The organism is Geomonas limicola (assembly GCF_014193675.1).
GTDB lineage: Bacteria > Desulfobacterota > Desulfuromonadia > Geobacterales > Geobacteraceae > Geomonas > Geomonas limicola.
Genome location: NZ_BLXZ01000001.1, coordinates 173,015 through 230,685 on the forward strand (window position 1 = coordinate 173,015; position 57,671 = coordinate 230,685).

Consider the following 57,671-nt stretch of genomic DNA (forward strand, 5'->3'; position numbering starts at 1 on the left):
AAACGGCAGGCCCCACCTAAGGCGGTGGTCCCCGCCGGCATGTTGCGGGTCACCACCGCGTTGGCCCCGACCACACAGTGGTCACCGATCTCTATGGGACCGATGATCTTGGCCCCCGCGCCCAAGAGGACGTGGTTTCCGACACGGGCCGCTCCCCCCTGCCCGCCCCGGTCGCCGATGGTAACACCCTGGTACAGGGTGCACCCCTCGCCAAGCTCCACGCTCGGGTGGAAGATAATTCCCCCGAAGTGGTGGATGCGCAACCCTTTGCCAATACGGCAGGCAGCCGGAATGGAGATACCGCAACAAATTTCAATCAGACGTTCACAAAAAAAGCGCAGCGGTTGTCCCGAGACGCCACGCCGGCGCAACCAGCTGAAGAAGCGGTAGACCAGGATGGCCTGAAAACCCTGGGACAGAAGTCCGGCCAGCAGGGTACGCAGCGAGGCGTTCCCGTTGGGGGCCAGCCGGTTCAGATCGCCGCGGATCAGTTCAAACATGGGAACCTCTCAGATAGTGCTGTTGCCAAAGGGAAAACATAAGGAGGCTCCAAAGCAAGGTACCGTGCTGCACACGACCCGTGAGGTGCTCCCCCCAGACCCGGCGTAAAACCGTGCCATCCAGGAACTGCCCCAGCTCGGGATCTTCAAGAAGTGCCCGGGAGGCCAAAGGGCGCAACTCGTTTCTGAACCAGTCGTCGAGCGGGACGGTAAAGCCTTGCTTGGGCCGGTTCAGTACCTCATGTGGCAACAGGCGCTGGAAGCTGTTGCGCAATACGAGTTTCTTTTCCCCCGCCGGGGAGATCTTCCAGCGCGAGGGGAGCCGGGCAGCAAACTCAACGATCCGGTAGTCCAGGAACGGGGCGCGCACTTCCAGCGAGTGGGCCATGCTCATCCGGTCGACCTTCACCAGGATGTCCCCGGGGAGGTAGCTCTTAAGGTCGGTGTAGAGCATGGCGGTCACGTGGTCCGCCCCCGCAACTTTGTTCCAGTGGCGCCGGGTGTGCTGGGCGGGATCATATCCTGCCACCTCCCGCCGCACCGGTTCAGCCAGGAGCTGGCTGAGGAGCCCGTCGTCCACAAAGGTGTTAGTGCGGTAAAAGCCCAGGGCCGGCTCAAGGAGTGCACTTTCAGTAAGGGTACGGGCCCGGCGCAGCACCCCGCTGCGCGCACCCACCACCAAGGAGTGCAACATTCCCAAAAGCGGCCGGGGTACCTTGCGGCGCACCAGGTCCTCCTTGAGCTCGAGCGCGTACTTATGGTAGCCAGCGAAATTCTCGTCCCCACCGTCGCCGGCCAGGGCCACGGTCACCGCGCGTCTTGCCAACCGGGAGACGTGGTAGGTCGGCAGCGCCGAGGAATCTGCGAAGGGCTCGTCGAAAAAGTGCGGCAGGAGTTGTGTCGTGCCAGCGATGTCCTCTTCAACCCGGTACTCGTTGTGCTGGGTTTTGAAGAGCCGGGCCACCTCGCGGGCGTAAGGGGTCTCGTCGTGGCGCCGGTCGGTAAAACCGATGCTACAGGTCTTCACCGGCTCGGCGGAAGCGCGAGCCATCAGTGCCACGACGGCCGAGGAGTCCACCCCGCCGCTGAGAAAAGCCCCCAGCGGCACGTCGGCGATCATGCGGCAGGCGGTGCAGCGTCCCAAGAGCTCAAGAAGTTCCTCCTCGGCGTCAGCAAGGGACCCCGTACCCCCGGAAAAGTCCACGTCCCAGTACTCCCGAAGCACTGGTTCCCGCCCCGGTGCCAGCAGGAGGTAGTGGGCTGGGGGGAGTTTGTGGACATTGCGATAGATGGTCTTGGGGGCCGGGATGTAGAGGTACTTCAGGTAGTCCACCAGCGCACTAGGCTCGACGCAGCGGTCGAAACCAGGCAACTCCAGAAGCGATTTAAGTTCCGAGGCAAAGGCGATGCGATCGGCGCCACCATGGTAGTAGTAGAGCGGCTTCTTGCCGATACGGTCCCGGGCCAAGAGGAGTTCCCCGCTCTGCCGGTCGTAGAGCGCGATGGCGAACATCCCGTTCAACCTGTGGAGACAGGCGACCCCGTCGCGGGCGTAGAGCGCGAGGATCACCTCGGTATCGGTGCGGCTGCGAAACTGCACCCCCTCCCCTTCCAACTCGGCGCGCAGCTCGAGAAAGTTGTAGATCTCGCCGTTGAAGATGATGACGTAACGTCCATCCAGCGAATGCATGGGCTGCACTCCCAGGGGGGAGAGGTCCAGTATGCTGAGGCGTCGGTGCGATAGCCCTACCCGATGATCCAGAAACTCCCCGCAGGCATCTGGCCCACGGTGGCGGATCGCCTCGCCCATCCGCTGCAACAGTGCCTGATCCCCCTGCGGGACGCAACTTACGGTAAATCCTGCTATGCCGCACATCTCAGGCCGCCTCCCTGCGCCAAGTCACCCGCTGGCGGCCGGTTATGCCCCGGAAACAGCCGACCAAAGATGCGGTAATCAACATGAAAAAGTAGTGGCAGAAATTGGCTGGCTTCAGTTTCTTGAGTGCCGGAAAGGCCTGGGTGCACAGCGCCAACAAAGCGGCCCCCGCAAGAAGGCCCAGGATAACCCCGAAAAATGGTGCACCACCGTTTGACACGATCACCCCAAGCACCCAGAAAAGGGCCAAAAGAACAAAACCGCTTATCCAGCGCAGCACCTTGTGCGACAGGTAGCAGAAAAGCAGCAGAGGCTGGTCTAGACGTGGCAGCGCCCTGCCATGCAGCAGACACTGGTAGCCCCCGGCGATGATGCGCACCTTGCGGCGAAATTCCCCATCTAATTCAAGGTGGTTGTCTTCAAAGCCAACCGCCTCCTTTTCGTGCACCACCAAGTAACCACGTCGAGCGATGGACATGGCAATTACCAAGTCGTCCAGGATGGTGTCCGGATTGGGGGGCTCAAAGAGGGGGCGTCGCACCGCGTACATGGCACCGTCAGCACCAATCAGGGCTCCCAGCCTGCCTTCCCGCTCCTGAATCCGATGTTCAAGGCCGTAGTAGGAGGTCTCGGCAGCACCATAACTCAATGCGCCGTTGCGCAGCACCACCTTGCCCGAAACCACCCCCACACGCGGGTCGGCAAAATTACGCACCAGTTTTCTCACGGCGTCACTGCAGTACATCACGTTGGCGTCAGAGAGCACCACAATCTCGGAGTCGATGCGTGCTATGGCATCGTTTAAAGCGGAGATCTTTCCCCGGTTCACGGGGAAGCTCAGCAGTTCAACGCCCCGAGAGGCATAGCCTGCCACGATGGCGTCGGTACCGTCTCGGGAGCCATCCGAGGCAACCACCAGGCGCAGGAGTTCCTTCGGGTAGTCAAGCTCCAGCGAGTTGAGGACCTTCTCCTCGATCACCGCGGCCTCATTGAAGGCCACCACCAAAAGGGTCACGGTGGGGAGGTAGTCCGGGTTGTGCTCGAGCGGTTTGCCCGACAGGCGTTGGGCAGGGATGAGCAGAAAGGGGTAGCCCAAAAAGGTGTGTGCAAGAAGCCCCAGGAGCACCAAGGCCAATATCGGCAACGGCAACAGCCCTTGAGCGACCCCGCTACAGGCCACCAGGCCGGCCAGCGCGGTCCCGGCAAGCACCAGACGCGGCCCGAGAACTGACGACCTGGGCTTACTGTTATCAGTCTCGCGCACGGTGGCCCAGGTAGTGATGGTCTTGCCGCGCAACCTGAGCAGTACGCCAAGCGCCGATGCAAGGTTCATCAATACGAAGTAATAGGGGAGAAACAACAACCCAGGAGCCCGAACAACTCCGCGCAAAAGCCACCCTACCAAGGCCAGTGCGCCGAGCACCAGGCAGCCTCCCAGGGAGAGCTGGTCCAGCAACTCCACCGGGGCAAAGACCCGATCGACCACCATGAGCACGAACAAGGCAAACAGCAGGTACGGTGAGAACCAGCGCAGCACCTTGTGCGAGAAAAGCTGCCAGGCAAAACGCGGGTTGCGCAGCGGGTTACCGGCCTGAGGGACGCGCAAGAACCCATTGAAGCTGCGGTTCACGATACGCACCTTGCGGGAGAACTCCTTGCCGAACTGCCCGGCAGGGCGCTCGAAGCAAAGGGCTTCAACGTCGAAGATGCCGCGCCATCCCTTGGCCACGATTTGCAAAGGGTTCACGAAGTCGTTGATGTCGGTCTCCAGCATGGGTTCGTACAGGGTGCGTCGAATGGCGTAGATGGCGCCGTCCCCACCCACCACCGAGGAGAACTGGGATTCCCACCGTTTCAGCAGGATCTCCAGGTTCCAGTAGGTCCCCTCGGTAGTTCCTGCCGCGCTGACCGCCTCTTCCTGGTAACAGGCATACCCCACCGCGTAGCCCACCTGGGGGTCTGCGAAGTGTCGTGCCAGGCGGCGTAGCGCCTGCCGTTCGTAAATCGCGTTGGCATCGGAGAAGACCACCAACTCGGTGTGGATCTCGGCCAGGGCCAGGTTTAGTGCCGCCGTCTTGCCGCGTCGTTCCGGAGAACGTACCAGACGCACTCCGCGGTCCGAGAAAGCCAGCACCTCTTCGTCGGTGCCATCGTCAGAGCAATCCGAGACCACCACGATGGAAAGCAGGTGAGCCGGATAGTCCAAGGCGAGGGAGTTTTCGAGCTTCTCCCTCATCACGGGCCGCTCGTTGTGGGCCGAGATCACCAGGGTAAGCGGGGGAAGATGCCCAGGGTCCACGCGGTGCGCACGGGGAAAAATGCTGGCCAAGAGCCCCAATAGCAGCGGATAACCGAGGTAGATGTAACCTAACAACAAAATCAGCAGCAGCATGGTGAGGTCGGTCCAGAGCATCACAGTGCCCCCTTCTCTTTTCCGAAACGGTACGTCGCCAGCTCCAGCGGTCCGAGGACGACCAGTTCCACAGCGCAGCCGAGGGTCAGGTCAGCGACGCTGCCGGCCCCGGATCCACACGCCGTTGTCTGGATAAGGCGCCCTACCCTGGTTTCTCCACCACTAACCACGCGCCACCAGTGTGGTGCCACGCGCAAAGAAATAGACGTTTAAAAGTACCCAGAGGCGGATCCCCGTCAGCCACTCCCCAGTGCCACATCTGCGCAGTGCCACTGCCCCGAGAGGGAGTTCCCAGACCAGTAACAGCGCCAGGCTCGCCCAGAGCACCCGGGTTTCCCCGCCCAGCGCATAAAGCCCCCAAAGTACGGGCAAGGCAATGCTTACCGCCAGCGCGCCCAAAGGCAACAGCAGGCTGGGTAGCTCCCTCAAGGTCACCCGACGCCGGCCCAGTTCCCGATAGTTGCTAAGTCCTCGCCAGCGTTCCTTCTTGAAGAATTCGGCGATGGTCGCCGGCTCCCTGAAGTGCAAGGCGGCGACCCGCGCATCGCAGAGCAGTTCCCCAACCTCTCTGAGCCGGGTAGTCAGGTCGTAATCCTCGCAGGTCACCAGCCGCTCGTCGAACCCCCCGACCTTTTCAAACGCGCTGCGCCGCACGAAAAGATTTGCCGATTCAAGCCACTCCACCGGGACCACCTGGTTCGGCTTGCCGCGAACCTTGAACCAGGCCGTCTGCACCCAGGTCCCCCCATCCGGGACCAGGACAGGGCTCCCGAAGGCAACGGGGCCATCGGCTGCCAGGTAGCGCGAGGCAGCCTTGAGCCAGGGTACCGTCACCGCGCAGTCCGCATCGAGAAAAGCGATCAGCTCACCGCTACCCCGGGCTGCCCCCAGATTGCGCAAGCTGGCAATGGTCGCCCCCGGGGCCTCGAGCACGATAGCGCCCATTTCCCGGGCGATGGCAACCGTAGCGTCGCAGGAGCCGTTGTCCACCACGACAATCTCGTACTGGGCCGGATCCCAGTCCAGGGCCGCAAGGGAGTCCAGGCAGCGTCCGATGTGGCGTTCTTCGTTCTTGGCGGGGATCACGACACTAAACTGCATGGAACCTCACGGGATGTTGCGCACGATGGCCGGGCCCAGGATACGGGTGATCCGGACGGGTAGCCTTTTCCATACCCGGATGGCAGCCTGATACTTGGGGCTTTTTGGCCCCAGATCGGGGAGTCGGGCATCCTTTGGCATCAAGTACTGCCAGGCCAACGGCACCGGAACGGCACCCCACTGTTTCTTGAAGTTGAAGGTTCCCTCGTCCGGGGTCGACCGCCCGAAATCGAAATAACTGCACCCCTCGCTGATAGCCCAGCTGATGGCCTCCCAGTAGAGCAGATTGTTGGCGCAAAGCGGCCGGTATTGCACCAGGGAAGAGGACCAGGGGATTTCCAGGGTATCCCGGTGGCGCGAAACCAGGCCAGCAGCGATGATCATCCCCTGGTGGCGCACGGCAAAAAGTCGTGTCGACTCCGGAAGCGTGGTCAAGACGTTGTGAAAGAAACTGCGTGCGTAGACAGGTGTACCCAGATCGCGCATGTTGTGGGCAAAGACATCATAAAAGCCATCGAGCAGTTCCACCCCTCCGAAAACGGCAGTTAGCCCGTTTTTCTGAGCCTTCCTGATATGGTTGCGCAGCTTGAAGTGAAGTGCCGCCCACTGGCTCTCGACGTCGGTTGCCAGGCGTAGCATCATGGTCACCTTGTGGCGCCGGGTAGCAAGCCCCGGAACCTCGAAGTCGAGGTGCCGCAACTCGACGTAGTCGGCACCAAGATCCCGGCGCAGCCGGTCCGCGGCCTCTAACAGCGGAACCTGGGCCTCCTGATTTGCCAGCAGCAGCCCGCCGTAGTTCATGAAGGGCATGGAGACTAGGAAGTTGCCAAAGAGCCTGCTCTTCATGTGCACCAAGGGCAGAACCCCCGCCACCTGACCAGCACCGTCCAGCGCTGCCAGATAGTGTCCGCAATGACCGAAGCTCTCCTCGATCACCCGGCGCCAGGCGCACAGGTGGTAGGAGGTAGCCTCGGGGTGGGCTTGCACGAATGCATCCCAGCTGGCCGGGTCAAGATCTTGGATCACACGAACGGTCATAGCCCCATCACCTCCGACATGGTCCCCCAGCTAAGCCCCTCCAACAGGTAGCGCAGCTTACCTTCGGTGCGCCGCAGGTTGTTGTAATGTCTGAACCTCGATTTCCAACCAGCCCTGATGCGCGGCTGATCCGGATCGATCTCCCAGGGGTGCAGGTAGAGCACCGCAGGTTTGCCCTCTAGTTGGTTGATACGCGAAAGCCCCCAGCGGACCAGCGGCGCTGGCAACAACCTGAGGTACCCTCCCCCGGCGATAGGGAGCCGGTAGTGCAAAGTTCCCAGTCCAACCGGCAAGGTGCTCAGCGGAAACTCCTCGATGCTCCCTGCCGGGCGGGTCACCGTGTGGGGGAAGCGGGGTGCGTCGGGGATACCATAGGTGTCGTGGTGGATCGGGAATACGCTCGAGTCGTAGCGAAACCCTTCCTCGATCAAGAGGTCGAAAGCCCACAGCGAGTCTGCGGTGATCGAGTAGGTCGGCGCCCGGTAGCCGCGCACCTCGACGCCAGTGATCCCCTCAAGTACTGCCTTGGCGCGCCGGATATCCTCCCGAAAGGCCGCGGGGCCAATCCGGAAGATCAGCTGGTGTCCGAATCCGTGACAGGCAATCTCGTGCCCCCGGCACTGGATATCACGCACCAATTGGGGGAGCCGCTCAGCCACCCATCCCAGCACGAAAAAGGTGGCGTGTACCTGGCGCTCGTCCAAAAGATCCAGAAGTCGCGAGACGTTCTCCGCGACCCGCAGGGGGTAACTCCCCCACTGACTCCGATCCACGTAGGGTTCGAAGGCCTGTACCTGGAAGTAGTCCTCAACGTCGATGGTAAGGGCATTAAGCATGATCAAAACACCTTGGCGACTTCCAGGAGCACCCGGTTGGTCTGTCTGAGGTCGGCGGCGCTCTCGAAGCGGCGGCGGTACTCTACGTAGCCGTAGCTCAGGTTGGCAGTTATCTCGTAGTTGAAGCGGTAAGAGAGCCCCGCATTGCCGGTCATGTGGTACGGGTAGGCTGAAGTGGCCTCACCGCGCACCCGGTCCCACCCCAGGCCGACCATGGCGCTCAGTTGGTCCGTGAGATCCCAGCGACCGCTACCGCCGAAAACCAGGCTGGTGCGGTCCGCGATACCATTGAGTGACCCCTGGTACTTGTTGTAGGAACCATTAAGAGCTAGGGTCCCGTGGGTAAAGGGCAACTCGAGACGCGCGGAGTGGCTGGTTTGGCGGGTGGAGATGGCCAGGGGGTCCTCGGCATAGATCACCTGGGATTCCACGCTGGCCGCCAGGTGCTGCCACGTCCGGCTAACCCCCACGTTCCAGAACAAGCTGCTTGTGTTTTTCAGCCCCTCAAAGGACTGCCAGCTGTTCCCCAGCGTGCCGTAGAGAAAGGAGTTGGTGGCGTATTCGTAGCGGAATCCACCCGAGGCGTCGTGCTGCTGGTAGCGGATCGCCGCGGTGTGTACCCGGGAGTAACTGTAGTTCGCATTAAGGGAGAAACGTGGTGCAAGCTCGACCAGGTAGTCCGCATACCCTTGGTGCGAACGTTTGTCGATGCCTTGCCCACCCCAGTAGCTGGTATCTGCGAAGCGGTAACCGGTTTTCAGTACCCCCTTCTCCCCCGGATGCCATACCAGGTAGGGCGAGATCGCGGCCAGGTTCTGATCAGTCTGGTTCAAAAATAGGCTTTCCTGGGTCACATTGCGGGTGACATTCAAGGAAACCCGGCTCAAGGTATCGCGTAGATCGAGAAACAACCGATTCTCGGTCAGGGCTGCGGATCCGACCAGGTTAAGGGTGTGCACCTGCTCATCGGACCTGGTCCCCTTCGCATAGGTGCGGTAGTCGAAGGTATAAGAGAGATCCCCGGTGGCTCGGGGCCCTTGGTAGCCGAGGGAAATCCCCGGCCGCACCCTGGTCACCATATCACTATGCCGGTTGCCGGCGGTTTCCAGGATGTTGTCGTTGTACTCCTCGCTCAGGGCAAGGCTCGGCGCCGTCTTGAGTTCGCCGGCACAGGCTGCCGAGCAAAAGGCAAAGATCAGGGCCCCGGTCAGGGCACCTCTTTCAAGGCTTCTGCTGCTCACCGAGTTCATTTGTCCCCCCCCGCACCGGCTCCAAAGAGACGACGCACGAACCCTGGCTCAGCAGGACGCAACTCAGTTGACTGTCGGCTCACCCGATCAAGCTTTTCCCCGAGGCCGGCCACGGTCTCCCCCAGATCGGCAATCTCTGCTTCGGTACGCGCCACGTGGGACTTGAAATCATCTCTGAGCAGTGAGAGTGTGGTGCAGACCTCGTCCAGGGTACGGGATAGCCTCCCGGAATCAGTGGCAACTTCAGAAGGAAAGGCTTCGGCCGTACCATCAACGGCTCCGGCCCGGGGAGAGCCACCCCAGAAGTGGTTGTCGAAGTCAAGGTCACCCACCACGTCGCGGGCCATCTCCAGCGACACCTCGGTGACCTCTTCGGCAAAGGCGGAGAGCATCAGGAAGTCGCAGATGATGTTGACCAGGCGCGGGATACCGCGGCTGTACTGGTAGACCAGGTCCAGGGTACCGGCGGGGAAGCGGAGCGCCTCGGGGTTGCCCGCTACGGAGAGCCGGTGCTGGATGTAATCCCCCATTTCCTGACGGGAGAGCGCCTTGAGATGGCAGTTGATGCTGATGCGCTGGCGCAACTGCATAAGCTGAGGCAGCGCAAGGGTTTCGCGCAGTTCGGGTTGCCCCACCAGAATGATCTGCAAGAGCTTCGCGTGCGAACTTTCCAGGTTGGAGAGCATGCGGATCTCCTCGAGAAGCTCGGGTGCGAGATTCTGGGCCTCGTCGATGATCAGAATCGGGTGGTTCCCCAAGGCGTGCTGCTCCAAAAGGAAGTCGTTAAGCTCGCGGATCAGGGTGATCTTGTCCTTGCCGGTGCCGTCCAGACCGAAGTCCTCGTTGATCATGGCAAGAAGCTGTTCCGAGTTCACCCGGGTGTTGAAAATCTTCGAGAGGGTGACCCGCTCGTAGCGTTTGCCGAGCAGGTTCCGGATCAGGGTGGTCTTGCCGGAGCCTATATCGCCGGTAAGCAGAATGAAACCGGCCCGTTCGCGGATGCCATAGTCGAGGTAGGTGAGCGCCTTCTTGTGGGCCCGCCCCAGATAGATAAAATCCGGATCCGGGACCAGCTCGAAGGGCTTTTTGCGCAGGTTGAAAAATGCCTCGTACATGAAAACTCCAGGTTGCCCAGCCCGAAGGAGGAAGCACTCCCCACTTTCTTCGGGATTCCGGCGGCAACTGCGGCATAAAAGGTATGCATCCGCCCACGCTTTATGCGGGTACCGATTTGTGGTGAGCGTAGTCGCGGTAGTAGGAGTAGCGGCCGTCATTATTGTCTACGGTGGCCGCGTTGTACACCATGCCGAGGATCGTGCTTCCCTTGAGGGACTCCAGGGCGTCCCGGATGTTACCCTGCGAGGCCAGCCGTTCCATTACCACGAAGAGCACTCCGTCCACGAGGTGGGCGAGCGAGCGTGACTCGGCAAAGGGGAGCACCGGCGGGGTATCGAAGATTATGTAGCGGTCCGGGTAGCGGGTCTTGAGCTCGTTGAGCACCGCCTTGGTGCGCTGGCTGGAAAAGAGTTCCGAGGGGTTGCCGACTGTGTGCCCAGCCCGGATGATTGAGAGCTTGCCGATCCCGGTTGGGATAATCGTTTCGGCCAGCCCGGCCTGGCCGGTGAGTACTTCGGAAAGGCCGACCCCCTGTTCGACGTTCAGGTAGCAGTGCACCGAGGGACGACGCAGGTCGGCGTCCACCAGAAGGACGGTGTGGTCCAACTCCTGGGCGAGGCTTAAGGCGAGGTTCACTGCGGTGAGACTTTTTCCCTCGCTGGGGAGCGAGCTGGTTACCATGAGGGTGTTGCGGAAGACCTCGCCTGAGGTCATCTTCACCAATACACTCTTAAGCTTCCGAAATTCTTCGGCGGTGGGCGAGTGCGGGTCGTACAGGTTCACCAAAAAAGGGTTGTTAGGCTCCAGCTTGCCGTACTGCGATGAAGCCGGTATCCGCTGACTGACCGGCAGCACCGGGTCCTGCGCTAGGACTCCGTGCTCGGCCCCCTGCGCCGGGGCCCCAACACCGGCGGATGCCTCCCTGAGTTGCGCAGCCTTCTCCATCGCCATCTCAATCCTGCTCATACCTATCTCCTCAATGGTGCGGCTGTCAGCGCAATAGGCCCTTAAGCCCCGTGGCCAAGTCAGGGGAGTGCATGCTGTCCAGCAGGCGGTCCATGACGCGCAGGTCAAAAATCTCCATCGCCGGGAAAACGAGCAGAAGCAGCAGGTAGCACCCTGCAGCGACGAAGATACGTAGGGAGCGCCGGCGTTGCCGGGCCAGCATCTCCTGGTCCTGAAGACGCGGAATAATGGCCAGCACCGGGTGTCCCAGCCCCTTGACAAAATCGACATCTTTGGCGGTGCTGTCCAACTGGTCCAGAAGGACCAAAAGGCCGAAGCTCCCGACCAGACCGCCTACCAACCCTATGAACATGATGCGCAGCCGGTTGGGGCTCGAGGGCTTAAGCGGCAGGACGGCGGGGTCCACCACTCGGAAAGTGGTGGACTTGTCCTGAACCTCCATCTGCTTGGAGACCTCGGACTGCCCCTGGCGGGCGAAGAGCTGATCGTAGATGTTCTTCTGGTTCTTCTTCTCCAGCTCCAGCTTGTCGAGTCCGGCCTTGGCGGTGGGAATATTCTGCAAGAGCGTCTTGTTGGTATTGATGTAGCGTTTAAGTCCCGCCTCGGTCACCTTGATGGCGCCTATCTCGGCCTCGATCCTGGCGAGTTCCTGGGGCTCCAAAGGCTGGCTCTGGCCCCCTTTGCGATCGGCGAGTTGCTGCTTCACGGTTTCGATGTCGCTATTGACCTTAATCACGTCCGGATAGCTCTCGTTGTACTGCATGAGAAGTTCGTCGCGACGTTTTTCCAGGGTGGTGAGGCGAGCCAGGAGCGGGTCGTTGGTCTTCTGGGTCACCTGGCGCATCCCCTCGAGCTGACGGCGCCTGAGCTCCAGGTCGTAGAGTTTCTGCTGCGCAATATTGATTTCCTCGAAGAGCTTCCCTTCGTCGATGGCGATAATGCCGCCTTTGTCGCGCTTGTAGGTGTTAACCTCGTCCTCGGCCTTCTTGAGCTTCTGGTTGAAGGTGTCGATCTGCTCGGTGAGAAACTTCGTGGCATCGTAGGATTCGCCACGCTTGGAGGAGATGCTCTGCTCGATATAGACGCGCACCAGGGTATTGACGAAGTCGCGGGCAACCCTCGGATTTTTGTGGGTGAAGGAGATGGTGAAGAGGTTTTTGTCCTTAACCTTCACCTTGGTGTTCTTCTGCAACTCCTTTATGAGGGTTTCCTGGTCCAGGTCGCTTTTACCGGAGATGTTCATGTCCAGGCTGTCCACTACCTTGGTAAGCAGGGTGCGGCTGGTGATGGCATAGGTGAGGACGTTGATGGTGTCCTCCATCGAGGGGGTCACCGTGATCCCCTTCACCAGTTCGGAGATCACGTTCTTCTCGATGAAGACCGTACTGGTGGACTCGTACTTCCTCGGGAGCAGGAAACTCGCCACAAAGAAAGCCGTAGTGATGACCAGCGCGAGGACCACGAAGAGTTCCTTGCGCCGGGTCAACAGTTGCAGATATTTACGGTACTGAAATTCCGAAGACGTCGGTTGCATGACATACCCCTACGGGGAGGCTTCTTCCCGGCTGCAGCTAGAAGAAGCTCTCCTTCACCATGATGTAATCCCCCGGCTGCAACTCGATGTTCTGGCTCAGGTCGCCATCCTTGAAAAGACGCTTGGCCTTTACCTCCAGCGAAACGGCGTCGTTACCCTTCTTGCGGCGCACCACGACGTCGTTTTGATCGGCAAATTTGCTGAAGCCGCCCGACTCGAGGATTGCCTCCATGACCCGCATCCCCTCGCGGTACTCGATAGCCTTGGGAGCATTGACCGCCCCCAGGACGTAGACGCTCTTGTCCAGGTAAAGCGGCAGGAAGAGGGCGTCATTTGATTCAAGCTGCAGGTCCTCTTCGACGACACCCGAGATGAAGAGGGTGTAGAAGTTCTCCTTGATCTTCTTGCCATTGCGCAATAAGTAGGCCCGGCGCAGATCGGCGGTCTTGAGTTCGCCGATGGCACAGAGCACCTGCAAAAGCGAGGTACGCCGCGTCAGGTCAAGGACACCAGACTTAACCCCGCTGCCGAAGATGTAGACGCGGGAGTTGGTGATCTCCTTCACAGTAACCGTGACGATCGGGTTCTTCACCAGGTCCTTAAGGCGCACCGCCAATTGTTCCTGGAGGGTACTGGGGGTGACGCCGCTGGACGCTACGTCCCCAAGCCCGGGGACCGTGATTTTGCCGTCAGGGCGCACCTTCACCGTGACGTTGAGATCCTTCACCCCCCAAACTGCAACCTCGAGGGTGTCCCCCTCGCCGATTACGTAGTCGGCGGCCCCACAAAGGGCCACGCTTCCAAGCCACACCAACAGGCAGCAAACAAGCATCATAAGGCGCATCACAAACTCCTTTACCAGTCCCGGCCCTAGCGGCCCCGGCCAAACAAAACGACCTTCACGGTCTCGAACATAATCTGGGTATCCAGCAAAAAGGACAGGTTTTTAATGTAGTACAGGTCGTAGCGCAACTTCTCGATGGCGTCCTCGACGGTGGCACCGTAGGGGTAACGCACTTGGGCCCAGCCGGTGAGTCCGGGCTTTATAGTGTGCCGTTTCGAGTAGTAGTAGATATCCCGTTTCAGATCCTCCACGAACTCCGGGCGCTCCGGGCGCGGTCCAATGAAGCTCATGTCCCCCCTGAGCACGTTCCAAAGCTGCGGTAGTTCGTCGATGCGCGAGTTGCGGAGAAACCGCCCTACCCTGGTAACGCGGTTGTCGTTTTTCTGTGCCCAGACCGCGCCGTTTTTCTCGGCGTCCTGGCGCATGGAGCGGAACTTATAGAGCAGAAAGGGCTTTTCGTTGTTGCCGACCCGCACCTGGTTGAAAAAGAGCGGCCCGGGGGAGTCCAATTTGATAACGAGGGCAATAAGTGGGAAAAAAGGAATGGTGAGGAGGAGACCGACCAGGGAAAGCAGCACGTCGAAGCAGCGCTTGTAGATGTTGACGAGGGCAGTGCGGTGGAAACCGGTAGAAAAGATAATCCAGCTGGGAGTCATCTGCTCCAGCATGAGTTTGCCCTGCACGATTTCGTAGAAGGTGGGCGCGTCAACCACCTCGATACCGGCGAGTTTACAGCGCATCATCTCCTGTAACGGAAGCACTCCACGCCGCTCGGTAAGTGCAACCACGATCATGGAGGCACGGTATGCCTGCACGATATCCAGTAATTCCGAGTCCTTACAGATGACCTGAGAATCGAACAGGTCCGACTGGTGCACGGTTTCCTGGGGCTTACTGGCATCACAGTCAAGGTAGCCGGCCAGCTCGAAGGAGCTCGCGTGGGCGCTTAACAGCCCGCCAAGCTGGCAGGCAAGATCGCCGGTTCCCAGAATGAGCACCCGCTGCGCGAAGGGAGCCCGGTGCACCCCCGAGAAGGGGAGCGCGTGCCAGGCGAACTGCAGGACAATGAAAAGCCCGAGCGAGATGAAGATGATGCCACGCCCCAACATGACGCTCGGGTCAAGGTAGTAAACCACCGCAAGCAGGAAAAAGGCGGCCCCACCCGCTTGCAGACAGGTGGCAAAAATTTCCCGCTTCCGGGTGGCCCTGGGGAGGCTGTATACCTCCATGAGATACGAGGAGAACAGTGTCACCGCGATGAATATGAAAAGCACCTTGAACTGCCCATCCACCCCCCACTCTTCAGGAAAAGTGAGCGAGCCAAAACGGAGCACCAGTGCGCAAAGCAGCGCAACCAGGGCCAACAGGGCATCGGAAATGAGCATCAATACAGTACGCAATTCCATGACAGTTCTCGTTTCTCGGCTGCTATCTGCGCTAGCACCCGCCGGTACTGCGGTTACTTCTTAAGTTGGGCAAGCAACTGGCGGGTCGCCTTGCTGTCCGGCCCCTCCCCCAGAGACAGTGACTTCTGAAGCGCCTGCTGGGATTTGGCCCGATCTCCGGCCTGGTAATAGGCGAGACCCAGGTGGTAGTGCACCGAGGGGTCTTGGGGCAGTTGCTGCGCGGCCCGCTCCATGACCTTTACCGCCTCGGCGGTCTTGCCGTTGCGCAAAAGAGCGTAGCCCACGGTGTCCATTACCCCGGGGTTACCCGGCTGGAGCCTAAAAGCGCTGATCGCGTAACGCAGGGCGTCTTCCTTGTTGCCGTAGCCGTCGGCGCACAGATAGGCCAGGTTGTTAAGCGCTGGGGCGAAGTTTTCGTGCTGTGCCACGATGCTGCGGTAGCGCTGCAGGGCCTCCTGCTTCTTGCCTCCGAGGTCGCACAGGTTGCCGATGGCAAACTGTACCGGTACCGAATTGGGGTGCTGCTTGAGCGCTTCCTGGTACACGGTCTGAGCCTTTGCCAGGTCCTTCTGCTCGAGGTACAGCCCCCCAAGTGCCAGCCGCGCCTCGACATTCTGTGGGTCGGCCTTGATTGCCTTGTTCACTTCCCCGATTGCCATCGGAAGGTCCTTCAAACGCTGGTAGATCGAGGCGAGCACCAGGTAGCCATCGGGAGAGGCAGGATGCTTGGAGATCAGCCGCCCCGCCTGCTCGACCGCCTTGGGCCCCTCGTGCATGGCGAGGTAGGTCCCAATCTTTAGGCCGATTCCCTGGGTCTCGTTCAGAGCTTCCACCTCGTCGAACGCCTTGAGCGCCTTGCGGTACTCCTGCTGCGCCAAGAGAAGCCGTCCCTTAGCCTCCCACAACGGCTGGGAGCGCTGGTCCTGCTTGAGCGCTTGATCGATGGTCTCAAGCGCCTTGTCGGCCTTCCCTTTCTTCTGCAGGTAGCTCGCCAAGGCAAGCTGCGCCTCGACAGCCTTGGTCTGGGCGGCCTGCTGGTAGTACCCCAAGGCGTCGGCGTCCTTACCGCTGATCTCGCTCAAGGCAGCCAGGCCAAACAGCGCGCGAACGTTGCCTGGGGTCTGTTTGAGCTGGGCCGTGAATTCGGCCATCGCCTTCGGGTAATCACCCGAAACCGCATAGAAACCGGCGAGGTTCTGATAAGAGCCAGCAAAGGCGGGGTTAACCCGCTTGGCCTTCTCGAGGCACTGCACCCCTTCATTTTTGTTTCCGGTACTGAAGTGGAGCGCAGCCAGCGCGTTCAAAAGCGGCGCATCGTCCTTGCCGCCGGTGAGACCGGCATTCAAGGTGGCAGCCGCCTTGGCAGTTTTGCCCTGGCGCTGGTAGTAGGACGCCAGCAACAGACGGCTGTTCAGCGCGTTGGGAGCGACCTGCACCGCAGCGGCAAGCTCCGACTCCCCTTGCGCGCTTTGCCCCTTGCTGAGGAAGAGGGCTCCCTTTTTCAGATGTGCGGAAACCAGTTTCGGGTCGATCTGCGTCGCGCGGTTCAGTTCCCGCATGCCGTCCTCGAAGAGCCCTTGGGCGAGGTAAGCGCTGGCCAGCATGTTGTGTGCCCCGGCATCGTTGTCGTCCACCGCGAGAGCCTTCTTGATCTCAGCTATGGCGTCGTCGGTACGCTTTTGGGTCAGCAGGGTCTGGGCCACCATGAGCCGTGCGGCCCGAGAATTGGGGACGCGGTCCAGGATGATCCTGAACTGGCTCAGGGCAGTTTCCAGCTCTCCTTTGTTGTAATAGCTAAGACCGAGGTACTGGTACCCCTCAATTGTCGGGGCCATCTTGACCGACTGCTGCAATGCCGTTATCGCCTCACCATAGTTGCGCGAGAAGTAGCTCACCAACCCTTTAAGCCGGTAACCGTCCCCTTTCTTCGGATGGGACTTGATCATCTCCTCAGCCTGGGTCCCAGCCTTGGCGAGATCCCCCTTCTCAATGAGGATCAGGCCGATCTTGTACTGGGCCTGGGTCTGGTTGGGGTCGAGTTGCAGGATCTTGTTATAGAGGGTGACGGCCTGATCGCTCTTGCCGGCCGTCTTCTCGAGGGCAGCCAGCATGTAGAGAGCCTTCAAGGGCTTCGCCTCGTTTTGCACCACGTCATTCAGGTAGGCGCGTGCCTGGTCAACCTGACCGGTAACTGCAAGGATCGCCGCAAGTTCCAGCTTGGTGGAGCTGCGGGTCGGCTGCGCCTTGAGTGCCTGGTTAAGGTAGTTGAGGGCGTCGCCGTATTTTTTTTGGGCGGCGCAGGAGATCCCGAGTACCTCGAGTCCTTCCACAGCGCCCGGGTGTTTGGCCAAGTACTGTTCGCCGAGGGTGAACCCTTGGGGCCCCTTGCCGGTGGCGTTGCTGATCTTGGCCAACTCCAAGAAGCACTCGTCCCGGGACGGTTCCTGCTTCAACACCTTGGTGAACTCTTTCTCAGCCTGCTCGTGTTTGCCAAGTTCGGCATATGCTTTGGCCAACTGGAACCGGGCGTCGCTGTAGTTGCTGTCTTTCTCGAGGGCATTCTTAAAGTAGACGACGGCAGCCGAAGGATTGGATGCTTTGAGCTGTTTCATCCCTTCGTCATAGAGGGACTCTTTTGACTTGCTGCCGCATCCTGCACAGGCTAACCAAGAGACCAACATCAGGCATAACATTTTTTTCATGTATGTACCCTCCAAAGCAATGCCACAAACACTCGACAGGGTTAAGGATAGAAAATTAGAGCTTGCTGTCGGATTTCTTAACAGATACGCGAGAACTTTTCAACTAAATTCGCAATTACAGCAGGCACGCCTGGATAATTTTCCGCTGATTTATCGGTAAAATGTTAAATACCACAGTAAAGCAGGGGAATTTGACTGTATTGCCAGCACTGGCCTTCGTGCGCCGTCAATCGACCATTCTTATAATGTGACCGGACACATTTTTAAAAGATACCCAATGAGTCAAGGCGCCGCTGTAGAATGGCTCCAATCAAGCCTTGACTCTCTACCGGGTTATCATTCCCGTGGAAACCCATCCAGGACCGAGTACTCTCCAACCGTAAGAACTTTTGTAGCAATTCTTTACACTCATACCAGGGCCTGCAGCACGGACAAAATTCGGGTTCTCCCTCTCTCACATAACGACTGCGGCCCCAACTGGCTGACAAAATCTTGCAATCCCGAAAGGATAGCGCCTTGTGCTGTGCCGTTACCTTCACGATGTGCTGCCAGTCCCCTGTCGGAGTCCTTTACAACAACGCCGCGCCCTCCGCGGGCTAAAACAGGGAACTCACTGCAATTACGCCTTTTTTAAAATTGGCACATGGTTTGCTTTTATAGGACAAAGACACTTTTCTTGGGGCACCAGCTACTCAATACTATAGGAGGCAGACATGAAGAAATTGGTGGCACTATTGGCAGGGGCAATGCTGTTCGTCGGTATGACGACCGCGGCACAGGCTTTAACGGTGAAGTACTCAACAGACCTAGGTGTTTCCTACCAGGAGGCATCAAGTAACACCGGATTCCTGAGTATCTCAATACCAGGACTGAACTCTGACCTTATGACCATCACCTCTTCGACGGTGAAACTCCCGAACTTGGCGGCTCTCAACACGACGAATATCTGGACCAACTTCACAAGTGGTGGAAGCCTCTGGATTCAGGTTAGTGATGAGCCTTACAACATCTCGATGCCGAATGGAATGGGGGCTACCGCTAAGACCGGCCTTACCTACCAACTCGGAACTAACGTTGACCTCGAAACATTCTATGGTTCTGGCCTTTTCGATATGTCGCACCTGATTTCGGACATGGATGTACCGAGTTTCGCCACCAGCTTTGAGACTAAACTTCTTCCGACCATCACTGACCCATTTTCTCTCACCGAGTTCCTGATGATCAACATGGGCCCCGGTTCTTCGCTGACCACGGCCTCCCTTCAGCTCACCCCGGTTCCTGAGCCGGGCACCATGATGCTTTTGGGCGCCGGCTTCCTTGGCCTGGCAATTTACGGCAAACGCCGCAAAAATGCCTAACGAGGTATCTTGAACAAATGAAAAAATGGCGGCACTTCGGTGCCGCCATTTTTTTTGCAGTTCTGAAAGGATGCTGTAAACAATTCCGACACTATCCTGTTTAGTCCCCTCCCAATCAGGGTTTAGACTCAATTTTCACTCCATATCACTCCATTCATTACCTCACTGCCCCTGGCCATATGCCGCAGCATTCTCGGGGAAATGGCCCCGAGCAGGAGCACCTCCGTCACGAGCCTCCCTGATGGGGGGCCCGGCCCGTCTACTTAACGGCACGCAATTGCGACTCAGCCGTCGTCCCTGGGCTCATGCTAGCAGCACCACACTTAAAGGGCGGCTGCAATAGCACAACCTGTCGAGATCATGGGCTTGCTGCCCGAAACGCCGGCAGTCGTCGGGTGCAGGCAGGTTCCCCATAGGTCGCCCAACCAACGCTTAATTCACAAGTAGCCGTCTTCGCACGATTAATCCTGTTACTGCCTATTACCTGATCGTGAGGATACTGGCACCTGCGTTGCATAATAGGGCCAGTGAACAGTGCCAGGAGTGCCCGTCTGCGGCACCCGGATCCCAGCAACGCCATGGAGCCTCGATGACCGCACCTACGATTGCAGCCCCGCACAACCAGGCTCTCTACCCCCGTGCCCTCCCCTTTGTCCTGTTCATGCTCTTCATTGGCTTAAGCGAAGGCCTCGAAGTCCTGGGGCGGCGCGGCCTCTTCGAACTTGGGCCGACTACGCTGTACTACCTGTACCCGATTAAAGCCTGCGCCGTTGCAGCACTTCTATATTTCTACCGACAGCACTACCGTGAACTGTTCTGGCGCGACCTTGCCAACGTTCGCAACAGCGCCCTCAGCGTTGTCGTCGCTCTCATCACCTGCACCATCTGGGTCTGGACAGACTGGGTCTTCGCCGTATCGGGTTCCCCTGCCGGATTCAACCCTGAACTGCTTCCCGACGGCGCAATCCGCATCCTTATGACCGCGGTACGGGTGGCCGGCGCGGTGCTCGTTGTGCCGCTCATGGAGGAGCTCTTCTGGCGTTCGTTCATGCTGCGCTACCTCATCGACGCCGACTTCGAGAAGGTGCCGATAGGGCGCTTCAGCTGGTTTTCCTTTGCGGCGACAACCGTTCTTTTCGGCCTTGAACATCACTTCATCATCGCCGGCATGATCGCCGGAGCCATCTACAACGCGCTTTACTACGCAACCCGCAGCATCTCACAATGCGTGCTGGCCCATGCCGTCACCAACCTTGCTCTGGCTGTCTACGTGCTTAGCACCGGCAGGTGGTACTTCTGGTAGCCCACCGACAGGTAAGGACCCAGGGCGGTCGGGGAGCAGAAAAAACAAAAGGGTCACGCCTATCTGGCGCCACCCCTTGTCGTGCAGCTGTGTAAATTTAACCGACAGCCGTGCGCTCCTCGTGTAAAGGATTCCAACACGGCATTTTGTCTGCGCAGGTTACCCCGCCGACTGGGAACGGTGCAATGCGCGCCGCTCCACCCCGTCAAACCTGGGGCTTTGAGAGCTGGTCCTTATAGGATCTACTCCGATGGTCACCCATCCGGAACTACGCAAAAATCTGGCAACCACTCCCGCCTCGATAAGACTGTCCAGCATAAAGTCCTTGACGTAGTCATACCGGTTGTTGGTCCAGTTTACCTGAACAAGCATGGTCCCCTCCTGACGCTCTGGTCGTTCACACGGCCCAGGGAAACCCTAAGGGCAGCATCCTCAACGTGCAAATTCAGTGCCGGCAACCTAATGAGAAACCGGCAAGTCGATCCCCTTAAAACTGCCGCAAGAGATCCTGGGCGGCCCGCGATGAGAGAGTGAGCGGGGTGAGGCAGCGCGACTGGCGCAGACTGAGCTCCGAGATGTTGGCCCCCTCCCGAAACAGATCCAGGGGAATCTCCCGGCAGGCGCAGCGTCCAGCGCGGCTGTGCAGTGCGGAGACCCCCACTTGCGCCGGAGTATCTGTGTTAGCGGCGGGTGCGGGGCCGGTGCCAACCGGCTCGGACAGCGCGTCTTCCCGGCGTGAAGGGACACATGGGGCCCCGGCAGGTCCAAGGGGCGAGTGAACCAGAGGATCAACGGGTTTGCTCATCGGATGCCCTCCAGGAAAGGCGGCGAAACGCAGGCGCGTCCCGCCGCCCCGTTGTTAGAACAGTTTCAGGATGGCCTGGGCAGCCTGAGACGAGAGGCTTAAGGAGGTGGTGCCCAGCGACTGCCGCGTCTGCAGCATCAACATGTTGGCGCCTTCTTCGTTCATGTCGGCGAGGGTCAGGTTGTCGGAACCGGTCAGCAGGGTGTTGATCATACTGTCGGTAAAACTCTGCCGCGTGGTGATGATGTTCAGGTTGGCGGCCAAGGTCTGGGTGTTGGTGCGCAGGGTCGAGATGGCCGTGTCCATCTTGGCCGAATCAGCGGTGATGCTCGAGGTGGCCTGCCAGTTGCCCCCGGCCGCTGAGAGGCTCAGACCTGTCGAGTTGGCAAGGAAACCGATGACATCCAGTTTCGAGGAGGCGGCCTCGTTGAAGTTGACCGTCAAGGTGTTGATCGAAGTAAGCAGGTTGAGGCCACGGTAACCGGAATCCGAGGAGATGTTGTCGATCTGGGAGCGGATGGTGTCGTACTGGGCCGCCAGCTTGGACTGGACGTTGGTGTCGCTGGTGGAAAGCGCCGACTGGGCGACACCCTTGGCAGCGTTGATGAGCCCGGTGATGGCCGTGATACCTGCATTAGTGGCGTTGACAGTCTGCACGGCCTCCGACATCCCGTCCTTGCGGTCGGAGAGGTCGCTGGCGCGCTGGCTTGCGTTTTGTGCCGCAAAAAAGTTGGTGGGGTTGTCCAGTGCGCTGTTTACCTTTTTTCCCGAGGAGAGCCTCAGCTGGGTTCTGTTTAGAAGCGTACTGGTGCTCTGCAGGTTGAGGAGGTTAGACCGCATTCCGGAGGTCAACGAGATGTCGTTCACTGTCATGGTTCTTCTCCTTTTCTGGGCAGCCCGGCTTTCTGCCGGTGGTTTTGCGTCGGACATGCTCAGCGCCGAAAAGGCCGGTGACGAAGTGGCCGGCTTCGTCTCCCGGTTTTCCTGCACACCTGGAGAAGGTATCGGTTGGGCGATTCGGTATCTTTAGTGTTTTTTAATTACAGGTAATAAATTTTTTGAAGAGGTACGGCGAGGATGTGCGCACCGTACGGTGCGGGTGGCGACTGCGCGCCGTCTGAAGGCCGTGGCGCTCAGACGCGGAAGCTGACGAGTGCTCCCTGAAGGAGAGCGACCGAAACGTCAGGTGGAGAAAGGTGAGAATACGAAGGACAGACAAGCTGAAGAGGCAGGAAAAGAAGATTGACGGGAATTGTCTGGGCAGGACAATTAAATGACGTGGTGCCGGACTGGGTCCAGCCTGTGACTGAAGCTAGCCACGTTTGCGGAATAAAGCAATGAGGCTCACCAGGACCCACACTATGACTATACCGAGAACCAGTAGTTTCATAAACGCCTCGCCTTAAGTAGTCACTACGTAACGCTAGCAAGTATAAAGTTACTAGCAGTTGTATACAGTGTCAAGGCAGACAGCGCAATTCCCGTATTTCCCTAGTCCAACCCCTGACGCAAGAACGCCCCCGCTGCCAGTACGGCAAGACGGGGGCGTTTCGGTGCAGCGTCACAGCGTAGATCAACGTTTAAAAAGCACGGCAGCGGCACTTTCCGGGACAGCCAGCCGGGCCTTTATCCGGTTCGCTCCGCGCGCGAAGACCAGTTCCGCGTACTTGCCGTAGTGGGTTATCTTGAGTCCATACTGCGCGGCCGCGGCTTCGGAGAGTGGCTGGTAGAGGGCGCTCACCCGACCGGCGGCACCCGGACGGGACAGCACCAGAAAGAGCGAGGCGTCCGTTCCAGTGTAGCCTTCTCCTGCCACCGTAAACCCTTCCCGATCGACCTGGACCCCGTCGGGGAGACGCGGCAGGCTTTCCCGTGTGCGCGGGACACCGCAAAATACCAGGTCCCGGTCCCCGAACTGCCCCTGGTTAAACTCTTCCTCGCTCACCACCTGGGTGCCCGGCTGGGAAAAGGAGGCCAGAAGGTCGCTAAAACCCTGTGCCCCCGCTCGGCAGTTGGCCGTGCGCACTCCCAGGAGCTGACGGGACCCCTTCACACTGTTCACGGTTGCCGGAATCTCCTCCTGGGTAAGGATGCGGAACACCTCGGCATCCGGGTCGAGCACCACCCGCCTGGGCTCACCTTTCGAGACAAGCCGGAAGGGGGTACTCCTTCCCGCCAAGGCGAGCCGAGTTTCGACATTCCCCGCCTCCCCTTCCAGGCGCAGCGGCACATCCAGGGGGTAGTCAGCCCCGTCCTGAACGACCCTCCCGGCAACGCTCCACCCCTCTTTTTCCCTGCGGTTCACCACCTCAACGAGGCGCAGCCTGGGTCCCCCCGGGCGCGTCAGCCACTGTTCGAGGAAGGCGTGCTGGTCTTTCCCCGAACTTTTCGAGAAGGCGTCGGCGAAATCGTTCCAGGACGCACTGTCGTAGAGGTGGGCGCGCACCACCTGGCGCAGCCCCGCAAAAAACGCCTCGTCCCCGATGCGGCTACGCATCATGTGGAACACAAAGGCAGCCTTGCCGTAACCGATGGCCCGGGAGGAAGGATCGCTGCGCCTTTCGAAGCGGGTCAGGGGAAAATCATTGTCACCGGAGACCAGCGAGGCGAAGTCGATGAGCAGCTGTTCTCGGTAGTCGCGCGCCTCGGCAGCAGAGCGCCGCTCCTTGAGGTAGTAGTCCGCCAGATAGGTCACCAGCCCCTCGCACCAGTTGCCGGAGCCAGGTGCAATGGAGATCGCGTTGCCCCACCAGGAGTGGGCGATCTCATGCGGAAAGCTGGTGTCGATTATAAACGGGAGCCTCAGGACCGCACCACCCAGCAGGGTGAACGAGGGAAACCCGTAGCCGGTCTGGAAGAAGTTCTCCACCACCGCGAACTTCTCGAAGGGGTAGGGACCGAAGAGGCCGCTGTAGAACCTAAGGTAGCGTTCGGCGGCATCGAGGTAGCGCCCCGACAGCGCAGCGTTCTCCGGATAGAGGTAACTGTGCAACTCGATCCCGTCCACGGTCCGGTCCTCGACACGGTAAGGTCCGGCACACAGGGAGAGCGCCCCGACCGGGTGGGATTCCTGCCAGGTGGAGCGGGTGATGCCGTCCCGGGTCTCCCGGGTCACCCTTCTGCCAAAGCTTACCGCCTCGGTTCCCGCTGGAGCCGTCACGGTGAGGGTGCGCCGCGTGGGTACCTGCGCCGGCACGGGATACCAGTCGGCAGAATCCCCTAAAAAGGTCCCCTGGCCGGTGATGGTACCGCTCACCCCGTAACTGGGATCCTCGCTGGCCCCGGGGCTGTCGGCGACGGGATCGTTGAAGCGGGCACGGTACACGATGGTGAGGGTTGGTTCGGCACCGCTTTTCGGCAGTTCGGCGGTCAAGACACCGCCGGTGAAACGGTAGGGGAGCGGTCTGCCGGCGCATGTCACCGCACGTATCTCTGCACCTTGGGAGAGCCGGAACTCTACAGCGCCAGTCCCGGCCGCGAAACGTACGCTGCTCGAGCCGGAAAGCTCGTGCTGAGCCGGTTCCAGGCGAACCGAGACCTCCTGGTTCACCACTTGGGGCGTGCGGGCCTCGCAGGCAGTCACGGCACCGAGCAGCATGCCAAGCGGCAGCAAAAGGGAAACTATCTTCATCACGATCACCTCGCGGTACGAGTGTGGGGGGCTGGTGGTGCATGTCAGGCAGCGACGAGTACGGACGGCCTCACGAAGCGGGCGGCCGGAAACGGAAGGCGGAACGCGGAAAGGGGCCGGAGCCCGACCGAACGCCGCCAGGTCGGCCACCTGCCGTGCTGCCTGTGGCAGCGCTCCTGGGTGTTTCGATTCCGAAGCTATTTGATGACCGACAACATCGACGGCGCAGCTGCCAGTATCTGCATCGGCGAAAACTGTCAAAAGTACCTGTTACCGCCTGGGATACCGCACACTTTGTGACAGTGGCGGTCTTATGTCAACTTCTACCAGAGTATCCCACAGGGTGCAATACGCAGATCACAGACAGTGGCCAAGGGCTCAACTGACTCGAGAGCCCAAAAAGATCATTTTTATCTCAAAGCACATTCCGAAACCGAAATATTTGTTTGACATTATCGGCTTCGTTAAGGTATAAATAGAACGCCTCCCACTAATCAACGATAATATCGGTAGTTATACGCCAATCACATCGAGTTACCGGATTGATTGGCGGCAGTTACATACCCTGAGCCAGGTCCGGTTATCGGCCCCTGAGCAATGATAGACGACAAAACTCAACCATTCGCGAGAATGGGGCGGAAAGCCTAGGGTCTCACTGAGACAGCCGGGATGCCGAAATATCATGCGATATTTTGCGCCCCGGCTCTTTTGTTTTCTGAACACGGAGAATAACGACCAGGCAGACCAGTTTTTGGAAATACCGGTCCACCTCGAGGCACCAGCCCCGAAATGGACCCTGTTCTTAGATACACGATAATACTCAACCATCCGCGAGGATGGGGCGGAAAGCCTAAGGGTCTCACCGAGACAGCCGGGATGCCGAAATATCGCCAGATATTCGCGTCCCGGCTTTTTTTGTGCCCGCGACTGCAACGTACCGAGATTTCGGCCGTCTTTTCGCTTGATTAGGCAAGCACCCAGGACGGGCCGGACCAGGGAGAACCAGATGCCCCATACGATCCACCTGAAGCGCCTCCTCCTCGCCTTGTGCTGCCTCGCCCTCTGGGGCTGCGGCAAGGCCAACAGCCAGGCCCCCACCTTGAGCGCCGTCGGCAAACACGCCGCAAACTGGCTGGTCGAGCACCGGCGCGTCTACCAGCAAGATCCCGCCTCCTGTACCGAGTGCCACGGCGCGGACCTGACCGGTGGCATCACGAAGATCGACTGTTTCAACCAAGGGGGGCTCGCCAGCTGCCATACCGGTGGCCATGGCCCGCGCCGGGTCCCGCACGCCCTCCCCTTCACTGCCGGCAGCCTGCACGGCCCGGTCGCCAAGGCGAACCTGGTGGACTGCCAGGTCTGCCATGCGACGGCCGGCGGTCCGGGTAGCAATCCGCGCTTCAACCTGGTGATCGGTTCCCTCACTGCCGGGTGCGAGGCCTCGGGATGCCATAACCTGAACACCCCGGCACAGCCGGAGCCCAACGCCGCCCACCCGGTGCCCTGGACCGGCCACAGCAGTTCCGGCAACCAGATCAACGCCTGCGCCCTGTGCCACGGCGCCGACTTCGGCGGCGTCGCCTCGGGCGGCGTAGGCCCCGCCTGCCGCAGCTGCCACACCTCGCTTGCGCTGGGAACCCTCCCCACGCCGGGGACCTGCGTTTCCTGCCATGGCAACCCGCCTGCCACCGGATCCCACGCGGCGCACCTCGCCATTGCGGGGATCGCCTGCGCCAGCTGCCACTCAGGCGGCGGCTCCGGCAGCGCGAACCACGGCAGCGGCACGGTCACCCTCGCCTTCCCGAGTACCCTCAACGCCAAATCCGGCACGGCCGCCATCACCGGTCCCAAGAACTGCAGTGCCGTCAGCTGCCACGGCGGCATCCTTACCCCGGTCTGGGGGAGCACCGGGAGCATCGCTGTCGCCACCGACTGCCTCAAATGCCACACTGACGGCACGGCGACTCCGACCAACCCGCCCCAGTACAACAGTTTCAGAAGCGGCCAGCACGCCTTCCACCTCAACACCGCAGGGCTTGCCTGCACCGACTGCCATGACATGACCGTCACCGTCCAAGGGGCTTCTCACTTCAGCGGCCTCGCCACGACCAGCTTCGAGCTCGCCCCCTCCGCAACCATGAGGAGCTACCTGAGCTACAACGCGACCCAGCAAAGCTGCATGCCGCCTGTCCTGGCGCCCAACGGCAACACCGCCGGCGCCTGCCACAGCGACCGCAGGTCCTGGTAGGGACACCTCCTACCAGCGCGCATTGAGAGAGCACGGAGAGCCTTACATGAAGATGCCCAGCCTCACTACCTTGATTCTCAGCCTCGTTCTGCTCGGTCCTCTGGCCACGGGAGCGGCCCGGGCGGTCGTCCCCCCCACGGTGACCAACCTCCCTTCGGTCACCGAGCAGATCGGCACACCGGTACGCCTGGCCGGCGACACGAGCGGCAACCTCTACCTCACCGACCCGCGAGCCGGCGGCATCCTGGTCTTCGGCAACGACGGCAAACTGGTGCGGAGCATCACCACCCTGAAAAAACCCCAGGGGATCGCGGTGACCGCATCCGGGGACCTGGTGGTGAGCCAGGGGACCTCGGTATCGGTCCTCTCCGCGGCGGGGGTCGAGAAGTTCAAACTGGGTGCGGGCCAGGGACAGTTCAAGATGGCCAACGGCATCGCCATCGACAACGCCGGCTACCTCTACGTGGTAGACAGCCTGGACAACTGTGTCCAGGTCTTTACCCCCCAGGGGGCACCGGTCGCGCTCGGGGGCGCAGGTGCCGGCAAACCGGTGAACAGCTTCGGTACGGCCGGCAAGGCCACCGGCCAGTTCTCGCAGCCAAGCGCCATCGCCTTTGAGCCCACAAGCGGCCAGCTCGCCGTGGTGGATACCCTGAACAGCCGGGTACAGTTTTTCACCACTACCGGCAGCTTCGTTCAGTCCATCGGGTCGCCGGGTCTTGGTTCCCTCAAGTTCGGCGCCCCGCAGGGGGTCGCCTTCGGGGCCACCGCCTCGGGCACCGTCATGTACGTGGTGGATGCCTTCCAGAGCAACATCCAGGCGATCGATCTGACCAGTGGCTCCTTCCTCCGGGTGATCGGAAGCTACGGCAAGGGGAGCGGCAAGCTGGTGGTCCCCACCGATCTCATCTATGACGCCTTCGACGCCCGCAACCCGCGGCTGGTGGTAGCCAACGGCTTCGGCAACCTGACCCTGTTCGGGATCGAGATCCCGGCAAGCAGCGGTTCGACCGGCAACGGCCCGGCCCTGAGCATCAACACGCTCCCCCTGGCCACCAACCTCACGGCGCTCACCATAAGCGGCACGGTGGCCGCCAACGCCACGGTGCACATCACGGCAAGTACCTCGGCCCTGGTTGGAGCGGTCACCGGCGGTACCACCTGGAGCGCCCCGGTCACCGGCCTGGCCCTTGGTACCAACCAGTTCACCGTCACCGCTACCGACAACACGAGCGGCGCGACCACCAGCACCCTGGTAAGCGTCTTCGTTACCGGGTCTGGCGGAGCCGTTACCCCGCTTACCGTGAACGCGCTGCCGAGCCTCACCGCGACTGCGGCCCAGACCTTGAGCGGCACCGTGCAGCCCGGCTCGACCGTGACGGTGAACGGCAACGCGGCCACCGTGTCCGGCGGCACCTGGAGCTACCCGACCACGCTCGCACAAGGCCTCAACACCTTCCAGATCTCCGCGGCAAACGCCTCCTTCAGCAGCGCGAGCGCCAGCATCAACATCACGCTCAACTCGGTGGCACCGGTCCTCGATGTTGCGCTCTTGCCGAGCGGCAGTACCACCAGCAACCAGCTTTTGACCGTTTCCGGAACGGTCAGCGACGCCCTCCCCTGCACGGTACGCATCACCGTGAACGGCCAGGCACTCCCGGCGCTCCCGGTGGTGAACGGTTCCTTCTCTACCGGGGTATTCCTCGTGGTGGGGAGTAACAGCATCGACGTGCAGGCGGTGGACAGCGTCGGCAACCAAAGCGCCACGGTGCGCAGCAGCATCAACTTCGCACCGACGGCACCGGTGCTGACCATCGGGGTACCGGATGGCTCCTCGGTCCCCAGCGCGGCACTCACCCTCACCGGGAGCGTAAGCGCCGGGAGCACGGTCCAGGTGAGCGTCGCCGGCGTGAGCGTCCCGGTCACGGTAAGCGGCAATAACTGGAGCGCCCCCGTCACCCTCGCCCCGGGAACCAGCACCATCCTCGCCACGGCCACCCTGGGCAGCCTCAGTTCGACGGCCCGCGCCAGCGTCAGCTACGACCCGGGCGCCCCGGCGCTCACCATCAGCGCCCCGTCGCAAAATGCCATACTGGCCGCCGGTACCAGCCAGGCGGTGAGCGTCACCGGCACGACCACCCCGGGTGCCAACCTGCTCGCCACCCTGGACGGGGCGAACCTTACCGTGAACCTCGCTGCCAACGGTGGGTTCAGCATCCCCCTGGGTAACCTCGCCGTCGGAAGCCACACGCTCTCCCTCACCGCCCTGGACGCGCTGGGGAACTCGGCGAGTGCGCTGCGCAGCATCGTGGTGGCCGATCCGACCCCGCCGCCGGTCACCCTGGACGCGGCGAACCCGCTCAAGCTCAGTGTCGGGACCGGCGTGACCCTGGTGGTGCGCGATAAAAACGGCCCGGTGACCGGCGCTGTCAGCACGGTGAACGGGGTGAGCACCCTGGATCTCTCCGGAGCCAGCTACGATCCGGCAAGCTTAAGCGTCACCGCGGTCACCCCCACCGGGGCCACCACCCGCAACGGGGTGCTGACCCCCTCGGAGATCGCCGGACAGGTCGGCGTTCCCGGCATAGGCGATGCGCTCGAGGCCCTTAAGATCGCCACCGGCGCGCGACAGGCCGGCCTCCTGGAGAAGATGCACGGCGACGTGGCCCCCCTGGCCAACGGCACCCCCATTCCCGACGGCAAGATCGACATCGAGGACGTCGTGGTCATCATGATGCGCGTTGTCGGCAAGCCCTGGTAGAAGCGTACGAGGATCAAAGACATGAACCAGTTCATCCGTTTCGCACTGTTGTCGCTCACCTTTTCAACCCTTGCCGCCTGCGGTGGCGGAGGCTCGGGTGGAGCGGCCACCGGCCCGCAAAAAACCGCCACGGTAACGTTCGCCATCCTGGGGAACTACAGCTCACCCATCAGCGGGGTCTCCGTCAAGGCCCGGCTTCCCGAAGGGGTAAGCGTGGCCCTGGATGGGACGACGCATAACCTGCAGCAACCAGGGCTCTCCTCGGCCAAGGGGCTTGCCTTCGGCACCTACTCCGCCAGCATCCGCCAGGTGGACCTGGGGGTGGTCAACCTGAGCCAGAGCATCGGCTACGGCACCTTTGCCACCCTGCAGCTCACGGTCCAGCCCGGGTACACCTTGAGCGCCCAGAGCTTCCGGACCCTGAACACCCCGTTTCCCGGGTTCAAGGCGGTCGCCACCGACCCGAACCTCGGCGTGGTCACCACCGACAACACCTTGGCCGGGAGGATTACCCCCTCCTTGGACGTAACCTTCGGCTACTAGTGATACGGGGCGCGCACCCCGCTACCGTCTTCAGGAGCAGTTATGAACAACGTGGTATTCAAGACTCTGGTGCTCGGCATGCTTTGCCTGCTGGCCCCCTTAACCGCAGGCGCCGTGGTGGTCGATTCCCCCCACGGCAGTGCCGACGGGTACAGCTGCACCAACTGTCACACGGGCCATATCACGCTGGGGAGCACCGGGTTCAACAACATCTGCCTGACCTGCCACCGCCCCGGTGTCGCGGTCTCCGGGCGCAAACCGTTCGCCCCGGGCGATGCCGCCGACCCGTTCGGCCTCTACACCACGACCAGCCCGCAGCGGCTCTACCAGACCTCGCACCGCTGGGACGGCCTCGACACCGCCCCCTGGGCCGGGGCCCAGCCGCCGGTATTTGCCAGCATGACCGGGGTGCGCGGCCGCACCGGAGCGCAGATGGCCTGCGTGCGCTGCCACAACCAGCACGACAACTCGCTCCCGCCGTTTTTGAGGATGGCCAACGACCAGGACCAGATGTGCCTGGACTGCCACCGCAGCCGTAACCAGAGAAACCACGCCAGCGGCACCCATCCCGTCAACTTCGTGTATGGCGGTGCGGATTCCAAGGCCGTGTTGCGCCCGGCAGAGTACTTCAACCCGCCGGTGAACGCGAACCCCGCCAACGCCTCCTCGAACCTGGCTGCCAAGTTCAAGGGTGGGAAACTGGTCTGCTCCACCTGCCACGGGGTCCACTACGCCGACTCGAGCAGCGCGACCTTTGACTCCTACAGCTCCTCGAACGGGCTGAAAAAAGGTGACGGGTATCTCTTGCGCACCGACCTGCGCGGTCCCCAGGTGGCCATCGGCGCGCCGGACAACAGCAACATCTGCCTCAACTGCCACGCCGGGAAGAAGAACCACAACAACCATGGCCAGGACGTGCAGTGTACCGACTGCCACGGCGCCCACGTCGATCCGGGCAACGGCAGCGCCCCCAACAGTTTCCTGATCTGGCGTTACATGAACATCTCGAGCTTCGCCGGCAAGGTGCGCAACAAGCCGGTCTTCTCGAGCGCCACCTCGATCATGTCGGCAAACTTCAAGGATCCCAACGGTACCGGCATCTGCCAGGCCTGCCACGTGGTACCCGCCGGCGTCGCCCCTGCCCACGACCTCCCCAGCGCCCAGGCGCGGGACTGCGTGGTGTGCCACAACCACAACAGCCAGGTCGGCTCCTTCTCGGGAGGCTGCACCTCCTGCCACGGCTACCCGATCACCGCGAATCGGATCGGCGGCCCCGACGGCCTCGCCGCTCCGGCCACCGGCGCCCTCGGTGCCAGCCCGGCCAGCGCCGGCGCCCACGCTACCCACGTGACCGCACGCTCGATCCAGTGCCTTGCCTGCCACAACGGCTACACGACCACCCAGATGGGTAACGGGAAGATCGAGATGGGCTTCGGGGTTACGCCCCAGACCTGGAGCGGCTTCCAGTCGCAGGTCACCACCGGCACCATCTACGTGAACAGCAGCCTGAACGCCGGCTACAGCTGGAGCGCCCAGGCCGGCACCACCCTGAATCAGGCTCCCGGCCAGGCTATCAGCTGCAGCATCTACTGCCACGGCTCCACGCTTTCTGGCGGCAGCACCACCCGCCCGCAGTGGACCGGCTCGGGCCAGGCGCTCTGTGGCAGCTGCCACGGCGCAAGCGCCACCACGCCCCCCACCACCGGCGGCCACCTGCGCCACGCAGGAAGCGGCGCAACCGGGCTGGCTCTCGCCTGTGCCTCCTGCCACGGCTCCCCGGGCGCCACCGGTCACGTGGACGGCAGCGTCTCCTGGAACCTGAGCCCGCTCACCCCCCAGGGGGGCGCCGCCCAGTACCGCAGCCTCACGGTCGGCACCACCGGTCAGCCGGCACCCAGCGCGAGCTACGGGCAGTGCTCGAACCTCTACTGCCACGGCGGCAAAGCCGTCACCTGGGGCGGTCCGGCACTTCCCGCGGATTGCAGCGGCTGCCACGGCGGCCTCACTACCGGCCCCGACTACGCAAACGGCTCCCCCAAGGCCAACAGCCACGCCAAGCACGTGGTGACCAACGGCCTTACCTGCAACCTGTGCCACAGCTCCGTGGTGGACGCCTCCGGCGCCATCGTGAACCGCGCCCTGCACGTGGACCAGGTCTACGAAGTGCTCCAGGGAGGAAGCGCAAGCTTCAGCGTCAGCGTCGCGGGGAATGCCTCGACTGCCACCCAGTGCAGCAACATAAGCTGCCACGGCGGCACCGGCACCACAGCAACCTGGGGCCAGAGCCTCAACTGCCAGGACTGCCACAGCGCGGCAAGCGATCTGGACAACTTCAGCGGCAGTTTCTGGAACAACGGCATCGTCGGCAAGGTGAGCAGTTCCGAATGGCTTAGTACCGGCCACGGTGCAAGCGCCGCTTACCGTTCCGGCAACCCCGGGGCCAACTTCGGCCGCAACGGAAACCCGCGCCAGTGCGAGTTCTGCCACGATTCCAACGTTGCCCACAAGCTCTCCGGCAACCCCTTCCGGCTCCTGAACTACTCCTCGGCCGCCTGGGGCCGCAACCAGGTCTGCCAGAGCTGCCACGCCCCCGGCGCCACCGGGGTCAGCGCCAACGGATCCCTGATCAGCTCGAGCCTGAAGATCGGCTCCGCGCACCTCGGGGCCAAGCACGGCGCAGCCAACAGCGGCGGCCAGTTCTGCTGGGACTGCCACGACGCCCACGGCGACGGCAACGATTACATGATGCACACCCAGGTGGCGAAGAGCTCCGACCGCAGCAGCGGCGCTCCGACGGCAACCGTCGCCGTAAGCTTCACCCTGGCCACCCCCGGCGCGACAGCCTGGAGCGACTTCGTGAAACCTGGCCCGGCCTTCAACGGTATCTGCCAGGCCTGCCACACGAGCACCGCCCACTTCACGGCGAGTTCCTACGACGCCACCCACAACCCCGGCGGCAGCTGCGTCGCCTGCCACAACCACACCGGAAGCGGCAAAAACCTCGCCTTCGAACCGGGCGGCGCCTGCGACACCTGCCACGGCTACCCGCCCGCCCCGCGCAAGGTAACCGGGTCGCTCTCCTTCGGCGTCCAGGGTAGTTGGTCCAGCGCCCGCTTCGAGGATTACTCCGGTGGCGGCGGCGCCCACCTGGTCGCGGGACACATCCCGAAGAGCGCCAATGCGTCCCAGGGATGGAGCAACTGCCTCCCCTGCCACAACGGCGGGTCGGCCTCCCACACCACCGCTCAGCCGCTCAGGAGCCACGTGGAGAACGTGACGGTCAAGATCGACCAGCAGCTGCGCTTCTCCAACGACGTGCAGGCCATCTACAGCAGCGCGCGCCTCACCTCCGGCGGCACCAACAAGTCCGGCAGCTGCTTCAACGTAGCCTGCCACTTCGCGCCGACCCCGAAGTGGAGCATCGAGCGTTAAGAGCCAGCCGGCTTCGCCCCCTAGCGGGCGGCAACTACCTCCCCCTCCATGAGAGGGCGCCTCACAACAGGAAAGGCCGGGATCACTCCCGGCCTTTCCTGTTCCATCACCTGTCGCGCAGCGTTTAGAAGAGCTTGTTCCAGGTAAAGCTCACCCCGCTCCCCGACCGGCCGTTACGCACCGCACCCGAGTCCCAGACGTACCCCAGGTTGAAGGAGGAGTTGCCGAAAAAGGCCAGGTCGAGGCTCGCGGTACCCGCGACCGAGGTAGTCTCCCGGAACTGCACCCGGCCGTCATCCAGCGCGTTGGCCCGATCTGCCCAGAGGTAGGTCCCCGCCAGGGTCAGGTAGATGAAGAAGCAGAGTTCGCGGCGGTACCCCGCGCTTAGGATCGCGTAGTTGCTGACCAGGATATCGTCGTAGACCATCCCGGTATAGTGGGGCCGGGCGATGTCCTCGGCCTCCCCCGACAACGGCCCGCCGTTCAGACGGTAGGCATTGAAGCGGTCGCCGCGGTTGTGGTAGGTCGTGCCCCCGTAGGCGCTCGCCACCAGGCGGTTTTTTTCGGAGAGACCGGGCACGGGGCCGGCCGCGAACAGGTACCCGCTTACCTGCAGATAGTCCCGGTTAACGGGACCAGGGTTCAGGCGGGTACCCAGTTCCTGCCACTCCGCGCGCACCTGGTAGTCGGCGTCGCAGCCAGCCGCAAAGCCGTAGTGCGGCAGCTCCAGGAGGTTGCGGCGCAGCGCATCGTAGCGCACCCTCAGCTTGGTACCGTAGCTGAGCGTGTTGGGCGGCAGCAAAAGTTCCGGGTTGGTCTCGTGGCTGCGGGCCGCGTAGAAATACCCAACCGTGCCGAGCAGTTGCACCTTCAGGTCGTTGTCCACCTCGAGGGGTGCCACGGGAAGCCGCACCCCGGGCCCCAGAGAAAACGAGGCGCTCCCGTAGCTCACGGTGCTCGCGGTCACCTCACGGTTCTCGGCGAGCTCGGTCTGGGTCCCCGGCAGGGTGTAGTTCTCCAGGCGCCCCACCACTTCCAGAGGCCCCACTATCCTGCGGTCGTACTCAAGGTCGTTCACGAAGATGCTCACCACGTCCCGGGTGCGGGAATCCTCCCAGTAGTGCCTGAAGTACCCGGCGGCGATGGGGACACCGGTGGTGCGTCCCTGCCGGGGAAGCAGCAGGGTCCCCCCTAGGGTGAGGGCGGTCTGGTGGGCGCGGTCCGTGGCGGGGAGTGCAATGGAGTAGCCGTGAAAGTTGGTGGAACCGGCCTCGCCGGCAAGCGGGGTGTGGTAGACGGGGGACGCTGCGTCGGAAGGCGGATCGGCCGCCAGCACCGGTTGCCCGATGCAGCCTACCAGGAGCAGAAGCAGGAGCGCCGCTCGAACCAGCCGGCCCAAAGATACCTCACTGCCCGTTTCCTGAAGTTGACCGTTGCTCGCCATGATCCGCTCCGTCTCCATGAACGAAACCAGATCTGACTATAATGTGAGAATTCAAATTAGCAACCTGGGCAGGGAAACTGCCAGGGGAACCTCCCGCCCGGTGCCCTCCCCTCTCAGGACCGGTTTGCCCACCCCAGCGTCCGAAAATCTCACTTGACAGCCCTTGGTTATCACCTGATATAGTTATCACCAGATAACCAAGGAGGTCGTCATGGAGCGGCTCACCCCCCGTCAGCAGGAAGTCCTGGAGATCGTCACCGACTACATCGCCAGCAACGGCTATCCCCCAAGCCTCAGGGAGATCGGCAAGTGTCTCTCGGTATCCGGCACCCTGGGGGTCATGAAGCACCTGGAGGCCCTGGAAAAGAAGGGGTATCTGCGCCGGCAGGAGGGGAGTTCGCGCGGCATCGCGCTGTGCAACCAGGCCCAGGCGGCAAGCCTCCCCATCGTCGGCGTGGTCCGGGCCGGCGCGCTGCATCCGGCCATCGAGGACGTCGAGGGGCACTTCGCCATCGACAGCTCCCAACTCCGCTCCGGCGGCACCTTTTTCCTGCGCGTCAAGGGCGACTCGATGATCCACGCCCACATCAAGGAGGGGGATCTTGCCCTGGTGCGACCCCAGCCCACCGCGCTGAACCGGGACATCGTGGTGGCCATGGTCGGAGGCGAGGCGACCCTGAAGCGTTTTTACCGGGAGGGGAACCAGATCAGGCTGCAGCCGGAGAATCCCAACTACGAACCGATCATCGTCCGCGAGGAAGACGGGGAGCTTTCCATCGTGGGGAAAGTAGTTGGCATCTATCGGCAAATGGAGTAGGTTGATGCGCAGAGTCGCCGAAAGGGTGAAAGTTGCCGCCATTTTTGCGCCGGGCTCGAAGATCAAGCCGGTCTGGTTCGAGTGGCGCAGGCAAAAGCACGCGGTCACCGAGATGTCCTACTTCTGGAAGAGCCACGATGGCGCGGCGCTTAGGCTGCACTTCGCGGTGAGCGACGGCAGCAACCTCTTCGAGCTCATCTTCAACGCCACCGACCAGAACTGGACCCTGGAGGGGGTCGAAGGGCGCTGAAGCGGGCGCGTGCCCGGGGCATCGTGGCACCCCTCCCCCTGCTACCGGGAGAGCCCCACCGGCGACGCTGTCGTTCGCCCCCGAACAGCCGGAGCAGACCGTGGAAGCCCAGCGCATCATCCTGCACATCGATATGAACGCCTTCTTCGCCTCGGTGGAGCAGCAGGCAAACCCGGAATTGCGCGGCAAACCGATCGCCGTCACCGGGGCCGCCAAGCGTACCGTCATCACCACCTGTTCCTACGAGGCGCGCGCCTTTGGCGTGAAGACCGGGATGAATGCCTGGGAAGCACGCCAGATGTGCCCCCAGCTCATCTTCGTGGTGGGCAACAACCGCAAGTACACCTACACCTCCACTCAGATCATCAACATCATGCGGGAATACACCCCGATGGTGGAGGTCTTCTCCATTGACGAGGCCTTCCTCGACGTCACCGGTTCCCTCGCCATCTTCGGCTCGCCGGAGCGCATCGCTCACCTGATCAAGGCCCGCATCCGCCACCAGTTCGGCCTTACCTGCTCGATCGGCATCGCCCCCAACAAACTCCTCGCCAAGCTCGCCTCGGACATGCAAAAGCCCGACGGCCTCACCATCATCCCCCCCGAGGAGGTGCCGGCCATCATGGAGCGCATCCCGATCCGGGACCTTTGCGGCATCGGCGCCAAGACCGGGAAACAGCTGAGTGCTCTCGGCATAAAGACCTGCGGCGAGTTGGGCCGTTTTCCGGTGGAGATCCTCAAGCGCAAGTTCGGGGTGGTCGGGGTACGGTTGCAGCAGATGGGACGGGGGATCGACGATGCCCCCGTGGTACCCGAAGAGGAGGCCGAGGAGGTAAAAACGGTGGGGCACAGCACCACGCTGGACCGGGACATCAGCGACCCCGGTGAGATCAGGATGTACCTTCTGCAGCTCTCCGAAATGGTGGGGCGCCGGGCCCGGCGCTACCAGGTGGCCGGCAAGACGGTGACCGTGACCGTGCGCTACCCCGACTTCACCACCTTCTCGCGCCAGGAGAGCCACCCGGCCCATACCAACAACAGCGACGAGATCTACCAGGCGGCGCTGAAGATCCTGGAGGGGATCGAACTGGAGCAGCCGATCCGGCTTCTGGGGGTGCGCCTGAGCAACCTGCGCCAGCAGCAGGAGCAGCTCCCTCTCTTTGCCCAGGACCGTAAAAAGGCGCTTCTGGCAAGCGCCATGGACCAGGTGAACAACAGGTTCGGGGAGTTCTCGGTTACCTTCGGGAGCCTTTTGGGGAACGAGGGTGGTTCCAAGGTTATTTCACCGGCCTGGAAACCGGAGGGGCTGCGTAACGTCGACGTGGAGTGAGCGGCAGCGCTAGAACCCCGGCACCCCGGTTGGCACCTGGTCCCAGTAGGTGACTGCGCCGTTATGCCACTTGACGATCTGCACGCTCTCGTCCTGCGAGATCACGATGGCGATCGCCTCGTGGAGCCGCTGGCACAGGCGATAGGCCGCACGATGCCGGGTGCCCACCCCCTCGCTCAGCACCGGTTCGGTCCGGGCCCCCTCGGTGTCTAGCGCGTGTGCCACCATCCCCACGCTGTCGAGGTCACCCGAAATCACCCCGCCAAACCCCAAAAGCTCCTGCCGCTTCGAAATAACCACGGCACCGTCCACCGCGGAGAGCGCAGCGATGAAGTGGGCCACGTCGAATATCGCCTCGTCCAGAAGCGCGATCGAGTCGTTTTTGCTGGTCACGTAATCCTGCCAGCCGACCACCTTGTCGGGGTCTGCCGGGTCGCCGTGGATCTCGGCCATGGTGTTCATCACCTTGAGGGTCAGGGTCCGGAAACGCTGGCGCGATTCGAACTCGAGGAACTGGTACTTGATGGACATGTACCGGTTTTCCTTGAGGATCTCGGCGGTCATTTCCTCGGGGAGGTAGACCAGAAGCCCGCCGTGGTGTGAATTGCGGATCACGCTGATGATGCGGCGCACTGCCTGCTGCCCAAGGTAGCTGCCAAAGTCGGGATCGAGGTTGGCCCAGACCCGCCCCGACTCCTGCCGTGCCTTATGATGCAGCTCGAGGGTCTCGGAGTGCACCATGGCGAGGCTCTTGGCGATCCACTGGGAATTGAAGACGTCGAGGCTCGGGCAGTTGATCTGGCCGCCGTTTAGTGAAGCGATGATCTCGGAACCGATGCAGACCGAGATCTGCCCGGCGCCGGTCACGTAGACCACCAGGCAGACGGGAAGCGGCGGCGAGGTCTTGCGCCCCCCGTAGACTGCATGCATCCAGCGGGTGCCGGAGTGTAAAAGCCCCCAGATCTGCGCCCCGTCGTTGGGTGGCAGGGTGATGCCGATCAGGGTGCGGTAAAAGTCGGCGGCGGGCGCCAACCGGTGCAGCTCGTACTCGTTGAAGGGACGCAGCCGGGAGAAGATGAGCCGGTGCATTCCGGTGGGGGGCCCCTCCTCGGCGGGAAACAGGTGCGAGTCGCGGATAATCAGCCGGAACATGACCGGGCGCTCCTCCTCGCGCATCAGGCTCGCCTGGTAGCAGGTGGAAATTACCTGTTCCAGGACGGAGCGCTCCGGAAGCTGGAAGCCGCAGTCCGAATGCGACGGGCAGAGCCGTTCGACGAACGCAGGGTCCTGCCAACGCTCGAAAATGAAGGAAACCAGATCTTTGGGGTACGAATGTCCTGTTGCCACTGAACAGCTGTTGATTACTCGGTGTCCGCGCATCTGCCACTCCCTATAACCGCAAACGGTAGGCTGTACCCGTCGTGTAATTATCCAACGCCTTCGAGTGCCCTGTAAAGCTCATTTGTTTGATCTGATCAACTATGCCTCCGCCAAGCGGCGACGTAGCACCAAAACCTTAGCCATATCAAAGCGTGCCACCAGGGGTGCTCTGGAAACCGGCTGCGACCAAGGCAGCCTGAGCTGTCGGAAAAGCATACATCATTAAAGCCGCAGCGCCATCCTGCGGTCCTTTACATGCCCGTATCATTTTGCTAAGATGTGCGCCGTTTCTCTACCTGGAAAGGTTTGCAAATGTCCGAATTGACGCCGATGATGCGGCAGTACCTTGAAATAAAAGCCGACTACCCCGATACCATCCTGTTCTTTCGCATGGGCGATTTCTACGAGATGTTCCTGGACGACGCCGTCAAGGCGTCCCGCATCCTGGGGATCACCCTCACCTGTCGCAACAAGAGCTCCGACGGCCCCGAGATTCCCCTGTGCGGCGTCCCCTTCCACTCCTGCGCCCCCTATATCGCCAAACTGATCGAGGCGGGGGAGAAAGTCGCCATCTGCGAACAGACCGAGGACCCCAAACTCGCCAAAGGGATCGTGAAGCGCGAGGTGGTGAAAGTGGTCACCCCGGGCCTGGTCGTCGAGGACGCCTCGCTCTCTCCCAAGGAAAACAACTACCTCCTCGCCCTCTTCGAGGAGGAGAAGCGCTTCGGCCTTGCGTTTTTGGATCTCTCCACCGGGGAGTTTCGCATCACTGAACTTGCCGACCAGGCCGCGGCCCTCGCCGAGGTGACCTGCATCGGCCCCCGGGAGCTGATCCTCCCTGCCGGCTACCGGGACCCTGCCCAGGCGAAGGCGCTCGCCTCCATCACCGCGGGGCGCGCTCTCACCTACTTCGAGGAGTGGGTCTACGACAGCGACTACTGCAAGCGGCTCATCGCCAACCAGTTCAAGGGGGCGACGCCGGCCACCCTCGGCTGCGACGGGCTCCCGGTCGCGCTCATGGCGGCCGGTGCCGTGCTGCACTACCTGGTGGACACCCAGAAAGGGAACGCCCCCCACGTCACCTCGATCTCCAGCTACTTCGAGAGTGAGCACCTCTTGTTGGACGAGTCCACCCGGCGCAACCTGGAACTCACGGCCACCATCTCCGAGGGAAAGCGCAAGGGATCGCTCCTGGGGCTCATGGACCGCACCGTGACCGCCATGGGAGGGAGAAAGCTCAAGCAGTGGATCAACTACCCGCTCATGGACTTGAAGAAGATCGTCGAGCGGCAGGATGCGGTCGAAGAACTGCTTGGTCAGCCGGGCCTGAGAAGCGAGCTGCGCGACCTGCTCTCCGGGGTCTACGACCTGGAGCGCCTGAACGGGCGCATCAGCCTTGCCTCGGCCTCGGCGAAGGACCTGGCGGCGCTGAAGGGCTCGCTCTCGCGCATCCCGGGACTCAAGGAGCAGACCGCCGGCTCGGGCGCGAAGCTGCTCCAGGAGCTCAACGCCGGCACCGACCCGCTCGAGGACATCTGCTCCTTGATCGAGCGGGCCATCGTGGAGAATCCCCCGTTCGTGCTGCGCGAGGGGGGGATCATCGCCGACGGCTATAACGAGGAACTCGACGAGCTGCGGGCCATAAGCCGCGAGGGGAAAGGGTTCATCGCCCGCCTTGAGGCCAAGGAAAAGAACCGCACCGGGATCTCCTCCTTGAAGATCCGCTACAACAAGGTCTTTGGCTACTACATCGAGGTGACCAAGGCCAACGTCTCGGCCATCCCCGAGGACTACATCCGGCGCCAGACCCTGGCGAACGCCGAGCGCTACATCACGCCGGAGCTCAAGGAGTACGAAGAGAAGGTGCTGGGTGCCGAGGACCGGATCCGGGAGCTCGAGTTCGCACTGTTCCAGGAGGTTCGCGAGGCCGCGGCCGCCCAGGGGGAGCGGATCGCCCGTACGGCCGACCGGTTGGCCACCCTGGACGTCCTGGTGAGCCTCGCCGAACTGGCCCACGACCACGGCTACTGCCGCCCCGAGATCCACGAGGGGAGCGAGCTCTCGATCACCGAGGGGCGCCACCCGGTCATCGAGGAGATGCACTCCGGCGAGCGCTTCGTCCCAAACGACACCTTCCTGGATAACGGCGAAAACCAGCTGATCATCATTACCGGTCCCAACATGGCCGGTAAGTCGACCTTCATGCGTCAGGTGGCGCTCATCACCCTGATGGCCCAGATGGGAAGCTTCGTCCCGGCCGAGAAGTCACGCATCCCGCTGGTGGACCGCATCTTCACCCGGGTCGGCGCCTCGGACAACATCGCCCGCGGTCACTCGACCTTCATGGTGGAGATGATGGAATCGGCGGCCATCCTGCGCGGCGCCACCGCGAAGAGCCTGGTGATCCTGGACGAGATCGGGCGCGGCACCTCCACCTTCGACGGGGTCTCCATCGCCTGGGCCGTTGCCGAGTACCTGCACGACAACAAGCTGCACGCCGCCAAGACGCTCTTTGCCACCCACTACCACGAGCTGACCGAGCTCGCCGTGACCCGGCCGGGGATCAAGAACTTTAACATCGCGGTCCGCGAGTGGAACGAGCGCATCATCTTCTTAAGGAAGATCGTCCCCGGCGGCGCCTCGCACTCCTACGGCATCCAGGTAGCCCGGCTGGCGGGCCTGCCGCAGGCGGTCATCGAGCGGGCCAAAGAGATTCTCCTGAACCTGGAAAAGGGGGAGTACGTGGAAGGCGGACTCCCCCGCCTGGCGCGCGGCAAGCAGAAGTCGACACCCTCGCCGCAGCTCTCCCTGTTCGCGGCCCCCGACGACCAGCTCCGCGAGCGGCTGCGCAATGTCGAGGTAACCACCCTGACGCCGCTCGAGGCGCTCAACCTGGTCGACGAATTAAAGAGGATGCTCTAGCCGTGCCTTGATTGGCACAGGAGTCCATAACGCATGAAACGAAGGGAATTCCTTAAATACCTCGGGGTGAGCACCCCCTACCAGCACCTCATGCTGAACCGGCTCTTGGCGGCGCAGGGGGGGCTGCTCCTGGCCCAACTGCTCCCCTTGCCGCAGCTCGCCTGGGGGGCCGAAGGGGCCGTCCCGGTGACCGAGCTCAAGCACTGGTCCACCCCGGACTACACCCGGGTTTCGATCGGCCTGGAGCACGAGGTGAAATTCGAGTCGCACAAGATTCCCGGGCGGCTCTACCTGGACATCCACGGTGCCAAGGTGACGCCGGGGATCAAGGACCTCAACATCGGGGACGGGCTTTTGAAGAGCGTGCGTATCGCCCAGTACCGCGCCACCACGGCCCGCGTGGTCCTCGACCTGGACAGCATCAGGGACTACAAGATCTTCACCTTCTCGGACCCCTTCCGGATCATCGTGGACGTCAAGGGTGAGCGCCGCCAGGAGATCTCGGCGGCCAAGGGGGAGGTGCTGGAAAGCGGCAAACCCGAGACTGCCGCCAAACCGGAGAAACCCAAAGCCGAACCCGAGAAGGTCAAGGCGGCCGAGAAGCCTAAACAACCCAGCCAGTTCAAGCCGGGGAAGATCCGCAGGATCGTCGTCGACCCAGGACACGGCGGCCACGACCCCGGCGCCATGAGCCCCTCCGGCACCCGGGAAAAGGACATCGTCCTGCAGATCGGCCTCAAGCTGGCCCAAAAGATCCGCGAGGAGTTGGGGATCGACGTGGTAATGACCCGCTCGACCGACGTCTTCATCGAGCTGCAGGAGAGGACGGCCATCGCCAACAAGATGGGGGCCGACCTGTTCATTTCGATCCACGCCAACGCCTCCTTGAACCGGGGGGCCAACGGCATCGAGACCTACTACCTGAACCTCGCCAAGACCGAGAAGGTGGCCCAGTTGGCCGCCAAGGAGAACGGCACTTCGCTTGAAAAAGTCAGCGTCCTGCAGGCGGTGCTCTTCGACCTGATGGCCAACTACAAGCTGAACGACTCGGCACACCTGGCCGACGAGGTCCAAAAGGCTCTCTACAAGAAGGCGCTCACCGGCTACCCGAGCGTGAAGAACCTGGGGGTGAAGCAGGGTCCCTTCTACGTCCTGGTGGGTGCCACCATGCCGAGCATCCTGGTGGAAACCGCCTTCGTCAGCAACGAGAAGGACGAGCAGAAGCTCAAGGACCCTCAGTACCAGGACCTGACGGCCGACGGGATCCTCTCTGGCATCAGAGGGTACATCGCCTCGCTTAAGTAGTCGCCACGTGACCGCACGCAACGAGGCCGCCCGGTCACTCCGGACGGCCTCGTTTTTTTCTCACCGTTCTCAGGTGCGCTGCGATCACCTGGTCCAACTGGCCTCGCTAGCCACTCACCCCGTACCGTTCCAGGTAGCTCACCAGCCGTATCACCCCTGCCGTGTCATCCAAGAGTTCGAGAGGGCGCTTACCATCGAACGCGCCGTTCACGCTCAAAAGCCATTTTTTCGCGTCTTCCATGGACCAATCGAGGATGTTCCCCAAGCTACAGTACAGGCGCCTCAGCTGCTGTGGATAGGTATCATCCTCCTCCCCTTCGGCCCCGATGCCCATCCGTTCTGCGGTTTCGCCGGCAATCCCCATACTTTGTTCAAGTGCCTGAGCGACCTTTTCCTGAGCCAACCCCAGGGATCGGGCCGTGGCGAGTACCGCCTGCGCCAGTATTAACGCCCGGTCCGCCTCACGAACTGTCGCGTCCAGCATGGTCCCTCCCCTATTCCCATTCTGTCCTGTCCGAAATCAACAGCACTGAATATTAATAGAGGCTAATTCATGGCAGTCAACCCGAAAAAAGCCTGAGAGGGGGGGATCTAGCGAATAATCCGACAAGGCCCAAGTTCAGGAGCCCGTATTACGCAAGGTAGGCAGGAGTGCCGGGGCAGTCGCGCTGCGGGCCACTGGGAGGGTCCTGGAAGCCCCTTCTCTCGTTATTTTGCCTTTATCCCCTTTATCCCCTTCATCCCTGTTAAAAAAGCCCGCCCCGGTTTCACTCCGGAGCGGGCTTTCTTGTTCCTTGCAGCTGGCAGGTTTATCCCCTGATGGTGGCGATGGCGCGCTCGACACGCTTCCTGGTTTCGGCCATGCCGAAAACCACGATCATGTCGAAGATTCCGGGAGACGCCGTGGTCCCGGAGAGAGCCAGACGCACCGCGGGGCCTATCCCCCCCAGTTTGATCCCTTTCTCCTCGCAGATTTCCTTGAAGACGGCTTCCACCGACTCCAGGGTCAGTTCCGGCAGGGCCTCAAGCTTCGCGATGAGGAGTTCCAGAAGCGCCGGGGTTTCCGGGGTGAAGTTCTTAGCGGCCCCTTTTTCGTCGTAGGCGAAGTCGTCACGGTAGTAGAAGACGGCGCCGTCGGCCAACTCGAGCATCGTCTTGGCGCGCTCCTGCAGGGTCTTCACCACGGCAACCAGGTCCGGCCCTTTCGAGGGATCAACCTCGCGCTCCTTGAGGAACGGAGTCACCAGGTCGGCCAGGCGTACCGGGTCGCCGGTCTTGATGTAGTGGGCGTTCAGCCAGATCAGTTTGTCGGTGTTGAAGACGCTGGGTGAGCGCCCCACGTTCTCGATGGAGAACTTCTCGACCAGTTCGTCGATGGAGAAGATCTCGTCGTCGCCATGGCTCCACCCCAGGCGCACCAGGTAGTTCACCAGCGCTTCCGGCAGGTACCCCATGTCGCGGTAAGCCATGACGCTGGTAGCGCCGTGCCGCTTGGAGAGGCGGGCCTTGTCGGCACCGAGGATCATCGGGACGTGGGCGAAGGTCGGAATCGGCGCCCCGAACGCCTCATAGAGCAGGATCTGGCGCGGCGTGTTGTTCACATGGTCGTCGCCACGGATCACCATGGTCATCTGCATGCTGATGTCGTCGATGACCACCACGAAGTTGTAGGTCGGAGTGCCATCGGTGCGCTGGATGATCAGGTCGTCCAGTTCGTTGTTTTCAAAGGAGATCCGCCCCTTGATGGCGTCATCCCAGGAGGTGGCACCTTCCTTGGGCGTGCGGAAACGCACCACGTAGGGACGCCCGTCGTCATCCTGCGGCGGCAGATCACGGCAGGTACCGTCGTACTTCGGTTTGCCGCCTTCCTGCATCGCCTTCTCGCGCTTGGCCTCCAGTTCTTCCGCCGAGCAGTAGCACTTGTACGCCTTCCCCTCGGCGAGCAGCTGCTGCACCTTCTCCTTGTAGAGCGGGAAGTAATCGGTCTGGTAAAAGGGCCCCTCGTCCCAGTCGAGCCCGAGCCAGGTCATCCCCTGCAAAATGGCATCCACCGATTCCTGGGTGGAGCGCTGAACGTCGGTATCCTCGATGCGCAGCACGAAGGTACCCTTGAGCTTGCGGGCCAAAAGCCAGTTGAACAGCGCGGTGCGCGCCCCGCCCACGTGGAGGAAACCGGTGGGACTCGGAGCGAAACGCAGTCGTACGTTAGACATGAGCGACTCCTTTGAAGTTGGTGCAGTATTCATTTCTCACAGCCAAAACCTCCCGCCCAGGTGAACAGGCAAAAAGTGAGCTGGCTGAAAATTTCGCCATCGGTACGGCAGTCGTTCCCTACTGCTCGCCGGACTCCTCGTCGTCGTGCTGCGGGGCCTTCTCGCCCGGGATCCGGTACCCTTCGCTGGCCCAGGTCCCCAGATCGATCATCTTGCAGCGCTCCGAGCAGAAGGGACGAAACGGGTTGCCGGTCAGCTGGGCTTCTTTCCTGCAGTGCGGACATTTTACGGTCTGTATGGAACTCACCCTTTTTACCCCCTTTAAACAAATACCTCCAGCACAATTTGGCCTGGAGGGTAGGTACGTCGTGTATTCGTTACGTTTTACTGCCAAAAACTAGCTGATCTGGTACTTCCTTTCGTAAAACTGCAGGGCGCGCTTTACGCGGGTGATCAGGGTCCCTTCCTTGACAGGTTTCTCGATGAAGTCGAAGAAGCCTCGTTCGAAGGCGCGCACCTCGTCCTCGGGATGTACCGAGCTGGAGATGAGGATTACCGGGATCGCCTTGAGCTCCGGGACGCTGCGCAGCGCCTCGAAGAGGCCGTAGCCGTCCAGCTTGGGCATGTACAGGTCGGTGATTACCACCTGGGGCCGTTCGGTGAGAACAGCCTTGTAGGCCTCGAGGCCATCCGAGGCGAAGACGACCCGGTACCCTTGCCGGCTCAGGAAGTCGCCGAACATGGTCCCGATCAGCTTGTCGTCCTCGACCACCAGGACCGTCGTGGTGGTACTCTTCGAGACGTCCTTTTGCAGGTAGTTCCTGCAGATGGCGGCGTAGATCTCGTTGCGGGTGGCGATGAACGGAACGATGGTCAATCCGTGGTTTGCCGCGATGTTCTTCACGATCCGCGTCTCAGTAGGATCAGCCATGGCGAGGGCCAGGCGCTTGTTATCCAGCTTGAGCGGGAAGATGTGGTTCTGCATCGCGACATCGACGGAGATGATCGAGAGGAGCTCGGGAGCGAAGGCGAATCCGGCGAAGTTGCTGGCCACCCGGCAGCCGTACTGGGTAGCCAGCGCGGCAGCGAGTTCCTCCCCGGTCACCAGTTCGAGCTCTTCCAGAAGGGTTCCGAAGCGCTTGTTGAGACGCTGGGAAATCTTCAACATCCGGGCCACCGTCTTCTCGGACAATGTGCCGTTTTCTATAAAGATTTCGCCTAGTTTCTTACGCTTTTCCATCAGCCCCCCTCCGTCAGGAATAACTGTAGCATCCCGAAGGTAAAAGTCATTCCAGCCAGTGAAAAAACGCTAATCCGGCAGCACCGCAGCGCCCTTGCCGAACTTGGCGGCCATTTCCAGGGCTTCCGACTTGGTGAGCTTGTGACCGACCCGCAGCCGGTACCAAAGCCCCTTGTCAGGGAGCCGCGACTCGACGAGGTAGGCTGCCGTCCCCTTTTCGGTGAGTTTTCCCTGGGCCGACAGAGCCTCCTGTTTATCACGGTAGGAGGCGAGCTGAACCACGTAACGGATGTTGTCCGCCTTGGCGTCAGCTGCAGGGGCCGCGGCGGGCGCTGCAGGCCCGGCAGCAGGGGCGACCGGGGCCGCGGGAGCTGCCGCGGCCGGCGCGGTTTCATGAGGTGCACCTGCCGGCTCGGGCTTTTTAAGGTTGAGGCCGGTCCCGATGGCCCCCTTGCCCCCGGCAGGAAGGGTCTTGTAGAAAGTGAGCGGCACGTCGGGCTTGGGTGCGCTCGCCTCGGCAGCCGGGGCAGCCGGAGCATCCTTCTTCACCGCAGGGGCGACCACCACCGGCTGCGGCTTTCTAAGCCCCTTCACGTACCATCCCGCACCGAAACCGGTCCCGAAAACAGCGGTAAAGGCAAGGAACCACTTCAGGAAGATCAGGGGGCCAGACTCGCGTCGCGGGCGGTTCTTCGCCACCGGACGCCGTTCAAAGGTAGTCTGTTCCCGCCCTCCCCGTTTGTCGCTGTAATCACGCACGTTCTAGCACTCCCGATCCTACATCCGCTCCGGCGCCGAAATACCGAGAACGGTCAGGGCATTCTTAAGGACGGTGGCTACCCCGTCGAGCAGGAACAGGCGCGCCTGGCTCAACTGCGGCTCTTCGGGGATGATCACCCGGCTCTTGTTGTAGAAGCTGTGGAACTCGCCGGCCAACTCCTGCAGGTAATAGGTGATGCGGTGCGGTTCGAAGTTGACTGCCGCTCCTTCCAGGATCTCGGGGTAGAGGGAGAGTTTCTTGATGAGTGCGAGGTCCTCGGCACTCTCCAAGAGCTCCAGCTTGAGCGCGCTGAAATCGGGAGCCAGGCCACGCTCGCGGGCGGTTTCGAAGATACTCCGGATCCTGGCGTGCGCGTACTGTACGTAGTAGACCGGGTTGTCGGCGCTCTGCCGTTTGGCGAGCTCCAGGTCGAAGTCGAGCTGGCTGTCGGAGCGGCGCATCAGGAAGAAGAAGCGAGCCGCGTCGCGCCCCACCTCGTCGACGACTTCCTTCAGGGTCACGAACTCGCCGCTTCTGGTGGACATGGCGACCGGGACGCCGTCACGCAGCAGCGAGACGAGCTGCACCAGGATGATCCCCAGATCGTCGGCCTTTCTCCCCAGCCCCTGGACCACCCCTTTCAGGCGCGGCACGTAACCGTGGTGGTCGGCGCCCCAGACGTCGATAACCCAGTCGAAGCCCCGCTCGAACTTGTCGCGGTGGTAGGCGATATCCGAGGCGAAATAGGTGGTGACCCCGTTACTGCGTACCACGACACGGTCCTTGTCGTCGCCGTAGTCGGTGGTGCGGAACCAGAGCGCGCCGTCCTGCTCGTAGATGAGCCCCTTGTCCTGCATCTCCTTGATGGCCGAGGGTACCTTGCCGTCGTCGAAGAGCGACTGCTCGGAGAACCAGTGATCGAGCACCACGCCGAAGTCCCTGAGGTCGAGGTCGATACCGTGCAGAATCTGGTCGCCGCCCAGCTTGGCGAAGTAGGCGACACCCTCCTCCTGCGGAGCGTTCAGGTACCGGTCTCCCACCTTGGCGATGGCATCGCGGGCGATGTCCTTGATGTAGTCCCCCTGGTAGCAGTTTTCCGGGAACTCGATCTTCTCGCCCAAAAGCTCGCGGTAGCGCAAAAGGCCGGAAAGCCCCAGGGTGTTCATCTGGTTGCCGGCGTCGTTTATGTAGTATTCCTTCTGCACGTCGAAACCGGCCGCCTTCAAAAGCGAGGCGACGGCATCGCCGGTAGCGGCACCGCGCCCGTGGCCGATGTGCAGCGGGCCGGTCGGGTTCGCGCTGACGAATTCGACCTGCACCTTCTTGCCGGCCCCGACCGTGCTCTTGCCGAACTCGGAGCCCTGCTCTGCTATCAGGGCAAGCGTCTTTCTCCAGGCGCTGTCCTTGATGAAGAAATTGATGAAGCCCGGGCCCGCGACTTCCAGCTTCCCGATGAGCTCGGAAGACCCCGAGAGCTTGTTCACGATGATCTCGGCGATGGCGCGCGGCGCCTTGCGTTCCTGCTTGGCCATCTGCATCGCCACGTTGCTGGCAAAGTCCCCATGTTCGGCGTGCGCCGGCTTCTCGATCGCGATGGCCGGAACCACACCCGAGCTGAGCGTGCCGTCGGCGAAACACCCTTCGATTCCCTTAAGGATGCATGCGCGCAGCTGCTCCTTCATAGCTTCCCCCCCTTATCCTTGTCTACTTCCGTCTCCGGCAGATCCTTTATGGTGACGTCCCTGGTGAAGTCCGGGCAGCGGGCTCCGCCGTCGGCTACCGAAAACTTCTTGGCGCAGTGCTCGCGCCAGGCACATACCACGCAGTGCTGTCTGCCTACGGAAGCGGTCATATGGATACCTCAAGTAAAGTAACGAGGGGCGCCGCAACGCCCCCCTGGTGTGTAATTTGAATTACGGTTTCGTCGGTTTGCCTGTCGGCGCACCATCTTTGGGTGACACAGCCGGCTGGCCCTTCTTCTCGGCCTGCCCCGCCCCGCTCCCCTTCTCCTGGGCCGGGAACTGGTAGATCACCTCGTTGCCGCGCACCAGGCCGAAATCGCGGCGCGCGATGCTCTCCAGGTACCGGCGGTCCGACTGCAGCGCGGTGATCTCGCGCCTGAGCCGGTCGTTCTCGGTCTTCAACTCCAGCAGCTTCTGCTGCATGTCGTCGCGGTCCCGGTGCAGGTGGTTAATGCGCAAAAGACCGCGGTCACCGAAAACGGTGAAGTAGAGGATGAAGATGATGACCGCCGCAGGGGTGAGGTAAAACCGTTTTTGCATGCCTACCCCGCAGCGAGGACGGAGGAGAAATACTCAATAGTCTGCTTCAGCCCGTCTTCGACGTTGACCGTCGGCTCCCAGTCCAGCATCTTCTTGGCCAGCGTAATATCCGGGCGGCGCTGCTTGGGATCGTCCGCCGGCAGCGGGCGGAACACGATGCGCGAACTGGAGCCGGTAAGGGCGATGATCTTCTCGGCGAACTCGAGGATGGTGGTCTCGCAGGGGTTACCGAGGTTGACCGGCCCGGTGAAGTCCGGGCACTCCATCATGCGCAGCATCCCTTCTACCAGGTCCGAGACGAAGCAGAAGGAGCGGGTCTGCTCTCCCTTGCCGTAGACGGTGATGTCTTCTCCCCTCAAGGCCTGCAGGATGAAGTTGGAGACCACGCGGCCGTCGTTTTCCGCCATGCGCGGACCGTAGGTATTGAAGATCCTGATGATCCTGACATCGACGTTGTTCTGGCGGTGATAGTCCATCATGAGCGTCTCGGCGACGCGTTTCCCCTCGTCATAGCAGCTGCGCGGCCCCAGGGTGTTCACGTTGCCCCAGTACGACTCGTTCTGGGGGTGCACCTGCGGGTCGCCGTACACCTCGGAGGTCGAGGCCTGCAGGATCCTCGCCTTCACCCTCTTGGCAAGTCCCAGCATGTTGATGGCCCCCATCACACTGGTCTTGGTGGTCTTCACCGGGTTGTACTGGTAGTGGATCGGCGAGGCCGGGCAGGCCAGGTTAAAGATCCGGTCCACCTCGAGGAGGATCGGTGTCGTCACGTCGTGACGGATCAACTCGAAGCGCGGGTTGTCCAGGAGTTTGGAGAGGTTGCGCTTGCTGCCGGTGAAGAAGTTGTCGAGGCACAGGACGTCGTGCCCTTCGTTCACCAGTCTTTCGCACAGATGTGATCCAATGAAACCGGCACCGCCGGTCACAAGCATACGCATGACAACCCCCCGAAAAACGCGTTCTACGTTCTATGTTCCAGCTGCTACGTTCTCAAGTTTCCCGCGGTGCGTACCGGTTCGTTTAGTAACCAGGTGCACGTGGGTGGCATCTCAGCCCGAACTGGTCAATGAAAGGCTGCTCTCAAGCTCCCACACCTCAACAGAGAAGGTAGAGCAGGGAACCGATTTTGTTACTCGCAGCAGGCCCCTTTGCCGTTTCTGCCGATGGGCAGGTACTCGAAGTCCTCGAGCTTCATCCGGTGGGGCTGGTACAGATTCCGGCCGTCGAAGATGAGCGGGTTGATCAGCAGCGACTTGATCCGGTCGAAGTCCGGGTTGCGGTACTCGTTCCACTCGGTGATGATCACCAGCGCGTCGGCACCCTTGAGGATGTCGTACTGGTTGTGGCTATAGCCGATGCGCTCGCCGAAAACCTTCTTGGCCTCCTTGATAGCCTCCGGGTCGTGCGCACGCACCTCGGCGCCCAGTTCGAGCAGCGCATCGATGATGGTGACCGAGGGTGCCTCGCGCATGTCGTCGGTGCGCGGCTTAAAGGAGAGCCCCCAGGTGGCGATGACCTTCCCGGCCAAGGGCTTCGGGCCGCCATTGCCCAGGCGCGCCGCGATCTTGTCGGGAAGCACCCGTTTCTGGCGGGCGTTGGCCTCTTCAACCGCCTTCAGGAGGATGAAGTCGTAGTCGCACTCCTCGGCGGTCTTGGCGAGGGCTTTGACGTCTTTGGGGAAGCAGGACCCGCCGTACCCCACACCCGGGAACAGGAAGTCGTAGCCGATGCGCGAATCCGAGCCGATCCCTTCCCGGACCGCCATGACGTCGGCGCCCATCAACTCGCAGAGGTTGGCTATCTGGTTCATGAAGGTGATCTTGGTCGCCAGCATGGCGTTGGCCGCGTACTTGGTCATCTCGGCGCTGCGGATGTCCATGGTGATCAGGCGGTTGGACTTCCTCATGAAGGCCGAGTAGAGCTCCTTCATGATCTCGGCGGTCCGCACGTTGTCGGTGCCGATCACCACCCGGTCCGGCTTCATGAAGTCGTCGATGGCCGCCCCTTCCTTGAGGAACTCCGGGTTGGAGACCACGTCGAACTCGATGTCGACCCCACGCTTCGCCAGTTCCTCGGCCACGGCGACCCGGACCTTGTCCGCGGTCCCGACCGGTACGGTGGACTTGTCCACGATGATCTTGAAGCTTTCCATGTGCTGGCCGATGGAGCGCGCCACGTTGAGGACGTACTGCAGGTCGGCGGAACCGTCGGCCCCCGGGGGGGTACCTACCGCTATGAAATTGACCAGCGACTCCTTGACGGCAGCCTCCAGGTCGGTGGTGAAGGAAAGCCTCCCCTCCTCGCAGTTGCGCAGCACCAGCTCTTTAAGTCCCGGCTCGTAGATGGGAATCACGCCCCGCTTGAGACCCTCGATCTTCTCCTGGTCGACGTCGACACAGATGACATTGTTGCCACTTTCGGCAAAACAGGTACCAGCCACCAGACCGACGTAACCAGAACCGATAACACAGATTTTCATAGCGAAACGACCTCCGCTGAAGCGAAATGTATGAAGTCCTCCAGGTACCTGCCTAAGCCGTGACAGGATCGCATGGTACCGGAAAAGATGAGCATTTTTCTATAACACAAAAAGAGGGGGTTATGCCAGATTTTTCCCGGCACAGAGCCTGCGGCTCAAGGCGGCAAATTCGTCGAGCGACAGGGTCTCGCCGCGCCGTTTCGGGTCGATGTCGCAGGCCTCCAGGGCGCTCTGGACTTCGTCGTCGCTCGTCTCCAGCCCGGCACCGCGCAGCGAGTTGAGCAGGGTCTTGCGGCGCTGGTTGAAGGCACCTTTCACGATGCGCCTGAAGAGATCCTCGTCCCCCACCTCGACCCGCGGCGCGGCCAGCGGGGTAAAGCGCAGCACGCAGGAGTCCACCTTGGGGACGGGCCGGAAACAGCCCGGCTTCACCAGGAACTCGCGGCAGATGTCGAAGTGCAGCCGCAACAGTACGGTGAGCGCGCCGTAGTCCTTGCAGTTGGGAGGCGCCACCAGGCGGTCCCCCACCTCCTTTTGCAGCATGAGCACCAGCCGGTCGAAACGGTCGCAGCACTCGAGAAACTTGAAGAGTACCTGCGAGGAGATGTTGTAGGGGAGGTTTGCCGCCACCTTCCACTTCTGTTCGGGGGCCCGGCTTAAGAGCTGGCGCAGGTCGACCCTCAGGATGTCGCCGTGCCCGATCTCCACGTTGGGGAGGTTGCCGAACTCGGCGTTGAGCAGCGGCAGGAGGTCGCGGTCCCACTCGACGGCAAGAAAGCGTGCGCCACTGGCAACCAGGTGCCGGGTCAGGGCACCGCGCCCCGGGCCAACCTCGAGGATGGCGTCGGCGGCAGTCGGGTCGACACAGTCCACGATGCGGGTGAGCACGCTGTCGTCGACCAGGAAATTCTGGCCGAAGGCCTTTTTGGCGCGGATCTTCTCCATTTACAGGACCTCCGGGAGTCGTTGGGAAAGGCGGTCAAGGGGCCAGACCGGCAAGGCGTCGAGGTCGAAGCCGCTGCGGTACCCGTGGGCGAGGTAGTAGTCGCCGGGGACGGCAATCATGGCGGCATTGTCGGAGCAGAGCAGCGGCGAAGGCATGGCGAGTTCGACTCCCTGCTCAGCTGCGAAGGCTGCCATGGAGCGGCGCAGGCCGCTGTTGCAGGCGACCCCGCCCGCGACCACTACGCGCTTGATGCCGGTTGCCGCCACTGCGGCCGCAGTCTTGCGGGTCAGGACATCGCAGACCGCAGCCTGGAAGGAGGCTGCCAGGTCGTTGAGGCCCGAGGTCGCGGCCTCCGGGTGTTTGCCCAGGTGGGTGAGCACCGCGGTTTTCAGTCCCGAGAAACTGAAGTTGAAGCTGCCGTCGTTGATGAGCGGGCGGGGAAACTTGATCGCCTTGGGGTCGCCGGATTGGGCAAGCCGGTCGATGGCGACCCCACCGGGGTAGGGAAGGCCGATCAGCTTGGCTACCTTGTCGAAGGCCTCGCCTGCCGCGTCGTCCACCGTCTGCCCCAGCGTCCGGTAGCGCCCGATCCCGTCCACCCGGTACAGGTGCGAGTGCCCCCCGGAGACCGCGAGAGCTATGAAGGGGAACTCCACCGGTTTTTCCAGGAACACCGCGAGGAGGTGCCCCTCGATGTGGTTCACGCCGACCAGCGGGATGCGCCGCCCGAGGGCAAGCCCCTTGGCGACCGAGATCCCAACCAAAAGCGCACCGGCCAAGCCGGGCCCCTGGGTGACCGCAACTCCCTCCAGTTCGGCGAGCGAGACTGAAGCGTCGCGCAGCGCCTGTTCCACGACCAGGGAAACCGCCTCCAGGTGCTGGCGCGAGGCGATCTCGGGGACCACACCGCCGTATTCGGCGTGCACGTCGATTTGCGAGGCGATCACGTTGGAGAGGACCGTGCGGCCGTCTCTGACGACGGCGGCCGAGGTCTCATCACAGGAAGATTCGAGGGCAAGCAGCAGCATAGAAAATAGAAAGGGCACAGCCGCGGTGCCCTTTAACCTCCAGGAAAAAAGCTGAAAACAGTGAAGAGCGTTTTAAGTCACGCTCCAGGTTCTACTTGTTGCTGACTTCTTCAGGCAGAGCAGTCAAAGCGCCCTCCGGGTCTGCAGCCTAAAACGGAGAACGTAGAACCTGGAACCGATTCTGGTTTGGCGGCATTGTCAATGGTCCATCGTCAATTGTCAATTGCTTTTACAGCGTTTTTACAGCAGATTGGCCGCCAATTCGGCAAGTTCTGAGCGCTCGCCCTTCATCATGGTGATGTGGCCCGAGATGCTCTGTTCTTTCAGGCGCTCGACCAGGTAGGTGAGGCCGTTACTCTCGGCATCCACGTACGGGTTGTCGATCTGGTACGGGTCGCCGGTCAACACGATCTTGGTCCCCTCCCCCGCCCGGGTCACGATGGTCTTGATCTCGTGCGGGGTCAGGTTCTGGGCCTCGTCAACGATGAGGTACTGGTTCGGAATGGAGCGCCCCCTGATGTAGGTGAGCGGTTCGATCTCCAGGATCCCCATGGCCATCAGTTCCTTGTACCCCTTGCTGTGGCGCTTCTCCCCCTCGTGACCGGTCAAAAGGAGCTCGACGTTGTCGAAGATCGGCTGCATCCACGGGGTGAGCTTTTCCTCCAGGTCACCCGGCAGAAAGCCGAGGTCGCGCCCCATCGGGAAGACCGGACGGGAGACCAGGAGCCGGTTGTAGACGTTCTCCTCGGCGGTCTTCTGGAGGCCGGCCGCGATGGCGAGCAGCGTCTTGCCGGTACCGGCCTTGCCCACCAGCGAGACGATCTTGATGTCGTCGTCCAAAAGGGCATCGAGGGCAAACGACTGCTCCCGGTTTCTCGGGAACAGGCTCCAGACCCCTTCCTGCCCCGCCCCCTTGAGCGGCAGGACCCGCTTGGAACGCCCGTCGTACCGGGCGATTGCCGAGTGTGACTCGTTGCCGGCCTCGATCAGGGTGACGTACTGGTTGGGGAGCAACCTCGCCTCGAGCTCGAGCCAACCCTGGCTATAGAAGCGGTCGATCACCTCGGCAGCGACTTCAAGCTCGCTGATCCCGGTGTAGAGTTCGCTGATGGACACCTTGTCCGACTCGTAGTCCTGGGCGGCGAGCCCCAGGGCGTCGGCCTTGATGCGCAGGTTGGTGTCCTTGGTGACCAGGATGACCGGCACCGACTCGGTTTCCATGAGGTCGACGGCCACCGCGAGGATCCGGTTGTCGCCGCGTTCCTCGCGCAACTCGGGAGGCAGGCGTTTCATCACCTTCTCTTCGTAGATCTCGATCCGCAGGCTGCCGCCGTTTTCCAGCTCGATTCCCTGGGAAAGCGATCCCTTTTTCCGGAAGGCGTCCATGATGCGCGAAACCTGGCGGGCGTTTCTGCCGGTCTCGTTCATGTCCTTCTTGAAGCGGTCGATCTCCTCGATCACCGTGATCGGGATAATGATGGAGTTGTCCTCGAACCTGCCAAGGGCCTGGGCATCGTAAAGAAGAACATTGGTGTCGAGCACGTAGATTTTCTTCATGTCAACCTCCTGTACCTTATCGCATCTCAGATAAACCAGCTTTTCCTCCTGCCGTGCCTGCTCTGCAGCTGTTCTCATGATAGTTCTGCCCCAACCAGAATGACCGCTGGTCAGAGGCGAATCTGGTGTTCGCCCTGCGGTTTAGCCTTTTTCGTCGATTTCATTAAGCGCCCTCAGGAAGTACTCGATGTCTTCGGGGCTGGTGAAGTAGCCGGGGCTCACCCGCACCGTCCCGGCAGGATAACTGCCGATGGTGCGATGGACATCCGGCGCACAGTGCAGGCCTACCCGCACACTGATCCCGTAGGTGCGATCCAGCAGGAATCCGATGCTCGCCGGATCCTGGCCGGCAAGATTGAAAGAGATGGCATTGCCACGCTCGGCCCCCGGTGCCGGTCCGTAGACCACGGCTCCCGGCAGGGCGCGCAGCCCCTCCAGTACCTGTTCGACCAGCTGTTGTTCCTTTGCTGCTATCTGCTGCAGCCCCACTTCCTTCACGAACTCGAGACCTGCCAGCAACCCGGCGATCCCCGGGGTGTTCAGGGTGCCGCTTTCGAAGCGGTCCGGAAGTTCCTCGGGCTGCTCGGGACTACTCGCCTTGCTTCCGGTCCCCCCCACCAACAGCGGGTCGAGATCGACCTCGGGCCCGAGGGCGAGAATGCCGGTTCCGGGAGGACCGAAGAGCCCCTTGTGCCCCGGCGCCGCCAAAAGGTCGATGGCAAGTTCCCGCACATCGATCGGGAAGTAACCGGCGCTTTGCGCGGCATCGACCAGGAAGTAGGCGCCGCTTTTTTTGGCAATTCGGCCGATTTCTGCTATGGGCTGCAGGTTCCCGGTCACGTTGGAGCAGTGCGCCAGGGCGACCAACCGGGTATTGGGGCGCAGCGCAGCAGCAATATCGGCCACCCGCACCGAGCCGTCGGGCTGCCCCCCTACGAACGTCACCTCTACGCCGCGGGAGCGCATCAGGTGGAGCGGGCGCACCAAGGCGTTGTGCTCCATGGTGCTGGAGACCACATGATCGCCCGGCTTCAGAAGTCCGTTAACCGCGATGTTGAGGGATTCCGTTGCACTGTGGGTGAAGATGAGGCGGGAAGAATCGGTGACACCGAAGAAGTCTGCCAGTGCTGAGCGTGCCGAGAAAACGATGCGTGCCGCGTCGAGCCCTTGCTGGTAACCGCCCCGGCCCGGGGCCACGCCAACTTCCCGCATCGCTGTATCCATCGCCCGGTACACGGATTCCGGTTTCGGGAATGAGGTCGCAGCGTTATCGAGGAAGACGGACATACACAATTACTAGCACTTTGGTCCTGGTTTGGCAACCGGTTTCATGAGATTTAAGGCACCAGGCGTTCCGGGTCGCGGCCGGTCACCCCCAGTTCGTTCAAGAGCCGCTCGGTGAGTTCCTGTTCCACTTGGGTAATGGAAATATCGGTCTCCGGCACGTTATCCACCTTGCCGCCGGCCATCATGCCGTGCCCTCCCGCGGTCCCCATACCTGCCACGAGGGCACGGATCAGTTCGCCGGCGTTAATCCTTTCATTAGCGGTTCGGATGGAGAGTATCATCTCCGAATTGTAGTGTCCCATGGAAAGCACCGTTTCCACCCCCTCCAGCCTGAGCAAAAGATCGGCGAGTTCCGAGACCAGTTCCGGGAACTGCACCGCCTTCAGTCCGGCTACCAGCACGTTGCCGTAGAGGACCGTGTGCTCGAGAGCGCTATGGAGCGACGTGAAGTACTCGCGCGGCAAGGGGGGGCGCGTGATCTCGTTCAACAGCGTCTTGTTGGCCATGGGAAAGAGCGTCAGGTAGGCATCCCGGTCGGCACGCCTCGCCTCGCGTCCCAGATCCTGGGTCTCCGACTTGATCGCGTAGAAGACCGCCGTCGCCAGCTTGGTCCCCAGCGCCACCCCCTGCACCTTGAGGTACTCGTAGAGGATGGTGGCCGTGGTGCCGTACTCGGGGCGGATATCGACCCAGCGGCAGGCGGCACTCGACTCGCGCATCGGGTGGTGATCGATGACGATATCGACCCGGGTCTCCGGCGGCAGCGAG

At 61.8% G+C, this 57,671-nt stretch carries 45 protein-coding genes and 2 riboswitches (2 of these 47 running past the window's edge); of the genes, 12 read left to right on the top strand and 33 right to left on the bottom strand.

Going from position 1 to position 57,671, the window contains the following annotated elements:
* The 13 genes from H7688_RS00700 to prsT all read right to left on the bottom strand — a co-directional run.
* A protein-coding gene (locus H7688_RS00700) for a serine O-acetyltransferase (protein ID WP_183359094.1) crosses the window boundary here: on the bottom strand, window positions 1-500 show its 5' portion. Its footprint begins 28 nt before the window's first position; 500 of the gene's 528 nt are visible here — the first part of the coding sequence; its start codon is at window positions 498-500; its stop codon lies off the left edge, out of view.
* Window positions 493-2,376: an asparagine synthase (glutamine-hydrolyzing) gene (asnB, locus tag H7688_RS00705; protein ID WP_183359095.1), complete on the bottom strand. Its 1,884-nt coding sequence runs from the start codon at window positions 2,374-2,376 to the stop codon at window positions 493-495. Before asnB ends, H7688_RS00700 begins: the two co-directional genes overlap by 8 nt.
* 1 nt (window position 2,377) lies before the next feature.
* A complete protein-coding gene (locus H7688_RS00710; RefSeq protein WP_183359096.1) occupies window positions 2,378-4,789 on the bottom strand; it encodes a glycosyltransferase family 2 protein in 2,412 nt (803 codons plus the stop codon).
* A gap of 162 nt (window positions 4,790-4,951) precedes the next feature.
* Window positions 4,952-5,890 carry a glycosyltransferase gene (locus H7688_RS00715; RefSeq protein ID WP_183359097.1) on the bottom strand — a complete coding sequence of 313 codons (939 nt, stop codon included), beginning with the start codon at window positions 5,888-5,890 and terminating at the stop codon, window positions 4,952-4,954.
* Between the two features lie 6 nt (window positions 5,891-5,896).
* Window positions 5,897-6,928 (bottom strand): FemAB family XrtA/PEP-CTERM system-associated protein, encoded by a 1,032-nt coding sequence (locus H7688_RS00720; RefSeq protein WP_183359098.1) that lies wholly within the window; start codon window positions 6,926-6,928, stop codon window positions 5,897-5,899.
* Window positions 6,925-7,764: an XrtA system polysaccharide deacetylase gene (locus H7688_RS00725; RefSeq protein WP_183359100.1), complete on the bottom strand. Its 840-nt coding sequence runs from the start codon at window positions 7,762-7,764 to the stop codon at window positions 6,925-6,927. The genes H7688_RS00720 and H7688_RS00725 overlap by 4 nt, the downstream gene beginning before the upstream one ends.
* A 2-nt stretch (window positions 7,765-7,766) precedes the next feature.
* The gene (locus H7688_RS00730; protein WP_183359102.1) at window positions 7,767-9,014 is read right to left on the bottom strand and encodes a TIGR03016 family PEP-CTERM system-associated outer membrane protein; all 1,248 of its coding nucleotides are present in this window, start codon (window positions 9,012-9,014) and stop codon (window positions 7,767-7,769) included.
* Complete coding sequence (locus H7688_RS00735) at window positions 9,011-10,129, bottom strand: XrtA/PEP-CTERM system-associated ATPase (RefSeq protein WP_183359104.1); 1,119 nt, start codon at window positions 10,127-10,129, stop codon at window positions 9,011-9,013. Before H7688_RS00735 ends, H7688_RS00730 begins: the two co-directional genes overlap by 4 nt.
* A 100-nt stretch (window positions 10,130-10,229) precedes the next feature.
* The gene (locus H7688_RS00740; RefSeq protein ID WP_183359106.1) at window positions 10,230-11,096 is read right to left on the bottom strand and encodes an XrtA-associated tyrosine autokinase; all 867 of its coding nucleotides are present in this window, start codon (window positions 11,094-11,096) and stop codon (window positions 10,230-10,232) included.
* Window positions 11,097-11,121: 25 nt separating this feature from the next.
* Window positions 11,122-12,630, bottom strand: a complete 1,509-nt coding sequence (locus H7688_RS00745) for an XrtA system polysaccharide chain length determinant (RefSeq protein ID WP_183359108.1) — start codon at window positions 12,628-12,630, stop codon at window positions 11,122-11,124.
* Between the two features lie 37 nt (window positions 12,631-12,667).
* Entirely contained in the window at window positions 12,668-13,474 is an 807-nt protein-coding gene (locus tag H7688_RS00750; protein WP_183359110.1) for an XrtA/PEP-CTERM system exopolysaccharide export protein, read from the bottom strand.
* 26 nt (window positions 13,475-13,500) lie between these two features.
* Entirely contained in the window at window positions 13,501-14,880 is a 1,380-nt protein-coding gene (locus H7688_RS00755; protein ID WP_183359112.1) for a TIGR03013 family XrtA/PEP-CTERM system glycosyltransferase, read from the bottom strand.
* A 53-nt stretch (window positions 14,881-14,933) separates the two neighbouring features.
* A complete protein-coding gene (prsT, locus tag H7688_RS00760) occupies window positions 14,934-17,582 on the bottom strand; it encodes an XrtA/PEP-CTERM system TPR-repeat protein PrsT (RefSeq protein ID WP_183359114.1) in 2,649 nt (882 codons plus the stop codon).
* Window positions 17,583-18,295: 713 nt separating this feature from the next.
* Between prsT and H7688_RS22530 the strand changes: the two genes are divergently transcribed.
* Both H7688_RS22530 and H7688_RS00770 read left to right on the top strand, forming a co-directional pair.
* Window positions 18,296-18,940 (top strand): PEP-CTERM sorting domain-containing protein, encoded by a 645-nt coding sequence (locus tag H7688_RS22530; protein WP_246329662.1) that lies wholly within the window; start codon window positions 18,296-18,298, stop codon window positions 18,938-18,940.
* 589 nt (window positions 18,941-19,529) lie between these two features.
* Window positions 19,530-20,243: a CAAX prenyl protease-related protein gene (locus H7688_RS00770; protein WP_183359116.1), complete on the top strand. Its 714-nt coding sequence runs from the start codon at window positions 19,530-19,532 to the stop codon at window positions 20,241-20,243.
* Between the two features lie 159 nt (window positions 20,244-20,402).
* Here the strand turns inward: H7688_RS00770 and H7688_RS22535 are convergent, their stop codons facing one another.
* Complete coding sequence (locus tag H7688_RS22535) at window positions 20,403-20,615, bottom strand: GSU3473 family protein (protein WP_246329663.1); 213 nt, start codon at window positions 20,613-20,615, stop codon at window positions 20,403-20,405.
* A 487-nt stretch (window positions 20,616-21,102) separates the two neighbouring features.
* A complete protein-coding gene (locus H7688_RS00775) occupies window positions 21,103-21,921 on the bottom strand; it encodes a flagellin N-terminal helical domain-containing protein (protein WP_183359118.1) in 819 nt (272 codons plus the stop codon).
* Between H7688_RS00775 and H7688_RS00780 the strand changes: the two genes are divergently transcribed.
* On the top strand, window positions 21,905-22,078 hold the full coding sequence (locus H7688_RS00780) for a hypothetical protein (protein WP_183359120.1): 174 nt from the start codon (window positions 21,905-21,907) through the stop codon (window positions 22,076-22,078). The genes H7688_RS00775 and H7688_RS00780 overlap by 17 nt on opposite strands.
* Window positions 22,079-22,621: 543 nt before the next feature.
* Here H7688_RS00780 and H7688_RS00785 read toward each other — a convergent pair.
* Window positions 22,622-24,679 (bottom strand): M1 family metallopeptidase, encoded by a 2,058-nt coding sequence (locus H7688_RS00785; protein WP_183359121.1) that lies wholly within the window; start codon window positions 24,677-24,679, stop codon window positions 22,622-22,624.
* A gap of 602 nt (window positions 24,680-25,281) precedes the next feature.
* Window positions 25,282-25,356: riboswitch (cyclic di-GMP riboswitch) on the top strand.
* A 131-nt stretch (window positions 25,357-25,487) separates the two neighbouring features.
* Window positions 25,488-25,563: riboswitch (cyclic di-GMP riboswitch) on the top strand.
* A gap of 122 nt (window positions 25,564-25,685) precedes the next feature.
* On the opposite strand from H7688_RS00785, the gene H7688_RS00790 reads away from it, so the two are divergent.
* Genes H7688_RS00790 through H7688_RS00805 form a run of 4 tightly spaced genes read left to right on the top strand, consistent with a single transcriptional unit; the run spans window position 25,686 to window position 33,663 of the window.
* A complete protein-coding gene (locus H7688_RS00790) occupies window positions 25,686-26,927 on the top strand; it encodes a CxxxxCH/CxxCH domain-containing protein (RefSeq protein ID WP_183359122.1) in 1,242 nt (413 codons plus the stop codon).
* A gap of 46 nt (window positions 26,928-26,973) precedes the next feature.
* Entirely contained in the window at window positions 26,974-29,688 is a 2,715-nt protein-coding gene (locus tag H7688_RS00795; RefSeq protein WP_183359123.1) for an NHL repeat-containing protein, read from the top strand.
* 21 nt (window positions 29,689-29,709) lie between these two features.
* Window positions 29,710-30,231 (top strand): hypothetical protein, encoded by a 522-nt coding sequence (locus H7688_RS00800; protein ID WP_183359124.1) that lies wholly within the window; start codon window positions 29,710-29,712, stop codon window positions 30,229-30,231.
* A 42-nt stretch (window positions 30,232-30,273) separates the two neighbouring features.
* A complete protein-coding gene (locus H7688_RS00805) occupies window positions 30,274-33,663 on the top strand; it encodes a CxxxxCH/CxxCH domain c-type cytochrome (RefSeq protein WP_183359125.1) in 3,390 nt (1,129 codons plus the stop codon).
* Between the two features lie 124 nt (window positions 33,664-33,787).
* Here the strand turns inward: H7688_RS00805 and H7688_RS00810 are convergent, their stop codons facing one another.
* Window positions 33,788-35,107 carry a porin gene (locus H7688_RS00810; protein WP_183359126.1) on the bottom strand — a complete coding sequence of 440 codons (1,320 nt, stop codon included), beginning with the start codon at window positions 35,105-35,107 and terminating at the stop codon, window positions 33,788-33,790.
* Window positions 35,108-35,318: 211 nt separating this feature from the next.
* Here H7688_RS00810 and lexA point away from each other — a divergent pair, with 211 nt between their 5' ends.
* The 3 genes from lexA (at window position 35,319) to dinB (ending at window position 37,504) form a co-directional block, all read left to right on the top strand.
* Window positions 35,319-35,924, top strand: a complete 606-nt coding sequence (gene lexA, locus H7688_RS00815; protein ID WP_183359127.1) for a transcriptional repressor LexA — start codon at window positions 35,319-35,321, stop codon at window positions 35,922-35,924.
* Window positions 35,925-35,928: 4 nt separating this feature from the next.
* Window positions 35,929-36,174: a hypothetical protein gene (locus tag H7688_RS00820; protein ID WP_183352656.1), complete on the top strand. Its 246-nt coding sequence runs from the start codon at window positions 35,929-35,931 to the stop codon at window positions 36,172-36,174.
* A 100-nt stretch (window positions 36,175-36,274) separates the two neighbouring features.
* The gene (gene dinB / locus H7688_RS00825) at window positions 36,275-37,504 is read left to right on the top strand and encodes a DNA polymerase IV (protein ID WP_183359128.1); all 1,230 of its coding nucleotides are present in this window, start codon (window positions 36,275-36,277) and stop codon (window positions 37,502-37,504) included.
* A gap of 9 nt (window positions 37,505-37,513) precedes the next feature.
* Here the strand turns inward: dinB and H7688_RS00830 are convergent, their stop codons facing one another.
* Window positions 37,514-38,851: a putative sensor domain DACNV-containing protein gene (locus H7688_RS00830; RefSeq protein ID WP_246329664.1), complete on the bottom strand. Its 1,338-nt coding sequence runs from the start codon at window positions 38,849-38,851 to the stop codon at window positions 37,514-37,516.
* Between the two features lie 345 nt (window positions 38,852-39,196).
* Here H7688_RS00830 and mutS point away from each other — a divergent pair, with 345 nt between their 5' ends.
* Window positions 39,197-41,806, top strand: coding sequence for a DNA mismatch repair protein MutS (mutS, locus tag H7688_RS00835; protein WP_183359130.1), 2,610 nt, complete (start codon window positions 39,197-39,199; stop codon window positions 41,804-41,806).
* Window positions 41,807-41,839: 33 nt separating this feature from the next.
* A complete protein-coding gene (locus H7688_RS00840) occupies window positions 41,840-43,111 on the top strand; it encodes an N-acetylmuramoyl-L-alanine amidase (protein WP_183359131.1) in 1,272 nt (423 codons plus the stop codon).
* A 106-nt stretch (window positions 43,112-43,217) separates the two neighbouring features.
* On the opposite strand, the gene H7688_RS00845 is transcribed toward H7688_RS00840, so the two are convergent.
* The 15 genes from H7688_RS00845 to H7688_RS00915 all read right to left on the bottom strand — a co-directional run.
* On the bottom strand, window positions 43,218-43,595 hold the full coding sequence (locus H7688_RS00845) for an antitoxin Xre/MbcA/ParS toxin-binding domain-containing protein (protein WP_183359132.1): 378 nt from the start codon (window positions 43,593-43,595) through the stop codon (window positions 43,218-43,220).
* Window positions 43,596-43,920: 325 nt separating this feature from the next.
* Window positions 43,921-45,324 carry a glutamate--tRNA ligase gene (gene gltX / locus H7688_RS00850; RefSeq protein WP_183359133.1) on the bottom strand — a complete coding sequence of 468 codons (1,404 nt, stop codon included), beginning with the start codon at window positions 45,322-45,324 and terminating at the stop codon, window positions 43,921-43,923.
* Window positions 45,325-45,442: 118 nt separating this feature from the next.
* Window positions 45,443-45,631 (bottom strand): DNA gyrase inhibitor YacG, encoded by a 189-nt coding sequence (locus H7688_RS00855; protein ID WP_183359134.1) that lies wholly within the window; start codon window positions 45,629-45,631, stop codon window positions 45,443-45,445.
* Window positions 45,632-45,721: 90 nt separating this feature from the next.
* On the bottom strand, window positions 45,722-46,564 hold the full coding sequence (locus tag H7688_RS00860) for a response regulator (protein WP_183359135.1): 843 nt from the start codon (window positions 46,562-46,564) through the stop codon (window positions 45,722-45,724).
* Window positions 46,565-46,633: 69 nt separating this feature from the next.
* Window positions 46,634-47,323 carry an SPOR domain-containing protein gene (locus H7688_RS00865; protein ID WP_183359136.1) on the bottom strand — a complete coding sequence of 230 codons (690 nt, stop codon included), beginning with the start codon at window positions 47,321-47,323 and terminating at the stop codon, window positions 46,634-46,636.
* An 18-nt stretch (window positions 47,324-47,341) separates the two neighbouring features.
* A complete protein-coding gene (gene argS / locus H7688_RS00870; protein ID WP_183359137.1) occupies window positions 47,342-49,006 on the bottom strand; it encodes an arginine--tRNA ligase in 1,665 nt (554 codons plus the stop codon).
* Entirely contained in the window at window positions 49,003-49,176 is a 174-nt protein-coding gene (locus tag H7688_RS00875; RefSeq protein ID WP_183359138.1) for a hypothetical protein, read from the bottom strand. Before H7688_RS00875 ends, argS begins: the two co-directional genes overlap by 4 nt.
* Window positions 49,177-49,237: 61 nt before the next feature.
* Window positions 49,238-49,606: an FtsB family cell division protein gene (locus tag H7688_RS00880; protein ID WP_183359139.1), complete on the bottom strand. Its 369-nt coding sequence runs from the start codon at window positions 49,604-49,606 to the stop codon at window positions 49,238-49,240.
* 2 nt (window positions 49,607-49,608) lie between these two features.
* The gene (locus tag H7688_RS00885; protein WP_183359140.1) at window positions 49,609-50,544 is read right to left on the bottom strand and encodes a UDP-glucuronic acid decarboxylase family protein; all 936 of its coding nucleotides are present in this window, start codon (window positions 50,542-50,544) and stop codon (window positions 49,609-49,611) included.
* A 191-nt stretch (window positions 50,545-50,735) separates the two neighbouring features.
* Window positions 50,736-52,085, bottom strand: a complete 1,350-nt coding sequence (locus tag H7688_RS00890; RefSeq protein WP_183359142.1) for a UDP-glucose dehydrogenase family protein — start codon at window positions 52,083-52,085, stop codon at window positions 50,736-50,738.
* A gap of 120 nt (window positions 52,086-52,205) precedes the next feature.
* Window positions 52,206-53,030 (bottom strand): 16S rRNA (adenine(1518)-N(6)/adenine(1519)-N(6))-dimethyltransferase RsmA, encoded by an 825-nt coding sequence (gene rsmA / locus H7688_RS00895; RefSeq protein WP_183359144.1) that lies wholly within the window; start codon window positions 53,028-53,030, stop codon window positions 52,206-52,208.
* Window positions 53,031-54,059, bottom strand: a complete 1,029-nt coding sequence (tsaD, locus tag H7688_RS00900) for a tRNA (adenosine(37)-N6)-threonylcarbamoyltransferase complex transferase subunit TsaD (protein WP_183359145.1) — start codon at window positions 54,057-54,059, stop codon at window positions 53,031-53,033. It abuts the gene before it with no gap.
* 240 nt (window positions 54,060-54,299) lie between these two features.
* Window positions 54,300-55,616, bottom strand: a complete 1,317-nt coding sequence (locus H7688_RS00905) for a PhoH family protein (protein ID WP_183359146.1) — start codon at window positions 55,614-55,616, stop codon at window positions 54,300-54,302.
* Between the two features lie 141 nt (window positions 55,617-55,757).
* On the bottom strand, window positions 55,758-56,903 hold the full coding sequence (locus H7688_RS00910; RefSeq protein WP_183359147.1) for an aminotransferase class V-fold PLP-dependent enzyme: 1,146 nt from the start codon (window positions 56,901-56,903) through the stop codon (window positions 55,758-55,760).
* Window positions 56,904-56,953: 50 nt separating this feature from the next.
* Window positions 56,954-57,671, bottom strand: partial view of a DHH family phosphoesterase gene (locus H7688_RS00915; RefSeq protein WP_281379379.1) — the 3' portion only. The gene runs 323 nt beyond the window's last position; the window shows 718 of its 1,041 coding nt (coding positions 324-1,041); its start codon lies off the right edge, out of view; the stop codon is at window positions 56,954-56,956.

Bases quoted from the DNA above. Each gene is read 5' to 3' on its own strand.
- H7688_RS00755 (WP_183359112.1), bottom strand. From the start codon at position 14,880: ATGGAATTGCGTACTGTATTGATGCTCATTTCCGATGCCCTGTTGGCC.
- H7688_RS00775 (WP_183359118.1), bottom strand. From the start codon at position 21,921: ATGACAGTGAACGACATCTCGTTGACCTCCGGAATGCGGTCTAACCTC.
- H7688_RS00790 (WP_183359122.1), top strand. From the start codon at position 25,686: ATGCCCCATACGATCCACCTGAAGCGCCTCCTCCTCGCCTTGTGCTGC.
- H7688_RS00745 (WP_183359108.1), bottom strand. From the start codon at position 12,630: ATGCAACCGACGTCTTCGGAATTTCAGTACCGTAAATATCTGCAACTG.
- H7688_RS22535 (WP_246329663.1), bottom strand. From the start codon at position 20,615: ATGCTTGTTCAGGTAAACTGGACCAACAACCGGTATGACTACGTCAAG.
- H7688_RS00820 (WP_183352656.1), top strand. From the start codon at position 35,929: ATGCGCAGAGTCGCCGAAAGGGTGAAAGTTGCCGCCATTTTTGCGCCG.
- rsmA (WP_183359144.1), bottom strand. From the start codon at position 53,030: ATGGAGAAGATCCGCGCCAAAAAGGCCTTCGGCCAGAATTTCCTGGTC.
- H7688_RS00730 (WP_183359102.1), bottom strand. From the start codon at position 9,014: ATGAACTCGGTGAGCAGCAGAAGCCTTGAAAGAGGTGCCCTGACCGGG.
- gltX (WP_183359133.1), bottom strand. From the start codon at position 45,324: ATGTCTAACGTACGACTGCGTTTCGCTCCGAGTCCCACCGGTTTCCTC.
- H7688_RS00810 (WP_183359126.1), bottom strand. From the start codon at position 35,107: ATGGCGAGCAACGGTCAACTTCAGGAAACGGGCAGTGAGGTATCTTTG.
- H7688_RS00805 (WP_183359125.1), top strand. From the start codon at position 30,274: ATGAACAACGTGGTATTCAAGACTCTGGTGCTCGGCATGCTTTGCCTG.
- H7688_RS00880 (WP_183359139.1), bottom strand. From the start codon at position 49,606: ATGCAAAAACGGTTTTACCTCACCCCTGCGGCGGTCATCATCTTCATC.
- H7688_RS00795 (WP_183359123.1), top strand. From the start codon at position 26,974: ATGAAGATGCCCAGCCTCACTACCTTGATTCTCAGCCTCGTTCTGCTC.
- H7688_RS00840 (WP_183359131.1), top strand. From the start codon at position 41,840: ATGAAACGAAGGGAATTCCTTAAATACCTCGGGGTGAGCACCCCCTAC.
- H7688_RS00905 (WP_183359146.1), bottom strand. From the start codon at position 55,616: ATGAAGAAAATCTACGTGCTCGACACCAATGTTCTTCTTTACGATGCC.
- H7688_RS00710 (WP_183359096.1), bottom strand. From the start codon at position 4,789: ATGCTCTGGACCGACCTCACCATGCTGCTGCTGATTTTGTTGTTAGGT.
- asnB (WP_183359095.1), bottom strand. From the start codon at position 2,376: ATGTGCGGCATAGCAGGATTTACCGTAAGTTGCGTCCCGCAGGGGGAT.
- argS (WP_183359137.1), bottom strand. From the start codon at position 49,006: ATGAAGGAGCAGCTGCGCGCATGCATCCTTAAGGGAATCGAAGGGTGT.
- H7688_RS00860 (WP_183359135.1), bottom strand. From the start codon at position 46,564: ATGGAAAAGCGTAAGAAACTAGGCGAAATCTTTATAGAAAACGGCACA.
- H7688_RS00715 (WP_183359097.1), bottom strand. From the start codon at position 5,890: ATGCAGTTTAGTGTCGTGATCCCCGCCAAGAACGAAGAACGCCACATC.
- H7688_RS00785 (WP_183359121.1), bottom strand. From the start codon at position 24,679: ATGAAGATAGTTTCCCTTTTGCTGCCGCTTGGCATGCTGCTCGGTGCC.
- H7688_RS00910 (WP_183359147.1), bottom strand. From the start codon at position 56,903: ATGTCCGTCTTCCTCGATAACGCTGCGACCTCATTCCCGAAACCGGAA.
- H7688_RS00780 (WP_183359120.1), top strand. From the start codon at position 21,905: ATGTCGTTCACTGTCATGGTTCTTCTCCTTTTCTGGGCAGCCCGGCTT.
- H7688_RS00885 (WP_183359140.1), bottom strand. From the start codon at position 50,544: ATGCGTATGCTTGTGACCGGCGGTGCCGGTTTCATTGGATCACATCTG.
- H7688_RS22530 (WP_246329662.1), top strand. From the start codon at position 18,296: ATGAAGAAATTGGTGGCACTATTGGCAGGGGCAATGCTGTTCGTCGGT.
- tsaD (WP_183359145.1), bottom strand. From the start codon at position 54,059: ATGCTGCTGCTTGCCCTCGAATCTTCCTGTGATGAGACCTCGGCCGCC.
- H7688_RS00750 (WP_183359110.1), bottom strand. From the start codon at position 13,474: ATGCGCCTTATGATGCTTGTTTGCTGCCTGTTGGTGTGGCTTGGAAGC.
- H7688_RS00720 (WP_183359098.1), bottom strand. From the start codon at position 6,928: ATGACCGTTCGTGTGATCCAAGATCTTGACCCGGCCAGCTGGGATGCA.
- H7688_RS00890 (WP_183359142.1), bottom strand. From the start codon at position 52,085: ATGAAAATCTGTGTTATCGGTTCTGGTTACGTCGGTCTGGTGGCTGGT.
- mutS (WP_183359130.1), top strand. From the start codon at position 39,197: ATGTCCGAATTGACGCCGATGATGCGGCAGTACCTTGAAATAAAAGCC.
- H7688_RS00770 (WP_183359116.1), top strand. From the start codon at position 19,530: ATGACCGCACCTACGATTGCAGCCCCGCACAACCAGGCTCTCTACCCC.
- H7688_RS00800 (WP_183359124.1), top strand. From the start codon at position 29,710: ATGAACCAGTTCATCCGTTTCGCACTGTTGTCGCTCACCTTTTCAACC.
- H7688_RS00875 (WP_183359138.1), bottom strand. From the start codon at position 49,176: ATGACCGCTTCCGTAGGCAGACAGCACTGCGTGGTATGTGCCTGGCGC.
- lexA (WP_183359127.1), top strand. From the start codon at position 35,319: ATGGAGCGGCTCACCCCCCGTCAGCAGGAAGTCCTGGAGATCGTCACC.
- H7688_RS00845 (WP_183359132.1), bottom strand. From the start codon at position 43,595: ATGCTGGACGCGACAGTTCGTGAGGCGGACCGGGCGTTAATACTGGCG.
- H7688_RS00735 (WP_183359104.1), bottom strand. From the start codon at position 10,129: ATGTACGAGGCATTTTTCAACCTGCGCAAAAAGCCCTTCGAGCTGGTC.
- H7688_RS00740 (WP_183359106.1), bottom strand. From the start codon at position 11,096: ATGAGCAGGATTGAGATGGCGATGGAGAAGGCTGCGCAACTCAGGGAG.
- prsT (WP_183359114.1), bottom strand. From the start codon at position 17,582: ATGAAAAAAATGTTATGCCTGATGTTGGTCTCTTGGTTAGCCTGTGCA.
- H7688_RS00725 (WP_183359100.1), bottom strand. From the start codon at position 7,764: ATGCTTAATGCCCTTACCATCGACGTTGAGGACTACTTCCAGGTACAG.